This is a genomic window from Colwellia sp. RE-S-Sl-9 (assembly GCF_048296855.1).
Classification (GTDB): domain Bacteria; phylum Pseudomonadota; class Gammaproteobacteria; order Enterobacterales; family Alteromonadaceae; genus Pseudocolwellia.
Map to the genome: position 1 here is coordinate 2,364,531 of NZ_CP182631.1, position 57,671 is coordinate 2,422,201.

The 57,671-nt window shown below is 39.0% G+C and carries 61 protein-coding genes and 1 pseudogene (1 of these 62 only partly in view); 13 read left to right on the plus strand and 49 right to left on the minus strand.

What is annotated here, in order from left to right; all coding sequences use genetic code 11:
* From ACM9HF_RS10070 to ACM9HF_RS10095, 6 genes are all read left to right on the plus strand, one after another.
* On the plus strand, positions 1 to 1,258 hold the 3' portion of the coding sequence (locus ACM9HF_RS10070) for a hypothetical protein (RefSeq protein ID WP_227009438.1). 92 nt of this gene lie to the left of the window's left edge; the window shows 1,258 of its 1,350 coding nt (coding positions 93-1,350); the start codon falls outside the window, past its left edge; the stop codon is at positions 1,256 to 1,258.
* 450 nt (positions 1,259 to 1,708) lie between these two features.
* Positions 1,709 to 1,888, plus strand: a complete 180-nt coding sequence (locus ACM9HF_RS10075; RefSeq protein ID WP_473618219.1) for a hypothetical protein — start codon at positions 1,709 to 1,711, stop codon at positions 1,886 to 1,888.
* Between the two features lie 134 nt (positions 1,889 to 2,022).
* Positions 2,023 to 2,400, plus strand: coding sequence for a MerR family transcriptional regulator (locus ACM9HF_RS10080; RefSeq protein WP_193332408.1), 378 nt, complete (start codon positions 2,023 to 2,025; stop codon positions 2,398 to 2,400).
* 60 nt (positions 2,401 to 2,460) lie between these two features.
* Positions 2,461 to 2,850 (plus strand): organomercurial transporter MerC, encoded by a 390-nt coding sequence (gene merC / locus ACM9HF_RS10085; RefSeq protein ID WP_008109712.1) that lies wholly within the window; start codon positions 2,461 to 2,463, stop codon positions 2,848 to 2,850.
* Positions 2,838 to 3,062, plus strand: a complete 225-nt coding sequence (locus ACM9HF_RS10090; protein ID WP_227009437.1) for a GDCCVxC domain-containing (seleno)protein — start codon at positions 2,838 to 2,840, stop codon at positions 3,060 to 3,062. Before merC ends, ACM9HF_RS10090 begins: the two co-directional genes overlap by 13 nt.
* 65 nt (positions 3,063 to 3,127) lie before the next feature.
* Positions 3,128 to 3,880, plus strand: a complete 753-nt coding sequence (locus ACM9HF_RS10095; protein WP_138628172.1) for a phosphoribosyltransferase family protein — start codon at positions 3,128 to 3,130, stop codon at positions 3,878 to 3,880.
* 233 nt (positions 3,881 to 4,113) lie between these two features.
* Here ACM9HF_RS10095 and ACM9HF_RS10100 read toward each other — a convergent pair whose 3' ends face one another.
* The 41 genes from ACM9HF_RS10100 to cadR all read right to left on the minus strand — a co-directional run bounded on the left by ACM9HF_RS10100 (position 4,114) and on the right by cadR (position 39,435).
* Positions 4,114 to 5,856, minus strand: coding sequence for a hypothetical protein (locus tag ACM9HF_RS10100; RefSeq protein ID WP_193332407.1), 1,743 nt, complete (start codon positions 5,854 to 5,856; stop codon positions 4,114 to 4,116).
* A 47-nt stretch (positions 5,857 to 5,903) separates the two neighbouring features.
* Positions 5,904 to 6,578 (minus strand): hypothetical protein, encoded by a 675-nt coding sequence (locus ACM9HF_RS10105; RefSeq protein WP_193332406.1) that lies wholly within the window; start codon positions 6,576 to 6,578, stop codon positions 5,904 to 5,906.
* A gap of 1 nt (position 6,579) precedes the next feature.
* The gene (locus ACM9HF_RS10110; RefSeq protein ID WP_193332405.1) at positions 6,580 to 7,242 is read right to left on the minus strand and encodes a Cap15 family cyclic dinucleotide receptor domain-containing protein; all 663 of its coding nucleotides are present in this window, start codon (positions 7,240 to 7,242) and stop codon (positions 6,580 to 6,582) included.
* Positions 7,242 to 8,159 carry a nucleotidyltransferase domain-containing protein gene (locus ACM9HF_RS10115; RefSeq protein ID WP_193332404.1) on the minus strand — a complete coding sequence of 306 codons (918 nt, stop codon included), beginning with the start codon at positions 8,157 to 8,159 and terminating at the stop codon, positions 7,242 to 7,244. The genes ACM9HF_RS10110 and ACM9HF_RS10115 overlap by 1 nt, the downstream gene beginning before the upstream one ends.
* 49 nt (positions 8,160 to 8,208) lie before the next feature.
* Entirely contained in the window at positions 8,209 to 8,454 is a 246-nt protein-coding gene (locus tag ACM9HF_RS10120; RefSeq protein ID WP_085282030.1) for a hypothetical protein, read from the minus strand.
* A gap of 76 nt (positions 8,455 to 8,530) precedes the next feature.
* The gene (locus ACM9HF_RS10125; protein ID WP_175474806.1) at positions 8,531 to 8,677 is read right to left on the minus strand and encodes a hypothetical protein; all 147 of its coding nucleotides are present in this window, start codon (positions 8,675 to 8,677) and stop codon (positions 8,531 to 8,533) included.
* A gap of 296 nt (positions 8,678 to 8,973) precedes the next feature.
* Positions 8,974 to 9,540: a hypothetical protein gene (locus ACM9HF_RS10130; protein WP_085282028.1), complete on the minus strand. Its 567-nt coding sequence runs from the start codon at positions 9,538 to 9,540 to the stop codon at positions 8,974 to 8,976.
* Between the two features lie 38 nt (positions 9,541 to 9,578).
* Positions 9,579 to 10,508, minus strand: a complete 930-nt coding sequence (locus tag ACM9HF_RS10135) for a hypothetical protein (protein WP_193332403.1) — start codon at positions 10,506 to 10,508, stop codon at positions 9,579 to 9,581.
* Positions 10,509 to 10,528: 20 nt separating this feature from the next.
* Positions 10,529 to 11,308 (minus strand): Qat anti-phage system TatD family nuclease QatD, encoded by a 780-nt coding sequence (qatD, locus tag ACM9HF_RS10140; RefSeq protein WP_193332402.1) that lies wholly within the window; start codon positions 11,306 to 11,308, stop codon positions 10,529 to 10,531.
* Positions 11,305 to 12,639 carry a Qat anti-phage system QueC-like protein QatC gene (qatC, locus tag ACM9HF_RS10145; protein ID WP_193332401.1) on the minus strand — a complete coding sequence of 445 codons (1,335 nt, stop codon included), beginning with the start codon at positions 12,637 to 12,639 and terminating at the stop codon, positions 11,305 to 11,307. Before qatC ends, qatD begins: the two co-directional genes overlap by 4 nt.
* Positions 12,632 to 13,519, minus strand: coding sequence for a Qat anti-phage system associated protein QatB (locus ACM9HF_RS10150; RefSeq protein WP_473618220.1), 888 nt, complete (start codon positions 13,517 to 13,519; stop codon positions 12,632 to 12,634). The genes qatC and ACM9HF_RS10150 overlap by 8 nt, the downstream gene beginning before the upstream one ends.
* A 1-nt stretch (position 13,520) precedes the next feature.
* On the minus strand, positions 13,521 to 15,281 hold the full coding sequence (locus tag ACM9HF_RS10155) for a KAP family P-loop NTPase fold protein (RefSeq protein WP_473618221.1): 1,761 nt from the start codon (positions 15,279 to 15,281) through the stop codon (positions 13,521 to 13,523).
* Between the two features lie 11 nt (positions 15,282 to 15,292).
* The gene (locus ACM9HF_RS10160; RefSeq protein WP_473618222.1) at positions 15,293 to 15,868 is read right to left on the minus strand and encodes a recombinase family protein; all 576 of its coding nucleotides are present in this window, start codon (positions 15,866 to 15,868) and stop codon (positions 15,293 to 15,295) included.
* 154 nt (positions 15,869 to 16,022) lie between these two features.
* Complete coding sequence (locus ACM9HF_RS10165) at positions 16,023 to 16,397, minus strand: hypothetical protein (protein WP_473618223.1); 375 nt, start codon at positions 16,395 to 16,397, stop codon at positions 16,023 to 16,025.
* Positions 16,398 to 16,416: 19 nt separating this feature from the next.
* Positions 16,417 to 16,674 carry a DUF5676 family membrane protein gene (locus tag ACM9HF_RS10170; protein WP_473618224.1) on the minus strand — a complete coding sequence of 86 codons (258 nt, stop codon included), beginning with the start codon at positions 16,672 to 16,674 and terminating at the stop codon, positions 16,417 to 16,419.
* Positions 16,675 to 16,710: 36 nt separating this feature from the next.
* A complete protein-coding gene (locus ACM9HF_RS10175; protein ID WP_473618225.1) occupies positions 16,711 to 16,971 on the minus strand; it encodes a hypothetical protein in 261 nt (86 codons plus the stop codon).
* 137 nt (positions 16,972 to 17,108) lie between these two features.
* Entirely contained in the window at positions 17,109 to 17,480 is a 372-nt protein-coding gene (locus tag ACM9HF_RS10180) for a cation transporter (RefSeq protein WP_473618226.1), read from the minus strand.
* A gap of 10 nt (positions 17,481 to 17,490) precedes the next feature.
* The gene (locus tag ACM9HF_RS10185) at positions 17,491 to 17,913 is read right to left on the minus strand and encodes a hypothetical protein (protein ID WP_473618227.1); all 423 of its coding nucleotides are present in this window, start codon (positions 17,911 to 17,913) and stop codon (positions 17,491 to 17,493) included.
* Positions 17,897 to 18,562 (minus strand): methyltransferase family protein, encoded by a 666-nt coding sequence (locus ACM9HF_RS10190; RefSeq protein ID WP_473618228.1) that lies wholly within the window; start codon positions 18,560 to 18,562, stop codon positions 17,897 to 17,899. The genes ACM9HF_RS10185 and ACM9HF_RS10190 overlap by 17 nt, the downstream gene beginning before the upstream one ends.
* Positions 18,555 to 18,890 (minus strand): DUF2933 domain-containing protein, encoded by a 336-nt coding sequence (locus tag ACM9HF_RS10195; RefSeq protein WP_473618229.1) that lies wholly within the window; start codon positions 18,888 to 18,890, stop codon positions 18,555 to 18,557. Before ACM9HF_RS10195 ends, ACM9HF_RS10190 begins: the two co-directional genes overlap by 8 nt.
* Positions 18,880 to 19,218 carry a P-II family nitrogen regulator gene (locus tag ACM9HF_RS10200; RefSeq protein WP_473618230.1) on the minus strand — a complete coding sequence of 113 codons (339 nt, stop codon included), beginning with the start codon at positions 19,216 to 19,218 and terminating at the stop codon, positions 18,880 to 18,882. The genes ACM9HF_RS10195 and ACM9HF_RS10200 overlap by 11 nt, the downstream gene beginning before the upstream one ends.
* A gap of 23 nt (positions 19,219 to 19,241) precedes the next feature.
* Entirely contained in the window at positions 19,242 to 19,595 is a 354-nt protein-coding gene (locus tag ACM9HF_RS10205; RefSeq protein WP_473618231.1) for a cupredoxin domain-containing protein, read from the minus strand.
* 25 nt (positions 19,596 to 19,620) lie between these two features.
* The gene (locus ACM9HF_RS10210; protein ID WP_473618285.1) at positions 19,621 to 21,864 is read right to left on the minus strand and encodes a heavy metal translocating P-type ATPase; all 2,244 of its coding nucleotides are present in this window, start codon (positions 21,862 to 21,864) and stop codon (positions 19,621 to 19,623) included.
* A gap of 101 nt (positions 21,865 to 21,965) precedes the next feature.
* Positions 21,966 to 22,379 carry a MerR family transcriptional regulator gene (locus ACM9HF_RS10215; protein ID WP_473618232.1) on the minus strand — a complete coding sequence of 138 codons (414 nt, stop codon included), beginning with the start codon at positions 22,377 to 22,379 and terminating at the stop codon, positions 21,966 to 21,968.
* 82 nt (positions 22,380 to 22,461) lie between these two features.
* The gene (locus tag ACM9HF_RS10220; protein WP_473618233.1) at positions 22,462 to 22,989 is read right to left on the minus strand and encodes a c-type cytochrome; all 528 of its coding nucleotides are present in this window, start codon (positions 22,987 to 22,989) and stop codon (positions 22,462 to 22,464) included.
* A 13-nt stretch (positions 22,990 to 23,002) separates the two neighbouring features.
* Positions 23,003 to 24,208: a porin gene (locus tag ACM9HF_RS10225; protein ID WP_473618234.1), complete on the minus strand. Its 1,206-nt coding sequence runs from the start codon at positions 24,206 to 24,208 to the stop codon at positions 23,003 to 23,005.
* Positions 24,209 to 24,321: 113 nt separating this feature from the next.
* Entirely contained in the window at positions 24,322 to 24,744 is a 423-nt protein-coding gene (locus tag ACM9HF_RS10230) for a hypothetical protein (protein ID WP_473618235.1), read from the minus strand.
* A 146-nt stretch (positions 24,745 to 24,890) separates the two neighbouring features.
* Positions 24,891 to 25,742, minus strand: a complete 852-nt coding sequence (locus tag ACM9HF_RS10235) for a formyltransferase family protein (RefSeq protein ID WP_473618236.1) — start codon at positions 25,740 to 25,742, stop codon at positions 24,891 to 24,893.
* Positions 25,730 to 26,389, minus strand: a complete 660-nt coding sequence (locus ACM9HF_RS10240) for a heparan-alpha-glucosaminide N-acetyltransferase (protein WP_473618286.1) — start codon at positions 26,387 to 26,389, stop codon at positions 25,730 to 25,732. The genes ACM9HF_RS10235 and ACM9HF_RS10240 overlap by 13 nt, the downstream gene beginning before the upstream one ends.
* A gap of 13 nt (positions 26,390 to 26,402) precedes the next feature.
* Positions 26,403 to 26,876, minus strand: coding sequence for a YybH family protein (locus ACM9HF_RS10245; RefSeq protein WP_473618237.1), 474 nt, complete (start codon positions 26,874 to 26,876; stop codon positions 26,403 to 26,405).
* Between the two features lie 29 nt (positions 26,877 to 26,905).
* Complete coding sequence (locus ACM9HF_RS10250; RefSeq protein ID WP_473618238.1) at positions 26,906 to 27,370, minus strand: YybH family protein; 465 nt, start codon at positions 27,368 to 27,370, stop codon at positions 26,906 to 26,908.
* Between the two features lie 21 nt (positions 27,371 to 27,391).
* Positions 27,392 to 28,288 carry a CopD family protein gene (locus ACM9HF_RS10255; RefSeq protein ID WP_473618239.1) on the minus strand — a complete coding sequence of 299 codons (897 nt, stop codon included), beginning with the start codon at positions 28,286 to 28,288 and terminating at the stop codon, positions 27,392 to 27,394.
* An 18-nt stretch (positions 28,289 to 28,306) separates the two neighbouring features.
* Positions 28,307 to 28,654, minus strand: a complete 348-nt coding sequence (locus tag ACM9HF_RS10260) for a copper resistance CopC family protein (protein ID WP_473618240.1) — start codon at positions 28,652 to 28,654, stop codon at positions 28,307 to 28,309.
* 24 nt (positions 28,655 to 28,678) lie between these two features.
* Positions 28,679 to 30,511 carry a 2Fe-2S iron-sulfur cluster-binding protein gene (locus tag ACM9HF_RS10265; protein WP_473618241.1) on the minus strand — a complete coding sequence of 611 codons (1,833 nt, stop codon included), beginning with the start codon at positions 30,509 to 30,511 and terminating at the stop codon, positions 28,679 to 28,681.
* A complete protein-coding gene (locus ACM9HF_RS10270; protein ID WP_473607314.1) occupies positions 30,511 to 31,131 on the minus strand; it encodes a PepSY domain-containing protein in 621 nt (206 codons plus the stop codon). Before ACM9HF_RS10270 ends, ACM9HF_RS10265 begins: the two co-directional genes overlap by 1 nt.
* A gap of 79 nt (positions 31,132 to 31,210) precedes the next feature.
* Entirely contained in the window at positions 31,211 to 34,375 is a 3,165-nt protein-coding gene (locus ACM9HF_RS10275) for an efflux RND transporter permease subunit (protein ID WP_473607318.1), read from the minus strand.
* 15 nt (positions 34,376 to 34,390) lie between these two features.
* A complete protein-coding gene (locus tag ACM9HF_RS10280) occupies positions 34,391 to 36,148 on the minus strand; it encodes an efflux RND transporter periplasmic adaptor subunit (RefSeq protein ID WP_473607322.1) in 1,758 nt (585 codons plus the stop codon).
* Complete coding sequence (locus ACM9HF_RS10285; RefSeq protein ID WP_473607326.1) at positions 36,148 to 37,575, minus strand: TolC family protein; 1,428 nt, start codon at positions 37,573 to 37,575, stop codon at positions 36,148 to 36,150. Before ACM9HF_RS10285 ends, ACM9HF_RS10280 begins: the two co-directional genes overlap by 1 nt.
* The gene (locus ACM9HF_RS10290) at positions 37,575 to 38,072 is read right to left on the minus strand and encodes a DUF411 domain-containing protein (protein WP_473607328.1); all 498 of its coding nucleotides are present in this window, start codon (positions 38,070 to 38,072) and stop codon (positions 37,575 to 37,577) included. The genes ACM9HF_RS10285 and ACM9HF_RS10290 overlap by 1 nt, the downstream gene beginning before the upstream one ends.
* 107 nt (positions 38,073 to 38,179) lie before the next feature.
* On the minus strand, positions 38,180 to 38,419 hold the full coding sequence (locus ACM9HF_RS10295) for a hypothetical protein (protein WP_473607330.1): 240 nt from the start codon (positions 38,417 to 38,419) through the stop codon (positions 38,180 to 38,182).
* A gap of 626 nt (positions 38,420 to 39,045) precedes the next feature.
* Positions 39,046 to 39,435 carry a Cd(II)/Pb(II)-responsive transcriptional regulator gene (cadR, locus tag ACM9HF_RS10300; RefSeq protein ID WP_473607334.1) on the minus strand — a complete coding sequence of 130 codons (390 nt, stop codon included), beginning with the start codon at positions 39,433 to 39,435 and terminating at the stop codon, positions 39,046 to 39,048.
* 78 nt (positions 39,436 to 39,513) lie between these two features.
* Between cadR and ACM9HF_RS10305 the strand changes: the two are divergent.
* The 3 genes and pseudogenes from ACM9HF_RS10305 (at position 39,514) to ACM9HF_RS10315 (ending at position 41,795) form a co-directional block, all read left to right on the plus strand.
* Positions 39,514 to 40,173: pseudogene (locus ACM9HF_RS10305) on the plus strand (cation efflux transmembrane domain-containing protein).
* A gap of 10 nt (positions 40,174 to 40,183) precedes the next feature.
* On the plus strand, positions 40,184 to 40,909 hold the full coding sequence (locus tag ACM9HF_RS10310) for a transglutaminase-like domain-containing protein (RefSeq protein ID WP_186507792.1): 726 nt from the start codon (positions 40,184 to 40,186) through the stop codon (positions 40,907 to 40,909).
* Positions 40,902 to 41,795, plus strand: coding sequence for a cation diffusion facilitator family transporter (locus ACM9HF_RS10315; protein ID WP_473607340.1), 894 nt, complete (start codon positions 40,902 to 40,904; stop codon positions 41,793 to 41,795). The genes ACM9HF_RS10310 and ACM9HF_RS10315 overlap by 8 nt, the downstream gene beginning before the upstream one ends.
* A gap of 67 nt (positions 41,796 to 41,862) precedes the next feature.
* On the opposite strand, the gene ACM9HF_RS10320 is transcribed toward ACM9HF_RS10315, so the two are convergent.
* From ACM9HF_RS10320 to ACM9HF_RS10340, 5 genes are all read right to left on the minus strand, one after another.
* Complete coding sequence (locus ACM9HF_RS10320; protein ID WP_473607345.1) at positions 41,863 to 44,991, minus strand: efflux RND transporter permease subunit; 3,129 nt, start codon at positions 44,989 to 44,991, stop codon at positions 41,863 to 41,865.
* A gap of 10 nt (positions 44,992 to 45,001) precedes the next feature.
* Entirely contained in the window at positions 45,002 to 45,892 is an 891-nt protein-coding gene (locus ACM9HF_RS10325) for an efflux RND transporter periplasmic adaptor subunit (RefSeq protein WP_473607349.1), read from the minus strand.
* A 52-nt stretch (positions 45,893 to 45,944) separates the two neighbouring features.
* Positions 45,945 to 47,237 carry a TolC family protein gene (locus tag ACM9HF_RS10330; protein ID WP_473607353.1) on the minus strand — a complete coding sequence of 431 codons (1,293 nt, stop codon included), beginning with the start codon at positions 47,235 to 47,237 and terminating at the stop codon, positions 45,945 to 45,947.
* A gap of 437 nt (positions 47,238 to 47,674) precedes the next feature.
* Positions 47,675 to 48,322: a class I SAM-dependent methyltransferase gene (locus ACM9HF_RS10335; RefSeq protein WP_138522019.1), complete on the minus strand. Its 648-nt coding sequence runs from the start codon at positions 48,320 to 48,322 to the stop codon at positions 47,675 to 47,677.
* A gap of 61 nt (positions 48,323 to 48,383) precedes the next feature.
* Positions 48,384 to 49,286, minus strand: a complete 903-nt coding sequence (locus ACM9HF_RS10340) for a cation efflux transmembrane domain-containing protein (protein WP_138482548.1) — start codon at positions 49,284 to 49,286, stop codon at positions 48,384 to 48,386.
* Between the two features lie 178 nt (positions 49,287 to 49,464).
* On the opposite strand from ACM9HF_RS10340, the gene ACM9HF_RS10345 reads away from it, so the two are divergent.
* From ACM9HF_RS10345 to ACM9HF_RS10360, 4 genes are all read left to right on the plus strand, one after another.
* Positions 49,465 to 49,818, plus strand: coding sequence for a hypothetical protein (locus ACM9HF_RS10345; protein ID WP_193332377.1), 354 nt, complete (start codon positions 49,465 to 49,467; stop codon positions 49,816 to 49,818).
* 82 nt (positions 49,819 to 49,900) lie between these two features.
* Positions 49,901 to 51,118 carry a TolC family protein gene (locus ACM9HF_RS10350; RefSeq protein WP_473607364.1) on the plus strand — a complete coding sequence of 406 codons (1,218 nt, stop codon included), beginning with the start codon at positions 49,901 to 49,903 and terminating at the stop codon, positions 51,116 to 51,118.
* Positions 51,119 to 51,172: 54 nt separating this feature from the next.
* Positions 51,173 to 52,456: an efflux RND transporter periplasmic adaptor subunit gene (locus ACM9HF_RS10355; protein ID WP_184424877.1), complete on the plus strand. Its 1,284-nt coding sequence runs from the start codon at positions 51,173 to 51,175 to the stop codon at positions 52,454 to 52,456.
* A gap of 11 nt (positions 52,457 to 52,467) precedes the next feature.
* The gene (locus tag ACM9HF_RS10360) at positions 52,468 to 55,668 is read left to right on the plus strand and encodes an efflux RND transporter permease subunit (protein WP_473607372.1); all 3,201 of its coding nucleotides are present in this window, start codon (positions 52,468 to 52,470) and stop codon (positions 55,666 to 55,668) included.
* Between the two features lie 157 nt (positions 55,669 to 55,825).
* On the opposite strand, the gene ACM9HF_RS10365 is transcribed toward ACM9HF_RS10360, so the two are convergent.
* The 3 genes from ACM9HF_RS10365 to ACM9HF_RS10375 are packed head-to-tail and all read right to left on the minus strand — an operon-like array spanning position 55,826 to position 57,538.
* A complete protein-coding gene (locus tag ACM9HF_RS10365) occupies positions 55,826 to 56,173 on the minus strand; it encodes a hypothetical protein (RefSeq protein WP_064435649.1) in 348 nt (115 codons plus the stop codon).
* Between the two features lie 13 nt (positions 56,174 to 56,186).
* Positions 56,187 to 56,504, minus strand: a complete 318-nt coding sequence (locus ACM9HF_RS10370) for a hypothetical protein (protein WP_064435648.1) — start codon at positions 56,502 to 56,504, stop codon at positions 56,187 to 56,189.
* Positions 56,501 to 57,538, minus strand: coding sequence for a hypothetical protein (locus ACM9HF_RS10375; RefSeq protein WP_473607381.1), 1,038 nt, complete (start codon positions 57,536 to 57,538; stop codon positions 56,501 to 56,503). The genes ACM9HF_RS10370 and ACM9HF_RS10375 overlap by 4 nt, the downstream gene beginning before the upstream one ends.
* Positions 57,539 to 57,671 lie beyond the last annotated feature (133 nt).

The window sequence follows — 57,671 nt, forward strand, 5'->3', positions numbered from 1 at the left end:
TACTGACTTTCTAATCAATCTTGATAGAGATCCTAAGACCAAGCGCACTTATCGAAAGGCTATCAGACGATTATTTAAATTCTTAAACTCTGGCAAACATAAAATAAGCTGGCTTGAAATGAACGACTCACGCATGAGGGAGTTTAGGGCATTCTGTTTAAAAGCAACAAAAGCAGATTCTCGCTACAGAGGTAATGAAAACGTTGCCAAGCAAACGGTCAACAGTGATTTTTTGATGCCAATCTATAACTTTTATCATTGGGTACAAAAGCAAGGTACATATCACCCAAATATTCTTGGTTTTGATCCGGCCAATAAGTTTTCATATCAAATAACATCATCATTATTATTGAAAGAAATCGCCGTATCTAGAAATGAAAAGCCAAATAATAATTCACTTTATCCAGAATTATTTAGAGATTGTGATACGAGAAGCCGAAACAGAAAAGATGCAAGTGAGTATGAGCTAGAAGAACTAAATAATTACATAGTTAATGAATATCAGGGCTATGAGCGAGCGTCACTACTCTTAATTGCACAGATCATGAATGAAACGGGTAGCCGCCCGATTTCAGTTAGTAGCTATCGTAGACTTCAATTTTCTAAAGAAATCATCGAAAAAGAGTTCTTCCTCAACAAGCAAGATAGTTTATCAATTGTTCCAAAGCTGGCTAAGCAAGGAAATACTATGCCAGTGAGCTTTAGATTCTCAACAGTGCTCGCTGTCAGGAATTTCGTTGAGAATGATTTGGAAGAGTTTCTCACCAACATTGATACTGGCAACTACGATGGTCATTTGTTCATAGACCCCAACAACTTTAAACCATTAACGGCGGAAAATATCAGCAAGCTCTTCAGTGAAATCACCACAGAACTTGGCTGGCCTAAAGGTAAATCGATATACTCATTACGTCATAAATTTTCAGGCGATAGCCTTGATAAGCATTTGGACGCTGCAATAGAGCTAGGCTTTAGTGCTAATGAAACCGCAATTGCACTTCAGATGGAAAAAGAGATGACCCATCGTAGCTCCGGCTCTCTAGAAGACTATATTTCGAGTCGTAAAAGAACGATGCAACAAACTGAATCTTTTAAGAAGTCATTAAAAATTAGTGAACTAGAATCAGATAAAACTCGCCTTGAGTTAGAAAGGCAAAAAGCGATAGAAAGCGCAGAGCAAAAAGATGCAGAGAATCAGGCACTGTTATTAGAAATTCAAAAGCTACAAAGCCAACTAAAAGACGGCGATATTAATTAGTAAATATCTGAATCGGGGATCTCAAGATCTCCTAGATCACCAACCTGCGAATAAAAAGGATGAGTCTCAAATGTATATATTTTATCATCGGACTCGTTATCTTTCGAAACGGCATAGTCAAAGCTTGTAGTGTCGGATTCTAACGAGTCGAGAACGTCACTAAGTTTTGGGTACTTGAATTCAAGTTTCCTATTCATCGTAAACCTCTATAGTTCGCCCTGAGTAATTATAGTATAGAATGAGGGTCATAGACTCTCCCGTTCAGCAAATGCTAAGAAGTGGTGCTTACGATTGAGTTTTTGAAAAAGTAACCTTTGAGAGGTTACTTTTCAAAGGAGTACAAAATAGTAACCGTTGAAAGGTTACTACTTGGCGGCAAACTAAATCTATAGTAGATCTCAATTCTAGTTTTGGTGTTACTTTGAATACGCAAGCTTAAGACTATAATCAGTGAAAATAAAAAATCCACACACGCTCAAACAAGCTTTAGCAAATATGAAGCTCGAAAACTTGTCTCCATCTCCTGAAGTTAGTGTACTTCTGCAACAAGCATTAGTGGATGAGAACATTGACACAGATGACATAAGAAGCCTATTACGTGCTGCTCACCTAACTGATGAAGAATGTTAGTACACTGAATATCAATCGACTCGGTGAGCAATTACAAAACCGTGACCAATAATAATTGAGAGAATTATTTCTTCAACATTAAGGGCAATTTTGAATATTGGTATAATGACACTTATTAATTGAAGAGCCTGTTTATGAAAACCATAGGTAAACTTGCTAAAGAGCTTAACATTAGCGTTGAAACAATCCGTTTTTATGAGCGTCAAGGTCTGATAGAGCAGCCTTTAAAACCAGAATCTGGTTACCGAATGTATGGCGATGCCCTTGTCAATCAACTCAAATTTATTCTGAAAGCTAAAGCATTAGGGTTTACGCTGAAAGAAATTGAATCACTGATGTCACTCAGCGGAAATTGCGCAGATATAGAGTCGATGGGGTTGCAAAAGCTGCAACTCATACGAGATAAGATCGATGATTTACAGCGATTAGAGAACGTGATTCAAGATATGACAGATTCTTGCAAGGCCAATCAAGACCCAAAAACCTGCCCCATTATAAATTCACTTAAATAGCTATTGACCCCGTACTTATGTACGGAGTTTATACTACCTTAAAAATTGAGGTAGATAGTTATGATCAATAAAATTCTAGATAAAGTAGGTTCTGGTGGCGTTTGGCTAGCCGCCCTTAGCTGCACAGCATGTTTTCCGGCACTCGGCTCATTGGCATCCGCTCTTGGGTTAGGTTTTCTTTCACATTTTGAAGGGATAGCGGTGAACACCTTATTGCCATTATTTGCTTCACTAGCGTTGTTAGTTAATTTCTATAATTGGTATCAACATCGAGATTCATTGAGAGGCGTTTTAAGTGTCATTGGCCCAATTGCAGTATTGCTGACCCTGTATCCTTTATGGCAATACGACTGGAGCACTTACTTATTTTACTTTGGGATCATTTGGATGGTCGTAATGTCTATTTTAGATATTGTTAAGCCCATTAAGGAACCAGTATGCAAGGTATAGAACTAGAATCTAAAATCACTTGCCCCGAATGTGGATTTAGCAAGGTGGAAACCATGCTAACAAACGCTTGTCAGTGGTATTACGAATGCGAAAGCTGTAAAGCACTGCTTAAACCGTTAAAAGGTGATTGTTGCGTTTATTGCTCTTACGGAACAGTTAAATGCCCTCCTATTCAAAAAGGGACGACCTGTTGTTCAAAAAACGAATTGTGAAGATTCCATATTAGCCAATAAATAGATAGACTGAGTACAATAATTACATCTATTTGAGGTGACAATTGGGGCTTATAGTACAAGGAAATGTCGTTAAAGTTGATCACGATAATAAAGAGTGGTTGAAAACCAGACCTCAAGGAAATCCAACCAAAGAAGAGATAGGCGGCCTAACAATTTATTCTTTGTTTAAGAGATTATTAGCTTCGGCTAAATCAAGAAGAAAGCACCGTAAGATCCCCGGTGATAACTGTCCAATAATCTACGCATTAAAAGGCAAAGATAACCTTACTACTGATATTACCAGCATTAAACTACTCAGAGAAAGCTATAGTGTTATTGTTAACAGTTTTCAAGCTGAAGAGCCTAATGGCTATGACCTGATTATCTCGATGCCCTCTTCACACAATATTAGCCGCCTTATTGGCAAGCGTTTAGCAAATATTTTTACTGCGCATCACTCATCCGACTTTTTACGTAAGTTGACTATTGAAGAAGCTCTTGCACTATTAGATAGAGCTGATATCAGCGTGGAAGAGCATAAAACATTATCACATAGGCTGAGAAAGCAATTGACCGAGAAAGGATTTCAAGGCGATTTTTCTTTAAAAGGAATTCCCGTTCCATACAGAAGTGAATTTCCTCCGTTATGCTTGAATAACACTACAGTGGTTAATAACGAGCCTCAACGAATTCTATTAGTAGATGATCTTCTTGCCACTGGTACTACATTGAAAACAGCACATGATCTGGTAAAATCCTGTTACCCGCACGCAGTAGTGCATGGTGCGAGTCTAATCAGCTCATCTGCTAAATGATCTTGACGAATACGTCAATTAACATCATAATTGTAAATATAGAGTGTGCTTGAGTCTCCCCGCTCTTAAAATCCAGACGAGACCCGCGTAGGCACCTTGCTGAAGGTCGGTTCGTAAAGGACGAGTATTTGGCAGGTTAGGCAGCGGCTAACCCTTCAACTCTTTGTTGTCGTATTAGTAACTTTAGGAGAGCTTTTTGCTCTCCTTTGTTCTTTCTGGGATTTGATATTTAATTAGACCCCGATTCCTTCTGCGCTGACTTTTATTCCATTTATTGTTACGCTTCTCGTTATATACCTTGCTCCGTCAAAATGCTTCAATTCAGTAAATCTAGTCTCTCGGAGATATACATCGATGACATTACGAGGGTTGGAAAGATCAACACTGTTTTGACCATTTGATTCAGTAAAAGAGCTTTCATAATAGCCATTTTGGTAAAACTCAATTGACCCCCAACACCCAGATAGTACCTTCTTAAAAGTATATAAATCGTAAAGGCAGATTCCGTTGTGGAGTGTAATGCAGTCAAGGGAACCAATATTATGAACGACAATTGGTTTTAGATTTAAAATTTCATCTTTAGTTAAGCCATTTTCAATTAGGTACTCCCTTGCTGAGCTGGAGTTATTGACGACTTCATCTAACCTTTCAAGTTGAAGTATTCCCGTATTAAGCTTTTTGTCTTCCTGCCCGATAAGCTTGAACCACGATTTCAAACCAGCTTCCGTATCTGTAGTAACATGTTTTAGCTGAACCGCGTATACGATATTGATTGATTTATCTCGAATGAAAAAATCAACATCTAGTCTTAAATCAGGGTAGTCAGACGAATCAAATTTATCAGGCTTTAGTTCAAATTCGAGAACATCAAGGTGATTACATTTTATCAAATCATCGAGTAAAAAACGGGTTTGCTCTTTTTCAAGTAATGAGTGCCAATCAGGTCCTTGCTTTTTCAAAGCAAAATATTCCATCTGTTGGATTAGGCCACGTACCAATTTCAGTGGCCCCAAAACTAGTCCTCCATTTCTAATATCAAAGAGCCTATCTTCTGGTTTGTTCTTTTTCTGAAATTCCTTGATCAGCTCATAAGTTCTCAATAGTCCTTTTCTCTCTGGGTATTGACGGATCATTCGTTTAACCTCGCCCTTACTTAAAGGTTTTTCAGATTTATCGATCTCCTTTCTTTGAACAACATTTACCAAGAAAATTACCAGATCTGCGATTTCATGAAATAGTTCCAACGTTCTACTGCCTAAGCCTAATCGCCAGTGCTGAGGAATAATTGAGAGTACTCTGGCATGTAGACCTTGAATTGAGTCTGTCATAGGCTCATCATTTTGGTAAGTCGCAACAGCGAAGCTTGCGATAGCATTTGTTGCTGCTTTTAGGGATAAAAACTCTAATGAATCGCCAAACCAAATTGGAGTGAAAAGTTCCGGCTCAATCTGTTTAAACAAAAATGAACCATCTTGTTGTACCTCCAACTTTAATGTTCCTGAGGTTAGCAAAGCAAAATGCTGCACAATCCAAGCAATATCTAAGATTTCTGATACTAATTCAGTATCTAACTCTCCATTATTCAATAAAATCTGTTGATCATTAATAAGTTCAGCAACATTCATATTAACGTTACATACGTGGTTATCAATACCAATTGAAGTTAGCGTTAAAGGTGTGTCATCTTGAAATTCCGATTGAACATTTACGTAATTCGTCGTTTGATCAGAAATAACATCCTTAATCCTTTTATACCCTTCTACATCTTTGGAAGAAAAATCCATATAATTAGCAAGCTTGAGTTGTGATTTGTTGAGCAAATCAATTAACTGTTCGGCTGGTTTGTGACCTTCGAACATCTTATTTAACCGAGGAATGTTTGCGGGATTGGCAAAATATTTATGAGGAAAACTCAACATAGAAAAAGCGGCTTTCATGGCTCGTTGATCTTGGGTGTTAATTAAAGGCACTGACATAACGACTATATGTATTCCTTACTGGTGTTAACAAATTCTATGTGGTTCTATTGCTGAACAGGTTTAGATTGAAGAGATTTAACAGCATTGTGATTAAATACAGATGATGTTACTCCGTCAAAATATGCACATTGGTGGCTGTTACACGCTATTGAATAGCCAGTATATTTTTCAACCACCCCTTTATTAACTTCGACTAATAGTTCATCAACCGCAACCTGATTATTCTTGATCTTTTCCATATATTGCTCGGCATTTTCTTTGCCTACATGTTCAGCCGCAATAAGCACCAGTATTACAGAAAGATAAAAAAACACTCCAGCACAAACATACCAAAACACTTTTGCTGAAAATTCTGCAAAGTCTTCTAATGCAGGATGTAGTTCAATTTTATTGGGTTCTTTATTGAATGCATTTCTTAGCTTTGAAAATGCTGGTTCGACAAAATTGGAGCGTTTCGCTATTTCGATAACCAAAATAGCTAAATATGCCGTAATCAGTACGCCAGAAGCGCATAATAAAACAAAGCTAATATTAGGAGCGGTTAAATTAGCAAAGGCAAAAAAGCCCTGATAAAAGATCCTATCAATTGACAATGGAAATTGCGTTTCTTCTATGCCAAACGTTTTGAGAAAACTTAAATGATACATCAACCCAAGCGCATATAATGCCGCTAAAATCAGGCTAATGATCACTGACGCATGATTTAAAAGTCCTTTCATGTTACCTCTGGTTTTCAGGCTCTGTTTTCGGATGTTCACGGTGATCATCAGGCAACTCTTCAAGTAAATCATCACTGTAAAAATCGAAGATCATCTCACCAGTAGTTTGTCGCTCAGTCCAATAGCGCCCTTTTAGCCTACGCTTAGGGTTTTCAATAATGGACAAGACACATGCGCCATCATGGGGGTTACTCCTATGCGACAAACTAGCTCGTGGTCTACTCGTATAGCTGTATGTAAGCTCTTTTTGCTGACGCTGTTCGTCAATTAAAAAACCTTCTACATAAGAGTCACTCTGCATTTCAGAAGTTCGAACAACATATGATGTTGAGAAAAATGTCTGTTTAACGGTGAGCATTGCAGGTATAGGAGCTATTTTATTACCTGTAGCTTCGTCTACCCAGCTAGAATATACATAACCAACCCACGTACCGTTTAGATCGGGAAATGGTACTAGCCACCCCCTAAATATTTTAAACTTCCACCCCCATTTGACAAAAATAGCTATAAGCAATAAATCAGCACTAACAACTTTAGGTACAAGGCTAAAAAAATCTTTAGCTAAAGATAGGTTCAGCCCACTAATCCAAGCAAAACCAAACCAGATAAGCGCTGATACTCCAATTAAAACGTAAATGGTGCTTTTGAGTACTATATTTTTCATTATTCGTACCCAACATAATTCCATGCCGCAACTAACAACTTACGGGCCTGCTGTTTTGTCCATTTTTGATTGGAACCAAATAAATATTTTAACTCACTAACTTCACCCCATTCATCAGACGATTCTTTTCCCAATTCTGCGTACAGATATACTATCGCGTTGCGTAAAACGTCATAAAAAGTAGTGTAATTGAAATATTCATTTGGCACGTTCCAGATCAAACACTCACATAAAAATCCCGGAATGCCTTTAGCATCCTCAATTCCATTTGCGGCCATTTCATTCGTTAATTTTTTAAAGACACGGACAGTTCGCTTATATTTTCTTGAAGTAAGTGTATTTTTACTAACACCGTTTTCGTAATGTTGTTCAGGCCAATTGATGATTTTTTTACCATCGTCAGAAAATTGTTGGACACCTGTAATATAGCTTCCATTAGTTTTAAATCGCCTGTGTTCCATAAATGGTGCAACATCTGCTTCAACTCTATAAGTGTTAGCTTTGATATCAAAGGCTTTGCTTCCCCGTGTTACCGCCGCCCTACCAAACTTGTCAACTAATGCCTTTTCTATGTCATCTTTGAAGTCATCAAAGCTATAAGATGCAGCAACATAGCCAAACGAATCTCTGTTATACCCTTTAGGGTAATGTCCAAAAAAGACATCCGAGCAAACAATCCCGACATCAACGTCAGAATCGGCCTGTACATTTACTTTATTTCGATAAGATCCCTGCAAAAAAACATTAATCGACTTGCTCTTAAGTTTTTCGGATGATTCTATTGCACTTTTAATCATACTAATGGCATTTTCGCAGCGCACTCGCTCTGTTTTTCCCGGACCTGTTGACCAGTCTTTAAACTTGTGTTCCCAATTTGATGTACCCAAGGCTTTAGCTGCGGAATTATTAAAAGACATATGTCCCCCTTCTGCGCTCGAAAGCGCAGGTAATAGTTGCAATTATTTACTATCTTGCTTTATTTGATTGAGATAGTACTGACGCAGCGAAAGACTTAGTCTCATCACTATATTTGCTACTTTTTAATACCTCAGAAGCTTTTGTTTCCATCTCACTACTAGTCTGGTTGCTTGAACTTGACTGGCTTAATACAGATGCTGCAAGCGACTTTTGCACTTGCGATGCAGATGGGTCGTTTAATGTGGACGCTGCTTTTGACGCTAACGCCTTTGAGGATTGCTTAGAATTAGTCATTTAAACTACTCCGTAAAAAATTAATAAGAATTTGGGCATCAAACATCAAGCAAAATGCCCTAGTTTTAGCTAGCTGTTATTCAGCAGGAACCAAAAGAGGCCAAGCCTTACAACCATATTTTCGAGCATCTAATAGTTGTTTTGACTTGGGATCTTTACGATATCTGCGAAAAATCAACTTCATGCCCTTAGGAACACGGATCTTCTTTTTCTTATCGGCCATCGCCAACTCCTTAAAGTTTTAAAGAGAGGCTAAAGGTTGAAATTAATTACGAAATAGACTAAATTTAGCCGCGCTTGGAACGTAAAAAATTCCTTAGATGTGCCTCTCAAGTATGGTTCATCTTTGCCTGATCTTGCTGGTAACTCGATCAGGCAGTCCTTTCCTTGATAAGCTTTTTTGACTTTCATAAACCTAATGATTCAATCTAATGTACAACAAAGCTAGACCATCAAAATAAATTTTGATGGTCTAATTATACATATTCGAACAAAAGGATCAAAGTTTTTTTTGATGGTCTATTTAATTGCGTAATATTTGAATTCAACACCGCCAGTTTCTGACTTATCTTCTACACGAAGTAAGAAGCCATCTTCATATAGCGATTTTAGTTTTGTACTAGCGTTATTCACTTTAAAACCAAGGTATTCAGCAACATCACTTGCACTTGAAATACCATTCTTATAAACGAAATCAAATATAGGTTTATTAGTTTTTGAAGGACTGCCGACTTTGTCCATTTTGATATGATCATAATGATCGCCATTATAAAAAGGCATCGGCTGATTTAAACTCAAGACGGGAGCAAGAATGTTAAGTCTTAACATTTCTTTTTCTGCATCTATAAGACAAATTCCTTTTTCTTTTCTGTAATGCTTTGCCAAACGAACAAGACCTTCTCTAGCAAAAGATGCGTCAAATACAACATCTTTAATAGAGATATAGAAAATTCTATATTCTGGTTTTTTGTCGATAAAAAAAACAAGCTCGTTAAAAACTTGCTTGCCTTCATCGTCCCCGATCCCTGTCAAAGAATTCTTTTCAAAAATTCTTACGAGACTTATAACATTTTCATTCTGTTTCATATTTTATATTGAAGCAGATAACTCTACATTTTGTCAAACTATTTGTTAAATGGTACAGCAAAAGAAATGAATGTGCCTGTGAGTTCTAGTAACTGCTCACTAATCATTAGGGAATCGATTAAATTAGGTTTGTCTGCGACTTTGAAAAAGTGGTAGTAGGTTTCAGATAGTCTAATGTGCATATCAGAATTCGTTAATTTTGCATGATGAAAACAAGTACAAAGGCCATTACCACCTTGATCGCCTTCTTTACTTGAAATACCTTTAGTCAACATTTCCAATATAAGTTCAACATCAGAGTACCCTGTATAGGCAGCATTATGGCTTGCTAAGCTAGGCTTAAGTGACTCAAGTAATCCGATCCCACTGTCACAAACCACAATTTCAGCTCTATTTTTATATATTTGTAATGCTGCCAATCCATTTAATTCCGTCTGGCTATGTTCGCAAACGTTTCTAGTTAGTTCACTAAATAGAGAAAAAAACTGAATATAGAGTTCGCTACGCTGTTCTTCAGTAATATTGGGGATCTTATCAGTAATTTTTGCTGCCAGCTTTTTAGGTAACGATTTATCGTGTACAGAACCAGATATTTTATTAATAGAAATATATGAGTTGCCAGATTTTTTGATCCTACTGACTTTATTGATTCCATTTGGAGATTTAAGTTTTACGCCATCAGAAAGGCATTCAAAAAAACCCATCGTCTCACAGTAGCCAAGTAATTTATTAGTTTTTCCAGAAAAATCTAATGTTACTTTCACGCCTTTATGATCAAGCTGGTTGGCTACATTAATCAAGCGTATTAAGGTGTTTATTGGTGCATTTGCTCTGGCTTGAATAACTATAGTTAGAGCTTTTTTATTGGTGAAAATCTTGTCTTTAACTTCAACTAGGAGCTTCTCAAGATCGTAACCAGAAACCCAACCAGATTTTTTTTCCGTTTTAAATTGAATTGTTGCAGCCATTTATTTTAATTCTTATTCCTTTATTTATTGTAAATGGGGCGAATATCCATATTTTCAATGTGGTCACACTGTTTTTTTGTAACTAGGCATTTTAAATTATTAGATAAAGTTTCTATCACCAGCGCTTCATTAACTTCCCACTCAATAGCTAAGTAATCAATCACTAAGTTTACATTTGATGGAAATAATACATTGCCATTGAATCTTGCAAATGGGCCGTCAGTTTCCAATAGGACCTTATCCTGCGGTAGCCATGAAATTACTTTTTTAGCTCTGGAAGAGTTAATCATACTAGGACCAATGGAGAAGTAACACCCTAGCTCAACGGCTTCAAGAACTTGTTTCTTTGTACCTAAAAACCAGTGGAGGATTGAAGTACCAGCTTTTGGGTGCAACCCTAGTTGTTTGAGTACTTCCCCTGTAGCGTTTAGACTATGAATAGTAAGTATCTTGTCCTCGAACATTTCACACTTTTTTAGAATATGTGTAAAAACCTCTAATTGATCATCAAAATGATCTTTAAAGCCCTTCGAACCGTCGAGACCAATTTCACCTATGTATCTAGTTCTTCCTACTAACTGGTCAAACAACGTAAGTTCATTTTTTCTTAAATGCGCTAATTGTGGGTGTAGACCTAGCGCAGTTTTGCATTTGTTTATACCTTTGGTTAGATTCACAGTGCCTTCAAAAGCAGAAGGCACTGTTGTTACGGATAATACGTAGTATCCACTTTGCTGTATGTCATTTAAAACCAGCTCGTGATCGGGATATAAATCAACATGACAATGAAGATCCATCATGATTTAAATTCATCTTTAATAAACGCTTCAACTTCAGCTAGACCACGTTTAATCGTTGACTCCAGCTTTTCACGCTTGTCCAATTCTTGAGGTATCGGCCCCGACATTCGTAGCCAAGAACGATAATTATCAGTCTGTTTCAACCTAATAATGGCTGTTTGAACCGCTTGTAGATCATCTCGCGTATCTTTTTCTTTGATAAGCCCTCTCAACCGCTTTGTCTTGTATGGCGCATCTTCCTTAAATCCTGCATGAAAAACTGACGCTCTTCGAATTAGACAAGGCACACAATGCCCACACTGTTTATGTTCTCTGTGCCAATGACTGCATGATACGCTCAAGGGAACTGCTTTTTTAATTGCATCTTGATCAACGCATTCAGCTAACATTTCACCTTTGGTTTTAAATTGATAAGGGTTTACAAATTTTACATGGAACCCAGTATCTCTAAGCAAAGATTCAAGCCTGTTCAGAAAGTTTGGGTGAGTAGTTCTAGTACTATGGCTACCAATCCGTCTTCTGGTTAGCGGTGGATTTATTGAAATATAGCCATTCTCAGGGACGACAATAGTCTCAATACTGCTATCGCAATTAGCATTTCTTAAGGCTGATATACCAAGTACCGCCATAGCTAGGAAGTTGAAGCTTCTTCCCCTCATGCTAATGTCAGTTTTACCTTCTAAATGTTTTATTATATGAGGAGACATTGAATAGGCCAATTCGCCGAATGGCGGGGATAATAATTGCTTAATATCTTCCTGTTTAGCGCCATCACCACGATAAGCGTGACTAACCAAAAGCGGTTTTAAGTCTGACTTTCCGTTTAAAATGTCAATTGCACCAACTGCGCTATCAAGGCCACCAGAAAAAAGGCAGACTGAATTAAGTCCTATTAGTGATTTTGCTTTTGCTTTCGCTTGCTCACTTTTTTTAGGAGCAGGCATCGGCATAGTTGTTTTTTCAAACGTAAATTGCCATTGATCGCCTGTAAGAAAGTTAAGCAATGAGCTAAGTTCAGGTTCAACAGTATTCCACATATCCTCATCTGTAACAGGAACATGCAAATGCATTTTTCTAGCCCATGCATTTTCTGCATTATCCCTCAATTCAAATGTATCAGCGGCAGTAACGGCGGTTGCAATTGTTATGAGATCTATTGCATCAGCATCTACATGCAATCCTAAATCACGAACTGTTTGTAGTAGTTGTTTTGACACTAAGCTGTGCTTAGTGATGTCATTTTGATGCGTGTGAAACATTTGGACAGGATGACAATCATCAGAAAAGTCAGGCAAGTTATCAGGGTCATGGTTAAAATAAAAATTAGTCATCAAAGCTCTCCCATTCATCCACTGTCATTGCAATTGCATCAGCTTGAATTTTAGTAATATTTTCCTTGCTAATAGTACTAGGGTTGCCATTAGTTACTTTGTCTAACTGCTCTTGTGTGATCACTTTTATTAATTCCCTTAATTCAACTTCCATTTGATGATGCTTGCTTGCAGGCTCAACATGAAACCAAGCTCTGCCCATGCCTTCAACCACATCTTGAAAAATAAGATCTGTTAAATAACAGCCTATGGCTTCTTGAATAACTTCGTCAGTAAAACTGTTTGGGTCAAATTCTTCTGTATCGGGGAGTGCTTCTTCTAGTGCGTAATCCAACGCAACTCTGACAGCATCCGAATCGGCATTATCAGGCGCTAAATGGCTAGCAATTTTGTCAATTGCTTGGTCAGTCGATAACCCAGTTAAGTCACCTAATGACAAGCTTTGATTATTAACCGTTACGGTGTCGCCACGCATGACACCAAGCAATCCAGAACCAGCCGTTATACCGCTTGCTAGTCTCCGGCTTGTGCTTTTACCTCCGCCAGAGCCTTTTCTAGAGTAACTTTTTAATGAACGCCTTAGATCTGAGGTTGAGCCACCTGTTTGAGCGTATTTACCAAATGCTCTTCTGGCACTGGCAAACCTATTTGGAGGCGGCGTTGTTGTTGGCGAATCACCAATTTCTTGTTGAACCTTGTCATTGTCAATATCATTGCTATTGTCATTCTGATCATCAGCTTGATTATTATCAGAGCCAGTTTGATCATCCCCATCAGTACCTGATGCAGGTTCTATTGTGACGGGGTCTCCTTGCTCTGCCCACGATGGAATGAGTGGACTTCTATTATTCGGTCCCGTTGACGACGCTGAAGTACCCATATTACTTAGTTCCCTCTAGTTCTTTTAAAATTGGATTAAGCCATCTTTGACGAGGCAAGCTTTTTAAGAATGTAAAAAGACTTAAGCAACATTTATCATCCTGCTTGGCAAGTAGCACAGCTCCATAAATGCCTGTTGGTCTTTCGGTCCAATCACCAATCAACTTAAAGTTTTCAATCAAACCATCCATGACTGACATGTATTCTTCCTTAGGAGTTGCGGTAATCGCAGTAGAGTTAACGCCACTGACCCTTACCTTTTGCTTCATTAATTCTTCTACTAGTTTTTGAGCTGCTCCCGACATGACCGCATTAACAGCGCCCATTGGAATGCTTTCTCGACTCAGATATGCCGCTGGGGTTAAATCCATCTCAGTAAACATTGGAGGCAATTTTGACCATTTATCAATAAAAGCTAGGTCTAGCTTCCACTCTTCAGGTAACTTTATTTCGTCAAATTCAACTTCTGGATTTTCGAGATCCGCTAATACTTTTGGATATCCGTTTTCCTTATCAATTAATTCATAAAGCTTATTGGTAGCCTGAGTGCCTAAGCACCTCTCAAAAATTACCAGCTTAGTGATAGTTTTTTCATCTAGCTGCATTCCTCGACGGTGAGCGGTTTTCTTTCTCATCTTTACTTGGTTCAGTAATCGCTTAACTATGCGAGGGTTACCGTTAATGTTTGTGGATTCAGCTAATAGTGGAGCTAACTGTTCAGCTACTACAAATTTACTTCTGAGTTCGGAATGCTTTTCAATCGTGTGATCTTGAAGTAGCTCGTCAACGGTAATTTGTGGTTGTTTCCACGACAGCCTTAATGATTCTTCAAGGGCACATCTTATCGTTTCTAACTGAGCATCGGTAACGCCGTGATCTTGGGCGGTAAGCATCATTAAGTATGCCCTTATTTCAAGAACTCCGGGTCTTGGTACATGCACAGGAATTTGAATAAGCTTGTCTAAATAATCAGTTTGATGTCGTTGAGATGCACCTTTGTGATATTCCGGCACCGCCAAGCGGATCATGTCCTCATCGGCAGCAATTACAAATGCGGTATTTGGTAAAAATAGAAATAACCTGATCGCCTCAAGTGTTGAAATCGCATTAAATGGAGAGCAGCGATCTAAATTATCGACATAGACAATAAGTGGCTTATCAAACTCCTTTAACAGATCAGAATATGCTTTTCGGAATTCTTTAATTTCTTTAGGAGGTGAAAATGATTTCTTATCTTTGATCAAACCTTTGTTTTTCTTCGCGACATCCTTAGCGCCATCGACAGCACCTTTTACATCACCAATATCCAATTCACCATCGTCGCCACCACTGAATAGCCCCATAAACTTCTGTATACCACCCATAGTTGGTATACCAGCTAATGCCGCACCGCCATCCATTAGTAGCCCCATCAGCCTGATCTTATCTATACGTCCAGCAAACTCTTTTGCTTTTGCACTTAGATTTTTATCATCTGCTGCTTTTTTAACTAAAGTAGATGCGATTGTTTCTAATAGCGCAGCTTTAGCATCATCGTACCCTTGGAAAGTCCATGCATCGAAATGCACTTGGATATATTCTTGTTCATCAGTTTCCAAAGATGCTTTGGTAAGTTCAAGAATAGTCGATTTTCCAGCGCCCCAATCACCAAAGACACCTATGCTAATCGGCATTAATTCCTTTTCAGTTATAAGATCTTTAATCGACTCAGCCGTTTCATTAAAATTTAAAAAATCAATTTTTGATTCTTTATCAGACCACATAACATCTCCTTTTATTTGTTATTTTGCTGTTCCATTCTTGCAATTGTTCGGTGAACCGTAGGGCGGCTAACAGAATATTTCTTAGCTAATGCAGAAATCGATTCACCCTTTATTTTATCTTTATATAATTCTTTCGCTTGCTTGTCTGACAATGCAGGCAATCTGCCCATGTGTTTGCCTTTAGCTTTAGCTTCTTCACGACCTTCTGCGGTTCTGGCTTTTATAAGATCCCGCTCAAGTTGAGCGAATACTCCACATAGGTTGATCATGGCGGTGGCAAACGGATTATCATTTTTGGTATTGAGAGAACCGTCAATAATATTTAAACAAGCACCTTTTTTGTGGATACTTTCAATTGCCTCAAGAATAGACTTTAATGATCGGCCCAGTCGATCAAGGCGGGTAACAATAACTTCATCACCTTCCCTGATAAAATCGATGAGTTCCTTTAGCTTTTCTTCATTTCTAACTGAAGCACCAGACTGTTTGCCTTGAAATATTTTTTCACAGCCATGAGCGTCCAACTTGGACAATTGAACATTCAAATCTTGTTCTTTAGTTGAAACTCTTGCAAAACCAACTTTCATATGTACGAAACCTGTAACTTTCGTACACCTTAACAATTAAGTGAACGAAAGTCCACAAAATACATTTCGTTCATGAACGAAACTAAATACTATCTTTAGTTTAACATCCGTTACTTTTATTTATACTTTTTAATAATCAGGCAAATAGTAAGCATCATTGAATCCACCTTAACGCGCTACTCAGGTCACTAAAGTGTTCAGTATTATTAATAGAGCATCCCGGAAACTCGGTTATATCTATTTGAACAACTTTTGACTTATCTCCAACAATAGCTTTCCTCGCTGAAGTCACTCCAGTAGAGCGTATTTGCATTGCTATTGGCTCTACGTTACAGCAACTACTAACAACTACACCTTTAAAACAAGATAGATCCAAAATAAAATTAACAGGCTGGTTGACCGAAGATAGCTCATCGGTAATCTCTTCCAAATATTGGTTTATTCCACTAACGGTTAATTCACCAATTAACTCTATAATTAGTGTACTGCCCAACCATTGCTTCAAATAATGACCTTGAGATAATTCCACTAAAATTAACCTTCTCTTGCTAACTTGATTGCATATTATAGATTTTAGCGATCAGCCAGCCAGTGATCCCCATCAATAACGCCCACAAAAAACCACCAATAAATACCCCTATAAAGGACATATGCCAGCCCATACTTTTCCAATCCGTATGTAACATGTTTCCAGTCATACTGGACATCATATCTGGCATCACCATAACCAGAACTGAACACACAACCCAAACAATGCCAAAGGCGGCGGCACAAGCCAACGCAAAAGCTTTTTCATTAAGTTTCATCGTTATTCTCCTGTGGTGGCTTTCGCCACCACCTTATTAGTCTTCAAGTTCCACCATATCTTTCGCCGCGATGTCACCAGATAGGAGTTTTACCGTTGCGAAGTGATCATTCACAATTTTAGTAATTTGAACAGTCCCTACTTTTTCAATGGTGTACGGGTCATCACCTTCACCCGGCGCAATTTCCTCATGGAATCTAATAACACTGTATTTTTGTCCAACCTCTGCACCATGTTTGGCACCAATACAAATCAGAGTTCGATCAGTAGACTGCTCAACCACTTGGCCCCTCATCATATTTTTGTGATAAAACGCAGTATTGGAACAACCCGCTAAAAAGATACCGAACACAAATAACAGAAGAATTTTAATATTGGATGTTTTCATCATTTTTTCCTCATCTAACTTATTAACTGAGCAAGCTCTTTGGAAGCTTACTTATTTTTCCGGCTTGCACCCGGAGGAACTTTGTGACAACTCCACGGTTTATGAGCGGCGTTGTCTTTAACATTCTGATCAACAAATTTGTAGTAACTTTCTTTAGTGTGCGTCCACCAATCATCATGAACATCGGCACCATGTTTGCGAATAACTTCCTCAATCCCATCAAGGTTTATATTTGCCGCATCATAGGCAAGGTGTATTTCACCTTCTTTGATGTTGTAACTGACTTCATCTATACCAAAAAGCTGATCAATTTCTTTTACTAACTTGTCACTGTTTTCTTCTGTGACATTACTTAGCCTTAAATTTCGAACAACTAAATTCTGCTCTCTAACGCCAACTCTATGATCTAAATCGCTCATAATTTATCTCCTAATGTGAGTGCGAGTGTTGTTGTTTTTTGTCTTTCATTTCTGCCATTTTGTCTTTCATTTGTGGCATCATGTTTTCCATCATTTCCAGATGATGTTCAGCCATCTTGATTTGCTTATGCATTGGCATTGCTTCCATGTTTTTGTGCATGGATTGCATCATCTTCATCATTGAGCGGTGATGTTCAGCCATCATCTGCTTTTGCTTTTCAGGATCTTTTTCAGCTTTTATGGCATGGACTTCCTTTTTCATTTCCATCATTTTTGAATGCATTTTTCCCATGTTCTCATGCGACATTGCCATGCCTTGATGCATATCCGATTTGTTCTCACCTTCATGTTTATGCTCATTGTTTTGAGCAAATAAACTTGTGGCCGCCAATAGTGAGCTGACAAATAAAATTGATTTACCTAACGTTTTCATGATTTTTACCTTCTATGTTCTTATTAAAATTTGGGACCCAACTTGGTGTCGATTCCATATACCTGTGGTACTCAGAGCCAAACTCAGCAATCGCTTGTGCTTCTTCGCGTTTCGCTAGCTTGACGTAAACAACGACTAAGATCGGAAACATCGCAAGTGTTGGGATTGTCGGCCACTGCAATAAAAAGCCGAACATGATTAGAATGAAAGCTACGTACTGTGGGTGGCGACACCTTGCATACCACCCTGTAGTAGCCAATTGATGGTGTTTTTGCGCGTGATGTAATACGTTCCATGCTGAAGACAACATAAAGAAACCTGCAACAATAAACGCCATACTTGCTATATGAAATGGGTCCCAATGGGCATCACCTTCAAAACCAAAGAAAGTATGTAACAAGTGCCCATTTTCATGCGCAAAGAAGTTTACTTCTGGATAGGTCTCAGTAAGCCACCCCGATAGAAAATAGATAGTTAAAGGAAAGCCATACATTTCAGTAAATAGGGCAACAATAAAGGCGGAGAACGCTCCAAGGCTTCGCCAATCAGTCGATGTTTTTGGTTTGACAAAACTAAAGGCAAAAAAGATAAAAATTGCTGAGTTCAGTATCACCATTGACCATAGACCATAATCATATGTCTCATTCATCACTGTTCTCCTTTTTATGAGATCCTTTTCGTCCTTCTTCTAAACCTTGTATGTAGCCGTCACGATAGGCAGCATTTTTATCCGTGAGTTCTTGAAAGCTCTCTTCCTTTTTCTCATCAGGCGCATGTGAATGATCGTGACCATGTTTGCCATGACTGCCATGCATAAATACGTGCATCAACGGGCATAGCAATAAAATTAAATAAGGAAGAAATTGCAGTACATGCTGTCCATGTTCAAAGATTAAAAAATAGGTGGCTGCGGCAATAAGCACCAATGCAGCCCAACCCGTGGGTGTTGACCAAAATTTAGGGTGCTCATTTTTCATGTTGGCCTCCTATTGACCGTAAATCTTCTGCTAAAGCTTCAGACTTAGAATTTATCCAGTAGAGATTATCCACAGGAGAGACGCTAACTAATCCTTCTCCTTCAACGTTGGTATGCGCTGCATCAAGCAAAACTTCAGCAACATGTTCTGCATCGTCGAAGGCGACGTAAATGGTCATCACTATATGTGCTGATAAGTGATTTCTATTGTAGGTATCAGCATATACGCCTCTGCCCATCGCTTTATGGATAGTAAAGCCTTTATAGCCATGTGAAAGTAGCGCCTCTTCTACTCGCGCTAATACCATTTCATCAAAAATGGCTGTCACTTTTTTCATGTTCATAAACCCTCCTAAACAACCTTTAAGACACCGCGATACATTTGCATCTGACAATGAAACTCATGCTCTCCCGGTGATAAGTTCAATAAGGTAATTTGAGTAATTTCATTTAATTTAAGCTGCTCGCTTATCTCCAATGATGGAATAAGCATTGTTTCAGCGCAGGATGATTGATCTTTGCGCATAAACTTCAGAGTGACAGGTTGACTAGCAGACACTTGGATTGAGGATGGTGAATACACGCCATCTCTCACTTCAATGAGTACCTCATTATCTTGAACAATTGTTTTATTGGGTTTGTATAGCCAAAACCACCAAACAATCAGTGCGATTAACACTAAGCCTAATAAGTTAATTACCATCATCGTGTTTCTCCTTAATGCTTACTTTCTATGAGTTTTGGGCTTTAAAAAAGCGAAGTCGATTTGCATTTGACACTACAGTCAGTGACGAAAACGCCATTGCAGCACCTGCAATTACAGGGCTAAGCAGAATGCCAAAGAAGGGATATAGAATCCCCGCAGCAAAAGGAATCCCGGCTACGTTATAGACAAACGCGCCAAACAAGTTTTGTTTGATATTTCGTAAAGTGGCTTTGCTTACCGCTATGGCATCAGCAAGGCCATGAAGTGAACCACGCATTAGGGTAATGTCAGCACTTTCGATTGCTACATCAGTCCCTGTGCCTATGGCGAAACCAACATCGGCTAACGCTAGTGCAGGGGCATCGTTAATGCCATCTCCTGTCATACCAACAGTTTCGCCGTTGTCTTGTAGCTCTTTAACTTTGTTGGCTTTGTCTTCTGGCAGCACTTCAGCAAGAAACTCACTAATACCCGCTTTTTTGGCAACAGCGGCGGCGGTTTCCTTGTTATCGCCCGTTAGCATGATGACGCGAATCCCATTGGTTTGAAGCCGTTTAATCGCGGAGATTGAGTCTGACTTGATTGGGTCTGAGACAGCAATAATTGCGGCCAGCTCACCATTAACAGCAAAATACATTGGTGTTTTGGCTTCTTTTGCTAAAGACTGTGCTTGTCCAACAAAGCCAGTAAGGTCAATGCCTTTTAACTGCATTAATTTATCGTTACCGAAAAGCAGGGCTTTGTTGTTGCAGCTTGCTTCTACACCGAAACCCGTAATGGCGTTAAACGATTCAATTTTTAGTAACTCAATATCCTTATCTAATGCACTTTCAACAATCGCTTGCGCTAAAGGGTGCTCTGAGCCGCTTTCTAAACTTGCTGCAAGCTGTAGTACGTCTTTTTCGTCAGTAGCTTTTGCTAAAACAATATCGGTTACCTTAGGTGCCCCTTCAGTAATAGTGCCCGTTTTATCTAAAATCATGGCAGTGATTTTAGAGGCGGTTTGCAGTGCTTCACCGTTTCGAATAAGCACTCCGGCTTCTGCTGCTTTTCCTACTCCGACCATCACCGACATAGGCGTTGCTAAGCCCAAAGCACATGGGCAGGCAATAATGAGTACGGTAGTTGCTGATACGATGGCAAAAGCAATTGCTGGCTCAGGTCCAAAGTTAAGCCATGCTAGCGCACTTAACACAGAGATGATCATCACGACAGGCACGAAAAAAGCTGAAATAACATCGGCCAAGCGGCCAATCGGCGGTTTTGAATTTTGTGCTCGTTTCACCATATTGATGATCTGCGCAAGTGCCGTGTCTTTGCCAACGCGTGTGGCTCTAAATAAAATCATGCCTGATTTGTTCAAAGTACCAGCGACAACCTCATCTTCTTCGGCTTTTTCAACAGGCATAGGTTCGCCTGTCAGCATGGATTCATCAATAGAGGTGTGTCCTTCCAATACCACACCATCGACGGGAATTTTTTCACCCGGTTTTACCTTCACAATATCATTCAGCAAAACCTGCTCAATACCAATCTGAACCTCTTTATTATCACGAACTACGGTTGCCGTTTTGGCTTGCAAGCCGATAAGACGTTTAATGGCCTCAGAGGTTTTGCCTCTGGCTTTTATTTCTAATGCTAGACCTAAATCAATTAAGCCAATGATCATGGCGGTAGCTTCAAAATAAACATGCCGTGCCATCAATGGAACGGCTTCAGGTGCAAACACGACAACCATCGAATACAGCCAAGCTGTACCTGTTCCCAAAGCTATTAGGGTGTCCATATTAGCGGAGTGGTTTTTAAAGCTTTTCCAAGCGCCAACATAAAAATGCTTACCTGAAAAATACATAACACCAAAAGTTAAAATGCCTACAACCAGCCAAGACATGCGTTCAAGATTTGTTTCAACCGTCATTTCTCCAACCACAATGCTGTAGATCATCAAAGGAACGCCGAGTGAAAGGGCAATAAACGTATCGCGCATTAGCTTTTTGTAATACGCCCAATCAGCCGCCTCTTTCTCATCAAGCGCATCTGTTGCCGAGCTATCATCAATTGGCTTCGCGTTATACCCCACAGACTCAACAGCTTTGATCAATTCTTCTGTCTTAGCTGTCCCAGAAACTGTTACAGTCCTATCAGCAAAATTCATTTCCGCACTGACTACACCAAGAGTTGTCTTTAACGCCCCTTCAATTTTGCCTACACAGCTAGCACACCCAGCTCCTTCAATGATGAGCTGTTGGTTATGTGATACTTTCTCCAACGTATTCTCCTTACTTTTACACGAAGAGGATTGAGCTTTTGCCTGACAGCAACAGCCTGATTCGGTTTCTATATTTGTATTAGTAGTCACCATTTTTCCTCCTATGCCTTTTTAATTTGTTCAAAGTTTTCGATGAGATGACAAACCATGTTTGCAGTCGGTGCTTTGTCTTCCATTTCTTCCCATTGAGAAAGAGCTGAAGACATTTTTCCTCGAAGTGCCAACATTGCTTGAAACTGTTTTTCTGTTTCTTCAAGCCGCTCTTTGATAAGGCTTCTGACTAATGGGCACGCACTTTTACCATCTTCAGATTCATTAAGAATTTGCTTGATATCAGCAACGGAAAAACCAAGGCTTCTGGCACTTAAAATGAATTTAAGTCTCGATACCTCTTTATTCGAGTATGACTTGTAGCCGTTCACTGACTTAGCAGGTTTTAACAGTCCCAATCGCGTGTAATAGCGCACCGTATCAGCAGTCGTTCCAAGGCTTTTTGCCAGCTCTGTTACTTTCATATTTACTCCTTAGTTTTTCACCTAAGTTTGTACTCTCACCTACAGCATAGACCTGTGCCTAAGACACAGGTCAAGCGCTTCCTTATGATTTAATGTACTCAGCTATCGCTTTTATCTGTTGCTCGTTTAGCGGCATTTTAGGCATAGGAGAAGATGAGTTATTAAACTGAGGGTTTTGGAGCTTCTTAATAAAGAAGCCGATCCCTTTGCTTTTAATCGTTTCATCTAACGCTGGGCCAACAGTGCCACCATCACCTTTCAATGAATGGCAGCCTTGGCAACCAAATTGAGTAAACAATTGCTTTCCATCAGGCGCTATCATCTTTTCTGGCGCTACTTTTTTTGCCAAAGGTACGCTTTGGCTAGTTAGTTCCAAAAATTCAAGAACAGCTTGCGTTTCTTTACCTGTTAAATGCGCCTTTTCTCGCATATGCGGCATAATGACTTTCCATTCAGGCATAGAAAATTCATGAACAGCACGAGCGTTATGGCATCTTGCACAGTTGTTATTGATCACTTCTGCACCTGATATTTTCTCTTCGGCATAAATGCTAAAAGCAGACAAAAGAGATAAACTGATAACCAGTAATATTTGTATAATTGATTTCATTTGAGTATCCCCCTTAAAAGCCATAGCTGTATTGAATAGCAAAGCGCTTATCATCTTCACCATCATGAACGGTGGTATCTTCATATGTCGCCTTAATGACGGCTCGACTGTCTAACCAATAATTAACTCCATAAGCCCAACGCTCCGCTTCGTTAATTTTATTGGTCTCAGCATATTCAACGACGAAATCTGTTCCCTGCAATACATTGAACATTTTTCCAGCCATAAAGGTTGCTTGGAGATACCAGCCATTGCGGTCAAATGTGATCACTTTGTTTTCTTCATGTTCATCTTCTTCGAAGGCATCGGTTTCAGTTTTGATGTATTCCCCTCTGACAATGTAATGGTTACCAATCCAGTTGATATCAAAGCCAGTTGCTGTAAATCCTAGCTCTTCATCATCATCATATTTTGCCGTGTAATAGGAAGCGCCAACCTCAATGCCCGGAAGAAAGGCATACGCAATACGACCCCCAAATGCTTTGTCAGAGTTGTTATCCGCACTCGTTGCTTCAAACGCTAGTTCAGGAAGTTCCAAAGCGTGATCATCAACTTCTTCATGCTCGTCTTCCTCTTCAGCATGTTCATCGACAACCTCTTCTTCGTGTTCATCCTGCACAGGCTCTTCATCATGGGCATCATCTTCATCGTCATGTGGAGCCTCGGCAGCAAGCCCGTTTGTCATGTATACATCAAAGAAAATTTTCTGATTTTTACCCAAAGGAATTATGTGTTGAATGCCAACACCAATATCACTCATCACAGGCAGTAAACCTTGCATGGGTTGATAGCCACCATGACCTCCTAACCCGCCATAAATACCGGGAGAGAACGCTGAGCGATTAATCCAGCTAGGATGTAGATTCGGCCCATACTGGCCAAATGGGAGTAGAAATTTACCTGCGGTAAAAGTAGTTGTATCTGAAAGGAAATAATGAATATCAGCGTATTCAAGCTCGACTTCAGTTTCCCCATTTTCATCGACTGAGATTTCAGTTTCAGCTTCTATATGCATTTTGTCATTGAGACTAAACAAGAAAATAGGTACAAATCGCGCACTGAATGCACTTGTATCCATCAATTTACTGTCTTTGTATTTTACGTCTCCATACCCCGCTAACGCGAAGCGACTATTATTTTGTTGTTCATTCGCTAAGAGATGTCCACTCGCAACAGCGGTAGCTATTGCAAATGGCAATAATTTGAGCATGTTCATCATGCCTCCCAAAAATATTGTGCTAATTGTTCAAAACAGTTGGTTATTTAAACCAATGAATAAATCGTTCTATTTTTGATGGGACTGGCGAAAAAAAAGACGCACTGATCCCGTGATTAGCCAATAATTGGGGGACGATAAGGTAAGAGATGGATGCCAGAGGCTGGCGGGGGTATCCGTTGAATAATTAAGTCTAAGTTAATACTGATGTTACTTTCTTCTTCCTCTTGCACAAGATAGGCATTTAAATGAAAGCTTGCACAAAATCCACCTTCGCAGCAAAGACAATCACCCGCTTTACATTTTTCACACTCTTCATCGGCATGATTGTGTTTAGAATCTTGCAAATTTTCAGTGTGATGGTGGGTATTGTCATGCATTGTTTGATGGTGCATATTTTTGCTTGGTTGCATAATATGCGTATCGGAAGAGTCCTTATGATGTTCTTCACAATTCATTGGTTTAGCAGTAGCAAAGCCATGCTGCGTAAGCAACACGGTAATCACCACTATTTTAAACCACTTGAAAAGTCTAAACATTTTAATTCCTTCTATAACAACATTAACACTAACAGCTTATGCAAATATTTCAATGATCTTGGTCAAAGTTTGAACTAAAACCTACGTTCTAACCTAGCCCTTAAAGCCAGCTTCAAAACATTTTGTACACACTTTTAATATATGAATTACTCTAGTACTGCCGAGTTTACTAACTCCATTCTACTTTTAATAAGAACAGCAAAACCTCCATTGATAGCCACACTAATCAACGCTTGATCTTCAAAAATAATGCCGCCTAGCTTGTAGTCATGTTTGAAATCGGTCACCTCTAATTGGCTGACAATAACAAGCTCTCCTTTCAATTTTACTAAGATGCCAAAATGCCCATATTGACGTACTGCTTGCCTAAATTGTTGAGTGTCATTGCGCCACGACATTATTCTTCTTTCTATACTAGGATGCTTCCAATAAGTAGCTAACAGTTCTTGTTGTGGCGTAGCGCTCTCATAGATAGTTTCGAGAGCATTTAATAAGGTTTGCAGTAAAGATTCCGCTAGCAAGCTTGACTTCACCATTAAGGAGGAGATGGATTCATTTTCTACAACTTCAAATTGCTCTTGGAGCAAGATATCTCCACCATCGAGCACATCCGTGAGTTTATGTATACTAACGCCTGCAAATTCTGGTAGTTCAACTAAATATGTTAGTGGAGTAGGGCCTCTTCCTTTAGGTAAAAGCGTGGGGTGAATATTGAAAGCATATTTTACATCTGTTATCGGCAGTCTATATCCATAGTCAGCAACGACAAAAAGAGTCACTCCAGATTTTATATGCTCATCAAGCTCTTCTTTCGTCGGTTTTAATGAACGTGTCATGATTTTATGTGTATCACAAATTTGTTTAACGAAACTTGCGTTTTCTAATGGTTCATTGGTAAAGACGACTTCAACACTTAAGCCTTGCTTAATCAATAATGCTAAACAGTTTGAAAATAGATTGTTTCCAAAATAGACGACTTTCATATTCAATTTATCCATTCTATAGCGCTAAAACCAGCAAAAAGTAACGGTTGATGAAGCAGATAAATCAGTAAAGAGTGTTGACTAAGCGATGTCACATAAGGGGATATTGCTTTTTGATTGGCTGGACCCAAACCAAAAATTCTGAAATGTGTAGCCCAGATACCAAGCAAGGGCAAGGCTAGCCAAGGAAACGGAGTAACTAAGTCACTAGGATGTTTTGAAATATAATCTTCAATATAGTTAAAAGGCCAATTCCAAGGTATCTCTAAAACTATATATGCTGTAAAAGTAAGCATAGATAATAGCAAAGCAAGTTTAGGTCTTCCGACCAACCATACTAACAATACTGTTGCGACTGCAATAAAGTGTAAAACACCAAAGTAAATCCAATGCTCAGGGAAAGTAATAAGTGACGATAAGGTCACTAAGAACGCCGCGCTAGATATCTTAAATAGCCGCCAACACAACTTCTTCGGTGATATACCACCTTCGTAGGAATAAACCAAACTGGCACCAACCGAGAATAAAAACAAGCTTACAATTATTGCTCTTAACTCTTTCCAGAAAAAACCATTAGGTATGTCTGTTGTAACATAGCCAAAATGGTTTAAATCCCAGACAAGATGAAAAGCCACCATCAATGTAATTGCGGTAGCTCTCATCAAGTCAATGTAACTATTTCTTTGCACGATTTCGACTAGAAGAATGGCTGTGTAACACCTTCCACTCACCATCTACTTTCTTAAATAGAAACGTTTGAAACCCTGTTTTATCGAAGGTTTTACCTGATTTTCTCACCTCTCCCTTTACCGCTGTATCGGCAAGTGCCCAAGCAAACTCATCTTCAATATGAATTTGGATATTGGAGAAATCCAAGTTCAAGAAAACCAATGCGTCTTTTTCTGGTTCAACGTGGTGCTCTACTAAATCGTTAAGTCCAACATTTTGACCGCCCGATTCAAAATACCTTGCTCCTTTAAAATCAAGAAAGTGCTTGAGAAAAGGCTTACCATCGCCATTTTCCCAACCATATTTAATTTGATGAATGATGTGAGTAATTTGCTTTTCGTCATTCATGTGGCTTTTATCATGTGCATTTGCAAAAAAAGTCAACATACTCAACATCGTTATTGCGATATATTTAGTCATTTGTTGTTCTCCGTTGTTTGACTATTAATTTAATGTGACCAATGAATGTGCTTGATTTTCCATTCACCGTTTTGCTTTTCGAGAACCATTGTTTCCATGCCTTGATAATCACGCTCTTTGCCTTTGTATGTACCTTGAGTGTGGCTACGTGAAGCAGATATAGCGGTGTTTCCAAGTACCGTCACTTGGTGTTCTAGTGTTTTGATCTTCACAGAAGCAAGATATTTCATATCCGACAGCATATGGTGATGGGCGTATTCATCAGCACTTCTTTCAACACGGCCTCCCTCGTAGATGGTCACATCATCAGCCAACTGTGCTCTTGCTAGATCCTTATTACCCGTTTCTAGTGCTTGATGAAATGCCAAAACAACTTTTGCGGCAGGGGTATCTATACCTTTAAACAAACCGTTGTCTTTGTTCTTATCACCATGAGCGTTTGCTGCGAAGCTAAACGTCATTAATAAAACGAGTAATATATTTATTGTTTTCATTTTTATTTTCTCTTTTAAGTTTTAATTTGCAGGGCCAACAACACTAGTAAGTCCAGCCGTTACAGATAAAATGGCAAAAGCTACTACCATTTCTATCGAGATAGATTTAGATAGTGCTTCTCTGCCATCGTTATTTTTAAGTTGTGGGACGAGTTTTAATTTATGCTTAGCTGCGATGCCCAATATCGAAGTCACGAGAGCTAATTTAAGTAACAGTGTTTGCCCATAGCTTGAACTAAACAGTTCTTCAACATTTCCGACTAATTGAAAAGCTAACCAAAGGCCAGCAATTAACAATAGACTCACCGCGATACTTGCTTGCCTTCCAAACTTGTCCATCAATGAGTAGAGCTGCTCATAGTCCGGTTCATGGCAAGCTTGTTTAAGTGGAAACAACGCTCCAAACCACCAAGCCATAACAAGCACATGGAGCATCAACAATACTTTTTCGAACACTCCTAGTTCAGATACATGACCGAACAAGCTAAATGTGTAGGAAAGTAGTACAAGGCTAAGCCCTAACGAGCTTTGTTTTATGCTGTTGCTCAGCGCAACAGATTTGAATTTAAGGTGTGACGTTATCGCGAATATAGCTAGAACTAATCCAAGACCTCTAAGTAAAGTTCCATCACCGACAGATGAGTCCCAAATAATAGCCAACATATCGGGGTCCAACGCCCCTTGAATGCCTTCTTCTGCCATCGCACCAGTACTAGCGAAGAACCAAACACCATTAGCAATCAAAGCGACGAAAATCGAAGCTCTTATCCATTTTAGGTTCGCTATTACCGAATTGTTATGAGATTCGTTGTGCTCAAAAATTTGCCTGAAAAATGTATAACCAGCAATACAGGCAAAGCCGACGTAAAATACAATTTTTGACAGTACAATGACTGTATTCCAGATATACATTTCCATAGCAATCACTCCATTAGACTAGTGAACCATAAAGCCAAAGCTATCTTTCATTTTATGCCCGTCTTTACCTAAGAAAGTCACATCAACTATATAGTTCGCAGGTGTTAGCTTCGGTAGTTTCCATGTAAATTCAGTGTGTGCTTCTTTAGTAGGTTTAAAGCCAAACTTAACCTTTTCACCTTTTTTGTTTTTCAATGCAATTTTGACTACACGAACCTCTTTACTAAATGCCAACCTTAACTCTTCTGGAGTCTTCATTAGCATTGCATTATCAGCAGGCACGCTTTTTTCAAGATGCACATGCGCGAAAACCGCACTACTAAAAACAACGCTGATTACGGTTAAAAATTTAATTAATGTTTTCATATTTACCTCTGTTTAATTTATGAATTAACGACTAAATTTGTCTTTGAAAATTTGATTGCTGGGTATACCAACATCAGTAATTATCCTTTCTAGCTCATTCATCATTGCTTCAGGACCACATAAATAAAACTCTGTTGAAAAGGCTTCTATTCCTTTAACCAAATGAGTCAATAGCACATGCTGCACATAGCCTGAGTGTCCTTCCCATTGTTCTGAAGGGTTAGAAAGTGTAGGAATATAAGAAAAGTTTTTATGCTGCTCACTCAATGAGTTCAACTCTTCGCGGTATAGCAAATGTTCTTCAGTTCGCGCACCATAGATGAGTGTCATATCACCTTGAAAATGGTGCTTTTTCAACTGTTCAAAAATAATGGATCTCAGTGGGGCAAGTCCTGATCCAGCACCAATAAAAATGCGAGGAACCTTTTTATTTGAAGTAGCGTAAAAATCAGAAAAAGGACCTTTTGCGATTATCGTTTCACCCACTTGTAGTGAACCTAAATAGCTTGAACCTATACCTGCTCTAAAACCATCCTTAGCAGTTTGCCAGCGGATATTAAACGTTAACTCATCTGATTCCTCGTCAAAGTTAACTAATGAGTAGTGACGAGTTACACCGTCATGAGAAAACCTTCCATGAGAGTAACTTTCCCAGTATTTTTCATAGTTCTCTGGCATATCATCTGGGCGTAAACTATTCATCCCTGCTGGCACTTCAAATTGCATATATGCACCAGCTTTAAACGCCAATCGTTTTCCTGATTTCACTTTAAATTTCACTTCCTTGATAAAAGGAGTAATGAAGTTAGTCGCAACAACAACCAGCTCATGATTTTCAATATTGCGATCCGTATTAACTTCAATCGAGCTAATTTCAGAGAACCGATGCTGACACCCTAACCGATAACCTTCTTTTAGCTGCTCATCTGATAAATGTTCCTGCTCAGAAAGTGTGATAGGTAATTGAGTTGAACTTAAGAACATGCATTTGCCACATGTACCGCCTCCACCACAACTTGACGGAAGGTAAACATGTGAACTCGCTAGTCCTGCTAATACCGTTGAGCTGCCAACTGCTGAGATGTCAGTAATTGTATTTTCATTGGAAAAAGTCACAGCCACTTTTTGCTTGTTGCTACTCCAAACAGGCTTCAGAAAACCGTTTTGATATTGCTGTATCAGCCAAGTTACGCCAGTAACTGAAAGTAATAGCGTTGAAAAAGCAAATGTAATGATCAACCAATGGTTAAACCCTCCATAGTTGCCATAGTCCATAAAGTGAAGCTTCATCATCAGATCTTTCAATCTGAAATCATCATTGGCATGGCGAAGCACTTGGCCTGTAATACTATCTAAATAAATAGTTGTATTATTCTCATCCTCAACGACAACTTGCCACATAGGATTTTGTTGCCTTACGTGATTAGAAAATGGGGGCTGAGATAACACTGGTGTAGTTAGCTTGCCCTCACCTGAATAGGAGTTTTTTGCCAAAGTTAGTACTTGTTCTTCAGACAGGTTAAATGGCTCTCCTGTTAAAGCATCAAATAGCTTTGAGTGACGTTCTTGGTAGCTATGCTGGCCCTTCTCGAACACAAAATGATAGTAAGGCTGATGTAAAATCCATATAAGTTTTACTTCTTGAGGTGCTTCACTAGTAATGTCTTTAATAGGGATAAATCTAAAGTCTGTAATGTTACCTTCATGATGAGAATGAACTCTAAGCTCATTACCACTGGCTTTACTGTGATCCATCAAATTGAAGTAAAGACCCGTTCCCAACCAAATAAGCAGTTGTAAACCAACAAATAAAGAAAGCCACTTGTGTAACGTTGTATTCAACTTAAATAGTCGCATCAAATGACTCCCTTTTTATTTGGGGAAAGCACTCGATAATAAGTCAATACTGCGCCAGTAATTGCTCCCATTAGACCTAGAGTTGCGACCAAGAACAAAAACCAGTTAGATACGTTTTCTCCATCATCGTAATCCATAATATGAAAACGCCACATCCAATCAAACAACCTCCAGAAATCATGTCGCTTGGCAACAAGTGCGCCTGTTTGTTGACTGATATAAAATGTCGGTGTGGCGAATTGGTCAAAAGTTACTCTCCAAACGGGTAAGTGTCTTGGCGACAACTCAGCAGGCATATTTTTCGCTGACTTAATCAACCTTATGTTGTCGATCTCATGATCCAGCGCATAGTAATATTGCGCGATTTCTTTAGCCTTGATTTCATCTACAAGGGCCTGAACAGCCCCTGTTTTAGCATCAATTGCTACTTTCCCCTGTTCTCCATTAATAAAAGAATACAAGGGACGGCCCATGCTTTGGGTAAGCGAGACTTGGCTAGCTTGAGGGTAATCCGCAGCTAGCTTTGCAATGGAGTAATCCACACTAGCTAAATCTATTTTGGCTTCCTCGCTCTTAGCCAAGGTTTCGCCGTGTATATAGTGAATATCCATAGTCACCATATACACACCAGTAATAGACCAGAACAGAAATTGTATTCCGACAAATGCCATAAGCCATTTGTGATATTTTCTAACTCTGCTAAGCATTATTCTCTAGATCCAAGTTAGAAAGCCCTTTGTTAAAGGCATTTACTTCAGGCTTTTTAACGATTGAGTAAATCGCAGGAAGTACAATAAGAGTGAGCAGCACAGCACTTGTCATTCCGCCTACCATAGGTGCAGCAATACGACTCATAACCTCTGAGCCAGTTCCCGTACCATATAAAATAGGCATTAAGCCGATAATGATTGTGGCTACCGTCATCATTACTGGGCGCACACGTAAGCCAGCGCCGTGCAATAATGCATCTTGATATGTATCATCAGAGATAGGTTCAGCTCGCTCTTCGGCTTTTTCCTTCAGTTCAGCAAGCGCTTGGTTGAGATAGACCAGCATTATCACACCAATCTCAACCGCTACACCAGCCAGAGCAATAAAGCCGACACCAACAGCTACTGAGAAGTTGAACCCTTCTAAATACATCAACCATAAGCCACCGATCATCGCCATTGGCAAGGTCACTATGATGATCGCAACCTCACTAAACGCTCTGAAATTCAAATAAAGCAAAATAACAATTATGGCGAGCGTCAATGGAACAACATAAGTTAGCTTGGCCTTCGCTCTTTCCATATATTCATATTGGCCAGCCCACGTAATTGAATATCCTGCTGGTAATATTAGGTTGTTGGCTAAGTGTTTTTTTGCACTTTCAACATAAGTACCAACATCAACGCCCTCTATATCAATGAATGTCCAGCCATTAATACGAGCATTTTCGCTTTTAATCCCCGGAGGACCTACTTCTACTTTTATTTCAGCTACGTCACCTAAAGCGATACGTTGCCCATTAGGAGTGACAACGGGTAATCGTGATAACTGTTCCGGAGAGTCTCGATAATCTTGTGGGTATCGCAAGTTGACAGGGTAACGCTCTTGCCCTTCAATAGTTTGAGTGACATTCATCCCTCCAATAGCAGTTGACACTACTTGCTGCACGTCATCGATATTTAATCCAAAACGGCTTGCCTTTTCACGCGAAATATCAACTTTAATATATCGTCCACCTGCAACTCGTTCAGAATAAACTGAAGCTGTCCCTGTCACCTCTGGTAACAATTGCTCTATTTGTTGCCCTATCTCTTGAATCGTATTTAAATCAGCTCCTGCTACTTTAATACCTACTGGCGTTTTAATACCTGTTGCCAACATATCAATACGAGTTTTGATTGGCATAACCCAAGCATTCGTCAAGCCCGGAAACTTAACCAACTTATCAAACTCAGCTTTTAGAGATTCTGTTGTAACTCCCTCACGCCACTCTTCTTGAGGCTTCAACTGAATGAAGGTCTCAATCATAGTTAAAGGCGCGGGATCAGTTGCAGTTTCAGCTCGTCCAACTTTACCGAAAACAGTTTCAACTTCTGGCACTGTTTTAATTAGCTTGTCTGTCTGCTGTAGAATTTCTCTTGCCTTACCAATAGAAATTCCCGGATAGGTGGTCGGCATATACATAAGATCGCCTTCGTCTAAAGGAGGTATAAATTCACTACCGATTTTATCGACAGGCCAAAAACCAACAATCGTCACTAATATTGCTGCTACTATTGTCGATTTAGGAAACTTCATAACTTGCTTTAAAACAGGCATGTAGATAGCAATTAGCAGTCTGTTTAAAGGGTTTTTCTTTTCTGAAACAATTTTTCCTCGAATAAAATACCCCATTAAAACAGGCACTAATGTTATCGCTAAGCCTGCTGATGCGGCCATTGCATATGTTTTTGTGTAAGCAAGAGGAGAGAACATTCTTCCTTCTTGCGCTTCCAAAATAAATACAGGCAAGAATGAGACTGTAATGATGAGCAAACTAAAAAATAGTGCAGGACCTACTTCACTTGCAGCTTTCGAGACTATTTGCCAACGATTTTCATCTGTTAGTGGTGTTTTCTCCATATGCTTATGCATATTTTCAATCATCACGATCGCACCATCTGTCATCGCGCCAATAGCAATAGCAATGCCACCTAATGACATAATGTTGGCATTAATTCCTTGCATGTGCATGATGATAAATGACGCTAAGATGCCAATAGGTAAAGTAACAACTGCTACAATCGATGAGCGTAAATGAAATAGAAATGCAACACATACAATTGCAACGACCGCAAGCTCTTCGAGTAATTTACCCCAAAGATTTTCTACCGCCTCTCCAATTAGGCCAGAACGGTCATAAACCGTGACTATTTCAACTCCTTCAGGCAGCCCTTTTTTTAACTCTTCTAATTTAGCTTTAACACCATCAATTGTTTTTTGTGCGTTTTCGCCAAAGCGCATAACAACAACACCACCAACGACTTCTCCTTCACCATTTAGTTCAGCGATGCCTCGCCTCATTTGTGGACCTAGGTTGACTTCCGCCACATCGCCAATGGTAAGCGGGGTTCCTTGTGCGTTAACACCAAGAGGGATCAACTCTATGTCGGAAATACATTTGATATAGCCAGTTGCGGTAACCATGTACTCTGCTTCCGCCATTTCAACAACTGAGGCACCTGTTTCTTGGTTACCACGTTTAAGTGCCATTTGAATGTGACTAAGTGGTATACCGTAGGCTCTTAATTTATCGGGATCGACTTGTATTTGATATTGTTTAACCATGCCGCCAACAGCAGCAACCTCAGAAACTCCGGGTACAGTTTGCAATTCATATTTTAAGAACCAATCTTGAATACTACGCAATTGGCTAATATCCAAGCTGCCCGTTTTGTCAACAAGGGAATATAAATAAACCCATCCAACGCCTGTGGCGTCAGGTCCTAGTTGTGGACGTGCGGTAGCGGGTAGCGAAGGGGCTACTTGACTTAAATATTCAAGTACTCTGCTCCTTGCCCAATATAAATCGGTGTCTTCATCAAAGATGACATAAACAAAGGAGTCTCCAAAAAATGAATATCCCCGAACAGTAACAGCCCCCGGAACTGACAGCATTGCTGTTGTTAAAGGGTAAGTAACTTGATCTTGCACTACTTGTGGTGCCTGACCGGGATAATTCGTCTTAATTATCACTTGAACATCAGAAAGATCTGGTAATGCATCAACTGGTGTATTTTTAATTGAGAATAACCCACCACCAATCAAAATTAAGGTAGCTAAGATGACGAAAAAGCGATTACCTATCGACCACCTAATAATTGATTCAATCATTATTTATCTCCTAACTTAATGATTTGAATGGTCAACAGCACTTTTTGGTTCATGCTTATGTTGCTCATCTGATTCAAGAGAGATTTCAGTGATAACCAAATTATCTTTCACCTCGAAAGTGAAAATGACGTTATCACCAACGTTGAAATCAACTATTTCTATTTTGTCCGCGACGATAAAATCCATCGTCGCAGCAGGTCTATCCCATTTACCTATTGGGCCTCGGCTAATATTTAGAATCCGTGTATCAATATCAATCGTATTGATTAGACCTGATACTGTTGCAAAAGATACTTCTTCACTCATATCAGCAGACTCACTCATGATATGAACTCCAGTAATTTCATATCCACCATCTTCGGTTTTACTCACCTCAAAATGTAAAGATTGACCAGACTTTAAAGAGTCAATATCGACTTTTTCAGCCACAGTAAAATCCATAACCATCTCAGGCCAATCCCAAGCTTCAGCAGGGCCGTGACTGATATTAACCATGCGGTGCCCAGCCATAACACTATTAACATCACCTTGCATCCAAACAGAGTTCGGTACTTCATCATGAGTCATTCGTTTAAAGTCAGAGCTTTTACTTGATTCAGAATCAATCAAGAATTGAGCTGATGTCACCACAACATCATCTTCATTTAAGCCGTCTAATATTTCGATGCTGTCGATATCAACCCGGCCAATAGTCACTTCAATAGATTTAAATTGCCCATCACCTAACGCAAGTACTACTCTGTCTTGTTTACCTGTTCTAATAACGGCTTCTTTAGGCACGAGTATGGTGCTATCAGCTTGATTAGCGTGAATAGAGACTTGTGCAAACATGTTTGGTTTTAATTGATAGTCTGGGTTGTCAAACTTCAGTCTCACTCTGAGTGTGCGTGTTTTACTGTTCAATGTTGGATAGACATAATCAACGACACCTGCCCAGTCCTCACCGGGTAAATAGTCAAGTGTCATTGATACAGGAAGTCCCTCTTTAATTAAGGCTGCGTCACGTTCAAACACTTCTGCTTCAACCCAAACTTGATCTAGCTGACCAATGCTTAATAAGGTGTTTCCCGGCTTTACATAAAAACCTTCTCTAACCTTCAAACCATCAACAACACCTGCCTGAGGGGAGTAGAAGGTGATGGTTTGCTGAACCTTTCGTGTCTTTTCAAGTTTTTGAATAAAGTCTGCCGAAAGCTGTAACGCTTTAAGCCGATCTTTGGCCGCCGCAATTAAAGAACTATTATCGCGCTTTATAGCTATTAATAGTTCTTCTTGCGCGTTAACTAGCTGAGGAGAATATAGTGTATATAGAGGCTGCCCTTTCTCTACAGGATTACCTGCGGCTTTGACGTAGAGCCTTTCTATCCAACCATCTACACGTGGATGGATGTGAATTAGCTTATCTTCATCATATTGAACGTAACCTACGGTTGAGATTTCAGTATGCATATTTTTAAGCTCAACAGGAGCAGTGCGAACCCCAAGATTATTCACTACATGAGGCGCGATTTTTACGGCTCCGGGGCCAAAGTCATCACCAGATGATCCTTCTTCATACACAGGAATTAAATCCATACCCATAGGCGACTTACCGGGCTTGTCCCGGCGGTAATTAGAATCCATCGGTGCAACCCAATACAGCGGTTTTTTCTCTCCTGATGTAGCTTCATTGCCATTACCGCTTGAACCTGTACCTTGATATAAACTTAATGCTCCAGCACCTAGTGCTGCCCCAATGATGATGGCAATAATTGTTTTTGTATTCGTTGACATTATTTTTCTCCAAATTGCTGATTGGATAAGTGCTGATTCATTCTGTGCGAAGTGTGCATTGGCTTATGCTCAGCATTTGAGTTAGTTTGAGAGTACGAAAAGAAATAGTTGATGCGAGCAACTGTTTTAAGTGCGTCAACATCAATTTTTAAGGCTGATATTCTGGCATTCAATTCTGCGATTCTTGCTCGAACAACTTCGGCAAAATCACCATCATCATTGGTGTAGGCCGTCAATGATGCTTCCGCTTGGTCATGAGTTTGTTTGAGAAGTTGTTTTTGATAAATAGACTGCCTGTCAGATAAACGTTTAAGCTGTCTAAGCTCCTTTTCCACCGCACTGATCATTTGTTTTGTTAGCAATAATTTCTCGGTTTTTACAGCTTCTGAATCAGCAATAGAAGCTGCAACTTGCTTATCTTGCCTATTCTCAGTGAACAACGGCAAATCAAACGTTACCCCAACAGAAAATAGGTCAGCTCGACTATCACCAGACGGCATATTGTCACGATAGGCATAGCTCGCATTAACCCCCCATTGCGGCTCATATTGCTGTTTAGCCAATTCAACACCTTTTTCTGAAGCTTTGCGTTTCACATCAATTGCAAGTATTGCTGGATGATTAGCAAGTTCCTGAGCCAATAGATTTCTTGAGTAATTAGATGCTTTTAGGACTGTTGGATTATTCAATCGAATCGAAGGCAATTCTTTTGAGACGCTAAACTCTAGTGGTTGCGCGTCAAAGTTGAATGATTCATTCAATCGGTCAGCATCGTAAATATGAAGCCACTCATTAAGGCGAGCGATTGTCGTTTCTAGTTTCTGCTTTTGCGAAGTTAATCTGTCATCTAACTGTACGATTTCCAATTGAGCACGAATAACATCTTGCTGTCTGGTTTTACCAACAACGTTTGAGTAGCTAGCTTTAGCCACTTCCGCCATCTGCTCAAAAAGCGCCCAATCTGCTTCAATCAATTTAATGGTTTGTTGGGCTAAGTACGCTTCTAACCAAAGCTGTGACACTTGGCTTTTCAACTTCGCTTTACGATCCTCTCGTAGCAATGGAAATTTCGTGGACTCGATTTTTAACTGGTCTTGTTTGATCTCTAGACTATCTCCTCTCGGAAACATTTGAGAAACACCAACCTTTAGCTGAGTCATTCCTTCCTGATCTAAATCCCAAGTATCTGTTGGTAAATTCATTATCCCTAGCGATACTTTCGGATCAGGTAAAGTACCTGAAGCGATACTTCTATTTTCAACCGCAGTTTGTTTCAATCGGCTACCATGAAGCCAAGGGTCATTTTGCTGAGCTAAGGTTATAGCTTGTTCAAGTGTCACTACATTCTCAGCTTGAGCTGAAAATACAGATAAGCCGAGTATTAGTGCAGTTGAAAGTGAAGTAAGGTTTGAAGGGTTCAATTTCATTAGAATTGCTCCTCGTATGTCTTAACTTTTGCATAGACTTTGCTCGTTCCATCTTTAAATAGAATTAACACGTTGTATGGCATAAAGCGGTCACCGACTTCCATACCGGGAGAGCCAACTGGCATTGCTGGAACTGAAAGCCCAATCGCATTGGGATGTTCTTCTGATAAGAACTGCTGAATAAATTTAGCGGGTACATGACCTTCAAAGGCAAATCCATTTCTGCTCACTGCCGTGTGACAGGAGCGGTAATTAGGCTTAATACCATACTTAGTTTTGATATTGCCGATGTTTCGGAAATCTTTGGAATGCGCAACGACCCCTTCGTTTTCAATATGAGTTATCCATTTTTTACAGCACCCACAAGTAGGGGTTTTATAAACGATTAACTCCAAAGGTGTTACGTCGTGATTGTCTATATGGTTATGTTCATTAGCGTTTGCAAACGCAGATGAAAGCAGCATTACAACTGCTATTTTTAAATACTTATTGATCATTTTTGCCCCCAGACATCGCTGGAAAATATCTATAGCGCTGCGACGCTATATTGACTAACAGAAAAATTAATTACATGTGCGCGAAATTTGGACGCACTAATCCTGTATTAGGCAAAAATCGGTGGACGATAAAGAGAGGTTGAAATTGAATGAGGTTGATTAAATTGCAGATCAGCTACAGATTCACTCAATAATTGAATATCTGTCGAATCAATACTGGAATTTAGGACTGTCGTAGATGAACAAGCATTTGCCGGACAAACACATTCAACATCACAACAATCTTCTGATTGACCATTGCTGCTTTTATTCATTTCACCATGATTCATTCCTTCATGATGACTCATCTTGGAATGATCCATGTTCATGTGTGACTCGTGAGAACCTGATGACATTTCACAAGACATAGCAGAATACGCAAATGCTTGCCCTACAAAGGCAACCAGCATAAGCGTTATTACTAAGACTTTTGAAAATGCTTTAGACATAGAATTCTCTTACAAATACACAATTCCAATACTAATGTAAATTTTCGACTAAGTAAATTGATACTGTGTAAACATTTATGAATATTTGATTATCGTCAGTTTTTTCAAAGGGGTACATGTAGCATTCATAATCTCATTTGACGGTTAGTAGTCAAAAGTTATACCAGTGCACATGGTTGATACATCTCTAATTCTGACTCGTTTATCTTGTAAATGCATATACATCCCCGTCAAAGGTATTGATATACAGCGAAGGAGTATGCTCGCTTATTGATAAACAATACGTCCTTAATGACATTAATTTAATGTCTCGTAGACTCAAAATGGTCACGTTAGGTGCTCACGATACTAGCGATAAATCGCTATTGTTAGTTGAGAGAGTTTGCCGGGGAACTCAAATCTGTTCGTGTGGGTAAGAAAATAACTATTAATTAGCCTGTATCAATAATCAAGGTGAGTTAAAAAAGAGTCTTTTATACATCACTTTAGCTATCTAATGACTTAATTATCCCACACCCTTCAATGGTATTATCAGAATTACACGTACTAGCCATTTGTTGTAATTCGTTTTTTAAGGCTTTTAATTCTTTTATGCGTTTATTAACTAAATCTAATTGCTGTTTAATCAGTTCATTTACACTTGAACAACTTTCTTCTGGTTTATTTTTTAGGTCGATAAGACGTTTGATATCAATCAGAGAGATATCGAGACTGCGACAATGTTTTACGAATTCTAATTGCTTCAAAGCGGTAACGTCATACAATCTGAAGTTACCTTCTGTCCGCTCAGGCTCAGAAAGTAATCCTTCTTTTTCATAGTATCTAATAGTTTGTATAGAACAACCGGATGTTTTCGATAATTCACCTATTTTCATAATATTTTCTTTTAAACTTGACCCTATAGTTACTATAGGTTTTACACTTGAATTATACAAGTAAGGCGGAGTTAAAAAATGAGCGGTTGTGGCTGTGAAGTAGAATTAAAAGATGACCAACAAAAAACAGTGCTTTATTGGCTTTTAGCTATAAATGCCACGATGTTTGTATTTGAAATTGGTTTAGGTTGGTTATCTGAATCAACCGCATTAATTGCTGATTCGTTAGATATGCTAGCTGATGCTATCGTCTATGCCATTGCCTTATATGCCGTGGGGAAGTCAATCCAACATAAAGCTAATGCAGCATTAGTAAGTGGTTATTTCCAATTGGGGTTAGGGGTTCTAATTCTTCTCGATATAGCTAGGCGACTAGTTGGAGAAAGTGAGCCTCATTCTTGGTTTATGATTTGAGTTGGTTCTGTGGCTTTAATCGCTAATGTCATTTGTTTGATGCTTATACGAAAACACAACAATGATGAAGTGCATATGAGGGCTAGCTGGATATTTTCAGCTAATGATGTGATCGCAAACCTTGGTGTCGTACTTGCTGGCATACTTGTCATGGTGCTAGAACAACGCTGGCCTGATATTGTTATTGGTAGCATCATTTCAATGTTAATTCTTCGAGGTGCTTACATGATATTAACGGATGCCAAACAAGAATTAGTATCGGCTCAATATACATCTGAAGTATCAGATAAAAATAAACAATCAACCTGCTGCAATTCAAAGTAAGGAAGCTCTTATGAATCAAGAATATCTTAAAAAAACTGAGATAGTTAATTTTGAACACCCCACTATCCAATCATTAATAACAGAGCGAAAATGGCATGAACTTGATGACTACAACAAGATTGGCACTGCTTATCAGTTTGTAAAAGACGAAATACTATTTGGCTATAACGAAAGCGACGATATTTCCGCAAGTGAAGTTTTATCTGACGGATACGGGCAATGTAACACTAAGGGCAACCTTTTAATGGCCTTATTACGTGGATTAAGAATTCAGTGCCGATTTCACGGGTTTACAATAGATCAGCAATTACAAAAAGGAGCTATTCCTACCTATGTCTTTTGGTTAGCGCCCAAATACATTATTCACAGTTGGGTTGAAGTTTACTTTGAAGGACGTTGGATCAACTTAGAGGGCTTTATTTTAGACAATCAATATCTCACTTCAATACAGCAAAAGTTTAATCAAATAAAAGACAATTTCTGTGGTTATGGTGTTGCAACAAAATGTTTTTCATCACCAGATACAGATTGGCGCGGAACCGACACATATATTCAAAAAGAAGGGATTCACGACGACTTTGGACTTTATAATTCCCCTGATGAGTTTTATCTTGAAAAAGGCACTAATTTGTCTGGAGTCAAACGCTGGATGTATCAAAAAGTGATCCGCCACCTAATAAATTTCAATGTCACTAATCTAAGAAAAAATAAAGCGCTGGAGGTACAAAATGCATAGTCATAGTCATAGTCATCAACATGGAACAGACGACAGGATTGGTTGGGCATTTTTTCTGAATGTTACCTTTACGATCATCGAATTTATTGGTGGTTGGCTCACCAACAGTACCGCTATTATGGCTGATGCGGTGCATGACTTAGGAGATAGTTTATCGATTGGCTTTGCATGGATATTAAGTCGTTTTTCAAACAAAGCAGCGCCAGATAAATACAGCTATGGTTACCGCCGACTTACACTGTTCGGGGCATTGGTAAATGGCGTTGTATTAGTAATTGGCTCAATTTGGGTGTTGTTTGAAGCAATTCCAAGGCTAACCAACCCTGAAATGCCTGTAGTTGAAGGAATGTTAGGGCTTGCGATACTCGGTGTTGCCGTAAATGGATATGCCGTTTTCAAATTAAAAGCTGGGGAAACTTTAAACGAAAAAGTACTAACTTGGCATTTACTTGAAGATGTTCTGGGTTGGGTTGCAGTTCTTATTGTTTCAATCGTATTATTATTTGTAGAATTACCAATATTAGACCCACTGTTATCAATTGGCTTTACATTATTTATCTTGTTCAATGTTTTCAGAAATCTAAAATCTACACTTGTCTTGTTTCTTCAAGCCGCACCGGATGAACAAACTCAACAAAGTATCAAACAATCTCTTATTAAATTACCTGAAGTTAATGACGTTCATCATATACACTTTTGGTCATTAGATGGAGAGAGTCATGTATTAACGGCGCACTTGGAGTTAGCTCAAGATTTAGATATAGATAAACTTATCGAGCTTAAACAAGAAATATCGATAGAGCTTTCATCATATAATTTGTCACATACAACAATTGAATTTGAATTCCCTAATGAAAATTGTCGAGATACAATGTCTAAACTTTAAGCTTTCCGTCCTTTAGCCTTAAAAAAGCAGCTTAATTTTAATAGCGAATTAAGCTGCTAGGCTTTACTTATATATCATTTGAAAGTTGCTTACTACTACCTGAGCCATGTACCCATTGGTATAAAACTGGCAATACAAATAAAGTTAAAATGGTCGAAGATATGATGCCTCCGATGACCACGGTAGCAAGTGGACGTTGCACCTCTGCACCAATGCCTGTGTTTAAAGCCATTGGTATAAAACCTAAACTTGCCACTAGGGCTGTCATCAATATTGGTCTAAGACGAACAATAGCTCCCTCTACAATAGCTAAATAAAGATCGCCTTTTTCGTGCCATAAATCGCGAATAAAAGCCAACATAACTAAGCCGTTTAAAACAGCTACTCCTGACAGTGCAATAAAGCCAACACCTGCTGAAATTGAAAGAGGCATATCTCGAAAATAGAGCGAAAATACCCCGCCAGTTAAAGCCAAAGGCACACCACTAAAAATGATCAAGGCATCTTTAATCGAACCAAAAGCAATAACTAAAATACCCAATATAACAACCAATGTAATAGGCACAACCAGACTCAGTCGCTTACTTGCCGACTCAAGTTGCTCAAATGTACCTCCATAATCAAGCCAATAGCCTGCTGGAACTTCACCCTCACTACTTATTTTGGCCTTAACTTCCTTCACAAAACTTCCTAAGTCCCTGCCACGAACATTAACGGTAACTACAACTCTGCGTTTTCCATTTTCTCGGCTAATTTGTGCTGGCAATGACTCCGATTTGAGTAATGCAACTTCTTCAAGAGGTACATAATTACCGTTGCCAAGCGGAAGTGGTAATGACTTCAACCATTCAATATCCATTCTGATTAGTTCAGGGAGGCGCACCACTAATTCGAATCTGCGATCACCTTCATATATAATTCCGGCTGACTCTCCTCCTATTGCAGCCGCTACCCAATCTTGAAGCTGAGTTACATTTAACCCGTACCTTCCCAAAGATTCTCTTTTAGGAAGAATTGATAACGATGGTATTCCTGTAACTTGCTCCATACGTGCATCGGCAGCTCCATCAACTGTTTTGACAATATTGAGTATATCGTTAGCAGTAAATAACAATTGATCCAAATCATCCCCGAATACCTTTATACCTAGATCTGCTCGAACACCAGAAATCAACTCATTAAAACGCATCTGGATTGGTTGAGTAAATTCATAATTATTTCCGGGAATACTTTTTAATGCCTCTTCCATTTCTTCAACAAGTTCACTCTTCGCCTTTGTTGGTTCGCTCCACTCACTTCGAGGTTTTAAGATGACAAAAATATCAGCAATGCTCGGTGGCATTGGATCTGTCGCCACTTCAGGCGTCCCTATTCTAGAAAAGACTTTATCAACTTCAGTAAAAGCTTTTATTCTCTGTTCTAATACTTCCTGCATTTCAACAGACTGATCTAGACTGGTTGATGGTATTCTTAAAGCCTGCACGGTTATATCGCCTTCATTTAACTGCGGGACAAACTCTGTACCCAGCGTTGTCGCTATCCACAGGCTATACCCCATTAAAGCAATTGATATTGATACAATGACCCAACGAAATTTTAATGCCAGAATTAATAGCGGCTTGTACAAAGATTTTGTAGAACTGATCACAACACTTTCTTTTTCACTAATCTTACCTTTCATAAACACTGCTACAGCAGCAGGTACGATAGTAACTGACAAGATCATTGCTGAAATTAAGGCCATAACTACTGTTGCAGCCATTGGGTGGAACATCTTACCTTCTACACCTGTGAGCGTGAAAATAGGTATATAAACCACTGTGATAATGGCAACACCAAATAAACTGGGGCGTATAACTTCAGAGGTCGCTTCGAAAACGGTATTGAGTCGTTCTCTTAAATCTTGCCTATGCCCATTGTGTTGAGCTTCAGCAAGACGACGAACTGAGTTTTCGACGATAATGACGGCACCATCGACGATTAAGCCAAAATCCAATGCCCCTAAACTCATCAAATTTGCAGAGACGCCTGTTTTTACCATACCTGTTATTGTCATCAACATTGATAAAGGTATTACCGCCGCAGTAATAAGGGCAGCACGTAAATTCCCCAATAATAGGAATAGAACTACAACGACTAAAAGCGCCCCTTCAACAAGGTTTTTTGTCACTGTTGCAATTGCCTTATCAACGAGCGTTGTACGATTATAAACAGGCTCTGCTATTACACCTTTAGGAAGAGATGTTTGAATTTGTTTAAGCTTATTTTCAACTTCCAATGCAACTGTGCGAGAATTTTCGCCAATCAACATCATAGTGGTGCCCAAAACGGTTTCAATGCCGTTTTGAGTTGCGGCCCCAGTTCTAAGCTCTTTACCAATGGCGACACTGGCAACATCACTAATTTTTACAGGAATGCCATTATCTTTTTTAACAACAACATTGAGAATTTCATCAATCTTAGCAAGTTGACCTACAGAACGAACAAGCACTTGTTCCCCATTTTGCTCTATATAACCCGCTCCACGGTTATCGTTATTATTTCGCAACGCGTTAGACAAGTCTTCAAAGCTTATTTGATGATACAACAACTTCTCAGGGCTTGGAGTGATATGATATTGCTTGTTATATCCTCCAATACTATTGACTTCAATGACCCCTTTAACTTGGGCCAATTGAGGCTTTATGATCCAGTCTTGTATTTCTCTTAATGCTATGGCCGTATATTCTTTACCATTAGGCATTCTTGCATCAGGTGAAGCTTGCACGGTATACATAAAAATTTCGCCAAGCCCTGTCGAAATCGGCCCCATTTCAGGTTCCAATCCATTAGGGAGAGCACTTTTAATCGCCCCTAATCTGGCATTGATTAAATTTCTTGCGAAGTAAATGTCAGTCCCTTCCTCAAAGATGACAGTCACTTGAGACAAGCCATATCTTGACAGAGATCGAGTGTGAGAAAGCTTTGGCAACCCAGCCAATGCTGTTTCTATCGGAAACGTTATCCGTTGTTCAGCCTCTAAAGGGGAATAACCGGGGGCAGACGTGTTAATTTGTACTTGCACGTTGGTAATGTCAGGAACTGCATCAATAGGGAGTTTTTGATAGCTCCATAAGCCAACACTAACAATGACAAACAGCATACTTAATATTAGATAGCGCCTATTTATAGCTAGACGCAAAATTGATTCAATCATCTTACGTCTCCTAATCGTCGTCTTCTACTTCAGATTTTAAAATATCCGCTTTAATCAAAAAGCTATTTTTACTTACATACTCAGAACCTTGTACAAGTCCATCGATAACTTCTATGTAATTTTTGTCTGAACGGCCCAATATTAACGGTGTAAATTCGTATTCTTCACCTTCTTTAACAAATACACCTAGCTGCCCACCTAGTTCTTGTAATGCAAGCTTTTCGATTGCTAGGTCAACGTCGAATTGATTTGTCGTAATATATCCTTTTAACAGTTGGCCTGAAGAAAGGTTAAATTTTGTATTATCTAAAAGTGCTCGAACAAAGACGAATGGCTGATCTTTAGTTGGAATAATATTGGTTACTGTTGAGGTGATTGCCTCCCCATTAAATTCAATTTCGATTTCTTGACCGACCTCAACTTTATTAAAATGAGTAGCAAAAACTCTAAATTCCGCCCACAGCGTATCGATATTGGCTATTTCAAATAAAATTCGTTGTTGTGTTGTTGCTCCAACATTCCCATTTCTTTGTATAACTAAACCTGATACCGGAGACCTTACCTCGTAGGTATTTAAACTTTCATTCGATTCAATAACAGCTAGAAGATCTCCTTTTTTTACCTTATCTCCAATAGTGTAATTAATCGTCTTTATAACGCCATTGTATCTAGCGTTTATCTGATACAGTTGCTCTACCCCTATGGTTGTCTTACCATAAACAGAAATTTCTTGATTAAGTCTTCTAGGTGATAACCTAGTTGTTTCTATGCCTACTTTTTCCGACATCTCGTTTTTTATTTTACTTATACTCTCTTCGGAGTCCTCATCACTTGCCCAAACCAATTGAGACAGCGACGAAATCCCTACAAAAATAAATAATGCAATTAAATAGTTTTTCATTTTTTTTCCTAAGTAATTCGATTATCGGTCGAATTAAAAATCAATTTTTAAATTAAAGTGATAACGCTTCATTCGTTAATTTTTCAATCTCGGCCCCGTAAAACAAAGCAGCTGAAGCAGCATCAATCAGCGTGCGACGAGCGTTTAGTAGTTCTTGTCTAGCTGATACATAGTCAAGATAGCCATTACGACCTTTTTGATAAGCAATTTGGGTATCATCTAGTGCCTGATCTAACATTGGAATTACCGACTGTCTTAGTGCATTTGTCGTCAAAATAGCTTGCTGCCTATTCGAGTATGCTCGCAGCAAATGATTTCTAAGCTTTAATTTCGTTACATCTTTTTCAATGGCAACTTGATCACGCTCAGCTAAGGCACTCGCGATTGCTCCTGAGTTTCGCTTGTCAGCAAATAACGGTAGGCTAAAGCCTGCGACTAAGGCAGTATCATTACTTTCTTGAGAGCGTCTAACCCCTACAGACCACTGAATATTGGCAGTTGACTCAGTTCTGGCTAAACGCAACTCAGCTTCCTTAAGTCGCTCCTCATTGGCGTAAATTTGAATGGCAGGATTTGTTTCTAACTTTGCAAAAAGCGTCTCAAAATCACTATCATTTCCAAATTGAAATAAATCACCTGTTACCTTCGAGAAGTTCAGCGTTGATTCTCCCCAAAAAGCGGCTAAAGACAGCCTTAAATATTCTAGGCGTTTCTTTTCTGATTGAGAGGTTAGCTTAGCTTGGGCAATCGCTGCCCTCGCTCGCTTTACCTCAGCATTAGGGGTTGCTCCTGCACGATTACGTTCATCAACAATATTGAATGCTTCTTGAGCTAGGCTTAACGCATTATCGGCTAATAAGACTCTTTCTTGTGAGGCGAGCACTTCGATAAATTGTTGAGTAACTTGAGCTATCAAATTTAACGCCTCAACTTCCGTTTTAGCATTCAACAGCTTTTTAGAATTAGAAATAAGTCCAATTCTTGCAGAACGCTTATCTCCCATTTCAATCACGGAAGAAAGAGCAATCGTTAATTCAGCACTATCAAATTTATTGAAATCACCTGAACCTACAAAGTTCTCAGCTTCTACTTCAAGCTCAAATGCCGGATTTAAGCTTGCTGTTTGTTCTTGTCCAATTAAAGCTTGTTGCTTGAAATCAAATATTTTTAACTCTGGATTTTGCTTGAGTGTCCAACGTATTGCCTCTTGTAGATTAAGCTCCTTTTCAAAAGCGTTAACATTAAATGTTAAAAGCGAAATCATTAAGCACGCAAAATATTTATACCGAGGTGTTATACACCTCACCTTAGCTACCTTTCGGTGCGGTGATACATTAAGTCTCATGTATACTTTCCTATTAATTTTATTCTATAAAACTGTGGGAGTAGAAGATGGCTCTACCTAATTCTTGGGGGAATCTAAGCTAGTTTTGGTGGTCGAAATGGCAAGGATATATAACCTTTTTGCTCGCTAGAAACTATGGTCTCAGCAAAAGGAAAATCAATCACTTGGTTAGGCTCGGAAGGCACATCTGTATATATGAATAATTGGCAACAACAAAAATTGCACTCATCTACTAACGAGCTGCTATTCTGGAGCTGAGTAAGCTCCGTAGCTTCTGTTGATTGCTCTAAAACATAAGAAGAATTTATTGGCGAAAAAAAGAAAGATCATCAAAATCATTCGGCGAACAAATCACAGAATGTGCTGCAATTAATAACAGCATCACATATGTTAAATATGTTGTGTAACTAGGTAAGCGTAGAAAGGTCATTTCAGGTCTAACATGCTTTAATCAATCTAACTGTCCCTAATACAGTAGGGATAGCATCTTGTTCATAAACGTTGACAAACCCCGCTTCTACTATCAATGACGGGAGGTATCCATCAACATTATCTTTTGTCGTTTTAAAACCATCTAAACATTGAACTATTAAGAATAATGCTCGTTGTAAAATGGAGGTCGGCTTGCCCCAATCAGCAATGTACAATACCCCGCTCGGTTTGAGCGCTCTACGAATTTCTTTTAGTGTTGCTATTTTATCTAAACGAGTAAGGTGGTGAAAAAACAAACTCGAAACAGCTATATCATAAGAGTTTTCACCAAAAGGCATATCTTGACCAAAACCTTGTATCAGCGAAATATTAAGTACTTTCTCACTGAGTTTTTTTCGAAGAATATCTAATGCTGTTTGGTCAGCATCCAAGCCTGTCACCTTAAAATGAGGAAAATTTTCAGCAATTGTTTTCGTTAATGTTCCTGTACCACAGCCCACATCTAGCAGTTCATTTCCTTTGGTTTGAGCTATTTTCTTCACAATTAAACTTTTAAAAAATTTTTCTCGTGTAGTAATTGCAACGATTCTGTCATAGTAACGAGTCAACCAGTGAAAACGTAACGGAGGTATATAAGGTGTATTTTTTTTCATTGTAAATTTCCCTGTCTTGATACTGAATACGTTGCTTTCAAACAGTCATGAATAATGGCTATTAGTACTTTAACTGTAGAATTCGGCGTGCGCCGTTCAATACAACAAGGGAAATTATTAACCCGATAACTAAGTCTGGATAACGGCTATCTGTCAGCGTCACGAGAAGGCCAGCTAAGATAACACCAACATTTGCAATAACGTCGTTGGCTGAAAATATCCAACTCGCTTTCATATGAGCACCATCTTCTTTATTTCTATAAATTAAAAACAAACAAGCTACGTTAGCAATTAGTGCAACCCCACCAAATATCATCATCAACGATGAAATCGGTTCACTCCCATAAATAAAACGTCGAATTACCTCACTTAAAGCTCCAAGCGCTAAAATAACCTGCAATAATCCAGATATATGTGCTGCCCTTAATTTCAGGCTAACTGTCTTACCAACAGCATATATAGCTAGTCCATACACAGCAGCATCCGCAAACATATCCAAAGAATCCGCAATGAGTCCGGCAGATTGAGCAATAACTCCGGCGACCACTTCAACAAAAAACATAACTCCGTTAATCAATAACAGCCATCTAAGTGCTGACATTTCACTTGCTTTGTTTGATTGATCTAACTTTCTCGCTCTTGCAGCTTCTTTACTGCAACTTTCACTTGTTGATTCTAGTGAAGCACCTAAATTGAGAGATTGCAGTTTGTTAGTAATCTCATCCAAATTGTCATCATGGAAAACTTTAACTAACCGACTGGGGATATCAAACTGCAACCCAATAGTTGTGCTAATTCCTTCTATAGCCAGTCGAATTAAACGCTCCTCAGAAGGACAATCCATTTGGGAAACCTTAAAAGTACTGACAAACTTTCCGCCAAAATCATCTGAATCGATGTGGTTATTATTCAGGTCATTGCTAGCTGGAGAGGACTGACATTGCCCAGAGCATTTTTCTGACATAAAATCTTTCCATTAAATATTTTGCACTAGTGTAAACTCTATACCAACTATAGAGTCAAGAATCTTTATCTAACAATAGATTTATAAAAAGTAATTGTTTGAACTTGACTGAAATCACTAGCTCCACAGAAAACTATATGCTAACGTTTATATGTTATATTCCCATTAGGTAGTCACTTTGAACTTGGCTGTTGCGCTTAAATTACTGTTAATAGTTTCGATTGTGTTGCAATCGATAACTGCTGTCGCGTCTGCAACTTCACAAAGCCACCAAATAGATATTGAACACATACAAACCCAACATGATCACCAAAGTGATTTTAAAATTTTTGACGACAATTCAGATGAAAAAGCAGGCCACGACATCAAAGATTGTCATCATTGTGGTCATTGTAGCGGCAGCCACTTATCTTGGATATTAATTAGCAATTCAAATAGTGCAACAAAGTTATATAACAACAACCTAATACCTTATCAATTCGATCAAACAAAAGAATTTTTAGACGCTATATTACGCCCTCCTATTTCTTAAATTTCTAAATTTATATCCGTCCATTTATCGATTAAAAATCGGTAAATGAGAGATGATTAATACTTAAAATTTAAGAAGTCTTATGTATAAATATATAAAAAATACAGGCACTTGCCTGTCATTCTGCCTGCTTGTAAGTATTTCATATGCCGCTTACAGCAAGCAAAAAAGTGAGTCGTGGTTAGACACACAAATAAATAAAGATCCCGAAATAATTGAAGCAAGAGAGTTGTTAATCGCAAGCAATCATCATGCAAAAAGCTTAACTCAGGCAATATATAACCCTGAGCTTGACGCAAGTTTTGAGAAAGAAGGTGATTTTAATAACTATTCAATCGGTTTGAGTCAGACCATTGATTTTTGGGATAAACGCTCTGCCAATACGTCAATTGGCGAGATAACTCTTTATGCCAGCCAGCAGCACTTATTGAATTTAATCGATTCAAAAAAGGCCGATGCGTTAATTGCTTTGACAAATTGGCAATCAGCGAAAGATACTGCACAGCTATCTACGGAGAGAGAAAGTCAACTGCAAACCTTACTTAGTATTGTGGAAGACAAACAAAAGGCGGGAATACTTGAGCCTCTAGATGCTGAGCTGGTTTACTTAAACTTGTCTCAAGTTTTTAGTGAAATAGCTGAATATCAAATAGAGCTAAAAAATGCTGAGGTTAAAGTTAAAGAGCTGCTGCCTGATTGGACACCAGAGTTAGCCAGTAAAATCTCTATTGATTTCGATGTTGAAAACTATTCATACAAAGCTGAATGGATTGAACAACACCCCCAAGTACAATTGGCTAAAGCAAAATGGAAAGAGCAACAAGCTAAAGCACAACTAACAACCATAGAGAATAAAGCTAATCCCACCATAGGGGTTAGCGCAGGAAAAAATAGTGACGATAATATCGTTGGCTTAACATTCTCTATGCCTTTGAATATCAGAAATAACTATTCCGATGCTACTAAAGCGGCATATTCAGAAGCCGTTGCTGCGGAAGCTTATTTCCAATCCATTTATCGAAAACGCTCTTTTGAAGCTCAGGCCAACTATGAATCCCTCATGATCAGTAAAAAATACTATCAGCGATGGCAAAACCTTATGCAAAACCGAATTGATAATAGCGCGAGGTTGCTAAACGCTCGTTGGGAGGCTGGAGACATCAATACTTCAGACTATCTAATAGCGTTGAGCCAAAGAGCTAATGGATTGCACTCAGGCATTCAACTAGAAAAACAATTTAGACTCTCTGAAATAGCCTTCATTTGGAGCATGGGTCAATTATCTAAGTTCAAGATTTAATTAGTTAAAACGGCAATTAGAAATCTTAAACTTTAAAAGAATATAGGTAAAAAAATGAATACATTATTTAGCAAAAAAATATTAGCAATACTAATTAGTGGACTTTTTTTAGGTGGGACATTAAGCGGTGAAGTGTATGCTCTACAAGTAAATACAATTGACCCTGTAACAGCAAAACCCAAAGAACATAAACACTCGGAAAGTGAAGAAAATCATGTAGAAGAAGGCCATCAGGAAAATGAAGGCAACCATTCTGAAAAAGACACAGAACATGACGAACATGGTCACGACCAAGAGAGCAAAAATAAAGAAACTGAAGAGGAACATGAAGAAGGTATTACTCTAAGCCCTCAAAAAATGTCACTAGCCAATATTAAAGTTCAAAGCATAAGACCTGATTATCAATTCAGTACAATCTATGCGCCCGGAGAGGTCAAAGTAGATGGTTATAGCAGCTATGTCGTTTCTCCCCGTACCGAGTCAGTGATAATAAGCAGACATACTGCACTCGGTGAACACGTAGAAAAAGGACAAAAGCTGGTCACCCTATTTAGTGAAGCAATGGCTCAAGCTCAAGCTGACTACTTGATTGCGTCAACTGAATGGCAGCGAGTAAAGAAATTAGGCAACAAAACAGTAAGTGAAAGTCGTTTACTTCAGGCTCAAACCACATTTAACGCCACATACGGAAAACTTATCGCACTAGGGTTAACTGAAAAAGCGATAAAAGACATATCAAATAAAGACATAACTTCGTTTGGCCAATATTCGCTAGTAGCTCAGCGAGAAGGAGTAGTTTTACAAGATGACTTCACCCAAGGCCAACGAGTCGATGCGGGTGATACTATCATGCTTTTGGCAGATGAAAATAAGCTGTGGGTGGAAGCTAAAGTATCACCCAACAAAAAGCTCAATCTATCAATCAACTCTCCGGCAATAGTTAAATTAGAAGGAGAGGATTATAAGGCAAAAGTTATTCAGGAAGCCCACACGATTGATCCCATCACTAGAACTCGAATCATTCGCCTAAGTGTTAATAATGCAGATGACAATCTCCATTCAGGCATGTTTGTTAAAGTATATTTTCAATTTGCCACTGAACAAAAAGTTATGGCCGTTCCAGAAGAAGCGCTAATTAGAAGTGCGGACGGAGATTGGACCGTATTTGTTGAGGATCATCCCGGTGAATTCAAAGCGACAGAGGTTGAGTTAGGTCGTTCTCTAGGTAATTTCAGAGAAATATTTGGTTTAGAAAGTGGTACTCGTGTGGTCACTCAAGGAGCGTTTTTTGTTGCTTCTGAAATAGCTAAAGGCGGATTTGATCCGCATAACCATTAAGGAGAGCCGCTATGTTTAATAAAATTATAGATTGGTCTGTAAACAACCGACTCCTTATTTTGATTGCCTTATTTGCCACTATTGTTGGCGCAATAATGGTGATCCCAAAACTGAACTTGGATGCTTTCCCTGATGTGACTAATGTTCAAGTCGCGGTTAATACAGAAGCGCCGGGGCTTGCCGCAGAAGAAGTAGAACAACTCATCACTTATCCGATTGAAGCGGTCATGTATGCGTTACCTGATGTTGAACAAGTACGTTCAATTTCCAAAACGGGGCTGTCTGGCGTTACTGTCGTTTTTAAAGAAGGGACTGATATCTATTTTGCACGGCAGCTCGTCTTTGAACGGCTTCAAGCTGCAAAAGAGTTGATACCTGACGGTGTAGGTACGCCTGAAATGGGACCAAATACGTCAGGGTTAGGTCAAGTATTTCAATACTTGCTCGTGTCAGATAAAGACGCAGGATATGACTCAATGGCACTCAGAAGCCTCAATGATTGGATAATCAAATTGCTAATTATGCCAGTTGATGGTGTCACAGATGTCTTATCTTTCGGAGGTAATGTTAGGCAATATCAAGTGAACATAGCTCCCTCTAAGCTCCTTGCATATGGATTGTCGCAAGAAGATATCGTTAATGCACTTGATAGTAACAATGCCAACGTTGGCGGTTGGTATATGAACCGAGGACAAGAGCAGCTTGTTATTCGAGGAACGGGTTGGTTCGAAAGTGGTGAAGCAGGCATTAGCAACATTAAGCAAGTACCTGTAAAAACCGTAGATGGTACTGTTGTGACGGTTTCTGATGTCGCCAAAGTTGAACTAGGTAGTGAAATTCGACAAGGTGCGGTCACTATGACCCGTAAAACGTCCGAAGGAAAAGTTGAAAACCTAGGTGAAGTTGTATCAGGCATTGTACTCAAGCGTATGGGTTCCAATACAAAAGCAACCATTGATGGTATTAATGCACGAATTCCACTAATCAATCAGGCATTACCTAAAGGTGTTCGATTCGAACCCTTCTATGATCAAGCTGATTTAATCGAACAAGCTGTCAGTACTGTAGTCAATGCACTAGCACTTGCCTTTATCTTTATTTGTATCGTGCTTGCCCTGTTCTTAATGAATTTAAGAGCAACGTTTCTTGTTCTTATTTCCATTCCAATATCGGTAGGTATTGCATTAATGATCATGGCTTGGTGGGGAATTTCTGCCAATCTTATGTCACTAGGTGGCATTGCCGTAGCTATTGGTATGCTTGTGGACGGCTCAGTGGTCATGGTTGAAAATATGTTTAAACATTTAAACCACCCTGATTCAACACACCAACAAAGTGTAGAAGCACGTGTTCCTAGTGATGATACTGATCCCTTTGCAATAGAAAAAGATGATCATGGTATCGAGTTGCGGCTAAAACAAGCAGGCAAAGAAGTGGCTCGCCCAGTATTTTTTGCTGCTTCTGTCATTTTAGTCGTGTTCTTGCCTTTGTTTAGCTTTGAAGGCGTCGAAGCAAAATTATTCCAGCCAATGGCAATTAGTATTATTTTAGCCATCATTTCAGCTATTGTTGTTGCCTTGTTTATCGTACCAGCACTCGCCACTTTCATGTTCAAAAAAGGCATAAAAGAAAGAGAAAGCTTTGTCGTTAAACCTTTAGATAAGCTATATAAAAAGGGGCTTAAGTTTGCACTTAAACGTACCAAGTTAATTGTTGTTACCTCGCTAATTATGGTTGTTTCGGCTTTTTCAATTATACCTTACATAGGTACTGAATTCGTTCCAGAGCTAGAAGAAGGAACAATTAACTTAAGAGCAACTCTTGCTCCTTCTTCTAGTTTAGATACTGCATTGATGGTTTCACCTATATTAGAAGAAAAGTTGATGGCATTTCCTGAAGTTACTTATGCGCTAAGCCGTATCGGGCGACCTGATATTGGCGGCGATCCTGAACCAGTTAATAACATCGAGATTTATATCGGACTTAAACCTGTATCCGAGTGGACCAGTGCTTCAAACCGTTATGAACTGCAAAACAAAATGGAACAATCGCTTGAAGAGTTTCCGGGACTTTTACTGAACTTTTCTCAACCAATTGCCACCCGTGTAGATGAGTTACTATCTGGTGTAAAAGCACAACTAGCGATAAAGCTGTTTGGGCCAGACCTCAATCAATTGGCAGTTAAAGGGCAAGAAATAGAATCGGCAATTAAAGAAGTTGAAGGCGCTAGAGATGTTGCGCTTGAACAAATAGCTGGTGAAGCTCAATTAGTTGTAAAGCCAAACAGACAAGAGCTTTCACGTTTTGGCCTATCGGTCGGTGATATAATGGAAGTGATACGAGATGGTATAGGTGGAGTTGAAGCAGGACAAATCATCAACGGGAATGAGCGTTATGATATATATGTGCGTTTAGAAAAAGAATATCGTAGTAATAAAGAAGCTATTTCTGATATTCGCATTCAGTCTCCAACAGGGGCTTGGGTTCGTCTTGGTGATGTTGCAACAATCTCTTTTGCGTCAGGCCCTCCGCAAGTGAGAAGAGATGATGTGCAACGACGTGTTGTTATCCAAGCCAACGTACAGAATCGAGATATGGGCAGTGTTGTTGCCGATATCAGACAAGTAATCGCCGAGAAAGTCGATTTACCTGCTGGCTACTCTGTTGCCATTGGTGGTCAATTTGAAAGTCAACAACGAGCACAACAACGGTTAGCTATAGTGGTTCCTTTATCTTTGGCGCTAATTGCTCTTTTGCTTTACTTCGCATTTGGCTCAGTTGGTCAAGCCATGTTGATTTTAGTTAATGTCCCATTAGCTGTTATCGGCGGTGTTTTCTCCTTATATTTCTCTGGGCAATACTTGTCCGTGCCAAGCTCCGTTGGCTTCATTACACTATTTGGTGTTGCAGTGTTAAATGGTGTGGTTATGGTTGAAAGTATAAACCAGCGAATTAGAGATGGCTTAGAAGTCACTGATGCTGTTTTTGAAGGAGCAACTTCTCGTTTGAGACCTGTTCTTATGACAGCAATAACATCTGCATTAGGTTTAATACCGATGTTAATGTCAAATGGTGTAGGAGCTGAAATACAACGACCACTGGCAAGTGTTATAGTTGGTGGTTTGATAACAGCAACATTACTCACATTGTTTGTTTTGCCTGTTTTATATCGCTGGTTCTCCAAAAAGAAAATTGAGGAGTTATCCCGCTAATTCAATTTTCATCAATTGTGAAGCTTCCGAATCAAGGAATATGAATTGGAAGCTTCGCTTTATTGCTATCACTAAAAAGCTAGCTATTACGTAAAATTACTAATCTGATCGAATATTGAATTTGTTGAAGTCATTCTAGACTCCTTATTTTCGTTATTTAATGACTTTTATGTTGAGACTTAAGTTGCTCTCTCATTTCTAAAACTCGATCTGCCGAATAAGCTCCTGCTCTCATAACAACCAATTCAACAAACGAAATATCAATTAACTTGTGGTCAACATCAATCACATAGTAACTCCCATTATGTGTGGTTATTTCTAGTTTATCCTCGACAGCAGTTTTGCTAATAATCTTTGAAGTTACTATTTGCTCAAATGGCCGAAATCTGAATGTTTCATCGTCAATAACCACCCCTGATAAAAACTCGCCAATAAATGATTTTTCAAATTCTTTATAGTCATAGACTGAGACTATGTAGGCATCCTTTAAAAATGTTTTATCCATGTGTTACTCCCTACTAATAGCTAGCAGGGAGCATATCTCGCAACTCTAATAACTCATTTGGAGAATACATACACTCATGCATTAAATTGAACTCAAATACATTTACATCAAACTCTTTTGGTTCAGCATCTAAGGTATAAAAGTCAGCACCAAAAGTTCGGAACTCAAGGCCATTGATTTCGATAACTTTTGTTGTGAACAAAACTTCTCCCTTTTTACCGCAATCACTATCTTCAGCAAATGTGGCGTAAAGCACCTGTTCAACTTTTTCCTCTGTATCAGATTGAATTGAGATAAGTGTGGCGTTAGTCAGTTTGATTTTTGGTCTCATGCTTTCGCTTCCTTGTTATCCTCAATGCTAAACGGGCGAAAAAAACTTAGATATTTAACCCCATCGACTTCTAGTAAATTCTTGTCAGCATCAAAATGTGACAGAACACTAGATTGATACAACGAAATGTATTTTTCATAATCTATGGTGTTAAAAAAATTGGTATCAACGCGACGGGCATAGAAAATTAAGCTCTGCTGGTCTATACGAATAGTAAACTTTTGATCTCCATCTACGTTTTTGACCTGTAGACATAAATCGGGTTTGTGCCAATCAGATACATAGGAAGGAACCAGTGGGAAGCCATAAACCAAATAACGCATGCCCTCGATTTTGAAGGTTGTTGGACTGAACTGAGTCTTGCTTACTTTGCAGCTGTTGAATAGTTCGAGTGTCAACATCAGCCAATGTTCATGTTTCGAAAAGCTATTTCCGTCGGATATACAGCCTTCGAATTCACCATCATGGTTTACATGATTGATGTACATGTATTTTTTAATGTTATCCAAGGAAAGCTTTTCAAACGGAAACTTTGAAGCGATGAGCCTGAAATAACAACCATGAACTTTTAAATCTGCATATTGAACTATCAACGGATCATCAAAGGCATCAAAGTATGGTCGCCACTCTAAGCGGAAGTCAGCTCCTGTATTTACAATAAACTTGGAATCTTCAGGTAACCCTAATACTTGGTATATCACTGAAACTAACTCTAAAGTTTCGATATCTACCAGCATCAAGCTTTCAATTTCAGATGCCATTGAGGTGATTTCCTGATGAAGTGATTCAATGATTTCCGAATCATCGTATTCATTGATCATCAAGTATTTAAATGATTCGTGTTCTAGAATTGAATTAAGATTGTGGGTATCAAAAGCTTCATGCAGACGCTCATGCGCTTGTGTAAAGTGAGCACAGCTATAGACACCTCTACTCCAAAGTCCTTGTGCATATAAATCTGGTAACTCAAAAAGTAATGCGAAGTCTTTAGCTTGTTTATTTAACTTATTTTTTAATTGATATAGCGAGATCATTTAGTTCTCCAAACAATACTGCAAAAGAACAATGGCCTACAAACACATTGTTTATTTGACTATTTGAATCACTAATTTTTACGGATGCTCCGCTTCACTGTTCACGTTTTTCAAGTGGAAAAACATGCGTAGG

Bases quoted from the DNA above. Each gene is read 5' to 3' on its own strand.
- ACM9HF_RS10220 (WP_473618233.1), bottom strand. From the start codon at position 22,989: ATGAAATCAATTATACAAATATTACTGGTTATCAGTTTATCTCTTTTG.
- qatD (WP_193332402.1), bottom strand. From the start codon at position 11,308: ATGATGGATCTTCATTGTCATGTTGATTTATATCCCGATCACGAGCTG.
- ACM9HF_RS10255 (WP_473618239.1), bottom strand. From the start codon at position 28,288: ATGGAAATGTATATCTGGAATACAGTCATTGTACTGTCAAAAATTGTA.
- ACM9HF_RS10115 (WP_193332404.1), bottom strand. From the start codon at position 8,159: ATGTCTTTTAATAATTCCGCAGCTAAAGCCTTGGGTACATCAAATTGG.
- ACM9HF_RS10290 (WP_473607328.1), bottom strand. From the start codon at position 38,072: ATGATCAATAAGTATTTAAAAATAGCAGTTGTAATGCTGCTTTCATCT.
- ACM9HF_RS10225 (WP_473618234.1), bottom strand. From the start codon at position 24,208: ATGATGAACATGCTCAAATTATTGCCATTTGCAATAGCTACCGCTGTT.
- ACM9HF_RS10365 (WP_064435649.1), bottom strand. From the start codon at position 56,173: ATGGATAAAACATTTTTAAAGGATGCCTACATAGTCTCAGTCTATGAC.
- ACM9HF_RS10335 (WP_138522019.1), bottom strand. From the start codon at position 48,322: ATGAAAAAAAATACACCTTATATACCTCCGTTACGTTTTCACTGGTTG.
- ACM9HF_RS10275 (WP_473607318.1), bottom strand. From the start codon at position 34,375: ATGATTGAATCAATTATTAGGTGGTCGATAGGTAATCGCTTTTTCGTC.
- ACM9HF_RS10105 (WP_193332406.1), bottom strand. From the start codon at position 6,578: ATGAAAGGACTTTTAAATCATGCGTCAGTGATCATTAGCCTGATTTTA.
- ACM9HF_RS10150 (WP_473618220.1), bottom strand. From the start codon at position 13,519: ATGGGTACTTCAGCGTCGTCAACGGGACCGAATAATAGAAGTCCACTC.
- ACM9HF_RS10180 (WP_473618226.1), bottom strand. From the start codon at position 17,480: ATGAGCGATTTAGATCATAGAGTTGGCGTTAGAGAGCAGAATTTAGTT.
- ACM9HF_RS10295 (WP_473607330.1), bottom strand. From the start codon at position 38,419: ATGAGTCATCATGAAGGAATGAATCATGGTGAAATGAATAAAAGCAGC.
- ACM9HF_RS10130 (WP_085282028.1), bottom strand. From the start codon at position 9,540: ATGAAACAGAATGAAAATGTTATAAGTCTCGTAAGAATTTTTGAAAAG.
- ACM9HF_RS10280 (WP_473607322.1), bottom strand. From the start codon at position 36,148: ATGTCAACGAATACAAAAACAATTATTGCCATCATCATTGGGGCAGCA.
- ACM9HF_RS10315 (WP_473607340.1), top strand. From the start codon at position 40,902: ATGCATAGTCATAGTCATAGTCATCAACATGGAACAGACGACAGGATT.
- ACM9HF_RS10325 (WP_473607349.1), bottom strand. From the start codon at position 45,892: ATGAAAAACTATTTAATTGCATTATTTATTTTTGTAGGGATTTCGTCG.
- ACM9HF_RS10375 (WP_473607381.1), bottom strand. From the start codon at position 57,538: ATGATCTCGCTATATCAATTAAAAAATAAGTTAAATAAACAAGCTAAA.
- ACM9HF_RS10355 (WP_184424877.1), top strand. From the start codon at position 51,173: ATGAATACATTATTTAGCAAAAAAATATTAGCAATACTAATTAGTGGA.
- ACM9HF_RS10330 (WP_473607353.1), bottom strand. From the start codon at position 47,237: ATGAGACTTAATGTATCACCGCACCGAAAGGTAGCTAAGGTGAGGTGT.
- ACM9HF_RS10110 (WP_193332405.1), bottom strand. From the start codon at position 7,242: ATGAAAAATATAGTACTCAAAAGCACCATTTACGTTTTAATTGGAGTA.
- ACM9HF_RS10100 (WP_193332407.1), bottom strand. From the start codon at position 5,856: ATGTCAGTGCCTTTAATTAACACCCAAGATCAACGAGCCATGAAAGCC.
- ACM9HF_RS10340 (WP_138482548.1), bottom strand. From the start codon at position 49,286: ATGTCAGAAAAATGCTCTGGGCAATGTCAGTCCTCTCCAGCTAGCAAT.
- ACM9HF_RS10175 (WP_473618225.1), bottom strand. From the start codon at position 16,971: ATGATGAGGGGCCAAGTGGTTGAGCAGTCTACTGATCGAACTCTGATT.
- ACM9HF_RS10120 (WP_085282030.1), bottom strand. From the start codon at position 8,454: ATGACTAATTCTAAGCAATCCTCAAAGGCGTTAGCGTCAAAAGCAGCG.
- ACM9HF_RS10360 (WP_473607372.1), top strand. From the start codon at position 52,468: ATGTTTAATAAAATTATAGATTGGTCTGTAAACAACCGACTCCTTATT.
- ACM9HF_RS10195 (WP_473618229.1), bottom strand. From the start codon at position 18,890: ATGAAAAATGAGCACCCTAAATTTTGGTCAACACCCACGGGTTGGGCT.
- ACM9HF_RS10250 (WP_473618238.1), bottom strand. From the start codon at position 27,370: ATGAAAACAATAAATATATTACTCGTTTTATTAATGACGTTTAGCTTC.
- ACM9HF_RS10215 (WP_473618232.1), bottom strand. From the start codon at position 22,379: ATGAAAGTAACAGAGCTGGCAAAAAGCCTTGGAACGACTGCTGATACG.
- qatC (WP_193332401.1), bottom strand. From the start codon at position 12,639: ATGACTAATTTTTATTTTAACCATGACCCTGATAACTTGCCTGACTTT.
- ACM9HF_RS10235 (WP_473618236.1), bottom strand. From the start codon at position 25,742: ATGGATAAATTGAATATGAAAGTCGTCTATTTTGGAAACAATCTATTT.
- ACM9HF_RS10260 (WP_473618240.1), bottom strand. From the start codon at position 28,654: ATGAAAACATTAATTAAATTTTTAACCGTAATCAGCGTTGTTTTTAGT.
- ACM9HF_RS10270 (WP_473607314.1), bottom strand. From the start codon at position 31,131: ATGGTGACTATGGATATTCACTATATACACGGCGAAACCTTGGCTAAG.
- ACM9HF_RS10240 (WP_473618286.1), bottom strand. From the start codon at position 26,389: ATGAGAGCTACCGCAATTACATTGATGGTGGCTTTTCATCTTGTCTGG.
- ACM9HF_RS10155 (WP_473618221.1), bottom strand. From the start codon at position 15,281: ATGTGGTCTGATAAAGAATCAAAAATTGATTTTTTAAATTTTAATGAA.
- ACM9HF_RS10135 (WP_193332403.1), bottom strand. From the start codon at position 10,508: ATGGCTGCAACAATTCAATTTAAAACGGAAAAAAAATCTGGTTGGGTT.
- ACM9HF_RS10170 (WP_473618224.1), bottom strand. From the start codon at position 16,674: ATGAAACTTAATGAAAAAGCTTTTGCGTTGGCTTGTGCCGCCGCCTTT.
- ACM9HF_RS10245 (WP_473618237.1), bottom strand. From the start codon at position 26,876: ATGACTAAATATATCGCAATAACGATGTTGAGTATGTTGACTTTTTTT.
- ACM9HF_RS10350 (WP_473607364.1), top strand. From the start codon at position 49,901: ATGTATAAATATATAAAAAATACAGGCACTTGCCTGTCATTCTGCCTG.
- ACM9HF_RS10285 (WP_473607326.1), bottom strand. From the start codon at position 37,575: ATGAAATTGAACCCTTCAAACCTTACTTCACTTTCAACTGCACTAATA.
- ACM9HF_RS10265 (WP_473618241.1), bottom strand. From the start codon at position 30,511: ATGCGACTATTTAAGTTGAATACAACGTTACACAAGTGGCTTTCTTTA.
- ACM9HF_RS10125 (WP_175474806.1), bottom strand. From the start codon at position 8,677: ATGGCCGATAAGAAAAAGAAGATCCGTGTTCCTAAGGGCATGAAGTTG.
- ACM9HF_RS10080 (WP_193332408.1), top strand. From the start codon at position 2,023: ATGAAAACCATAGGTAAACTTGCTAAAGAGCTTAACATTAGCGTTGAA.
- ACM9HF_RS10190 (WP_473618228.1), bottom strand. From the start codon at position 18,562: ATGAATGAGACATATGATTATGGTCTATGGTCAATGGTGATACTGAAC.
- ACM9HF_RS10320 (WP_473607345.1), bottom strand. From the start codon at position 44,991: ATGATTGAATCAATTTTGCGTCTAGCTATAAATAGGCGCTATCTAATA.
- ACM9HF_RS10370 (WP_064435648.1), bottom strand. From the start codon at position 56,504: ATGAGACCAAAAATCAAACTGACTAACGCCACACTTATCTCAATTCAA.
- ACM9HF_RS10185 (WP_473618227.1), bottom strand. From the start codon at position 17,913: ATGAAAACGTTAGGTAAATCAATTTTATTTGTCAGCTCACTATTGGCG.
- ACM9HF_RS10310 (WP_186507792.1), top strand. From the start codon at position 40,184: ATGAATCAAGAATATCTTAAAAAAACTGAGATAGTTAATTTTGAACAC.
- ACM9HF_RS10205 (WP_473618231.1), bottom strand. From the start codon at position 19,595: ATGATGGTAATTAACTTATTAGGCTTAGTGTTAATCGCACTGATTGTT.
- ACM9HF_RS10230 (WP_473618235.1), bottom strand. From the start codon at position 24,744: ATGTTTAGACTTTTCAAGTGGTTTAAAATAGTGGTGATTACCGTGTTG.
- merC (WP_008109712.1), top strand. From the start codon at position 2,461: ATGATCAATAAAATTCTAGATAAAGTAGGTTCTGGTGGCGTTTGGCTA.
- ACM9HF_RS10160 (WP_473618222.1), bottom strand. From the start codon at position 15,868: ATGAAAGTTGGTTTTGCAAGAGTTTCAACTAAAGAACAAGATTTGAAT.
- cadR (WP_473607334.1), bottom strand. From the start codon at position 39,435: ATGAAAATAGGTGAATTATCGAAAACATCCGGTTGTTCTATACAAACT.
- ACM9HF_RS10090 (WP_227009437.1), top strand. From the start codon at position 2,838: ATGCAAGGTATAGAACTAGAATCTAAAATCACTTGCCCCGAATGTGGA.